55 protein-coding genes (2 of these 55 running past the window's edge) are annotated in these 56,737 nt (G+C 66.5%); 34 read left to right on the top strand and 21 right to left on the bottom strand.

From position 1 onward, the window contains the following. The 5 genes from CQ050_RS21165 to CQ050_RS21145 all read right to left on the bottom strand — a co-directional run. Positions 1–358, bottom strand: the 5' portion of a protein-coding gene (locus CQ050_RS21165) for a hypothetical protein (RefSeq protein ID WP_105558793.1). 32 nt of this gene lie to the left of the window's left edge; the window shows 358 of its 390 coding nt (coding positions 1–358); its start codon is at positions 356–358; its stop codon lies off the left edge, out of view. A gap of 61 nt (positions 359–419) precedes the next feature. Continuing rightward, a complete protein-coding gene (locus CQ050_RS21160; protein ID WP_105558792.1) occupies positions 420–1,871 on the bottom strand; it encodes a caspase family protein in 1,452 nt (483 codons plus the stop codon). A 10-nt stretch (positions 1,872–1,881) separates the two neighbouring features. Further along, positions 1,882–2,490 (bottom strand): hypothetical protein, encoded by a 609-nt coding sequence (locus tag CQ050_RS21155; protein WP_105558791.1) that lies wholly within the window; start codon positions 2,488–2,490, stop codon positions 1,882–1,884. Between the two features lie 2 nt (positions 2,491–2,492). Next, positions 2,493–3,158 carry an RNA polymerase sigma factor gene (locus CQ050_RS21150; RefSeq protein WP_105558790.1) on the bottom strand — a complete coding sequence of 222 codons (666 nt, stop codon included), beginning with the start codon at positions 3,156–3,158 and terminating at the stop codon, positions 2,493–2,495. Between the two features lie 111 nt (positions 3,159–3,269). After that, positions 3,270–3,848 (bottom strand): hypothetical protein, encoded by a 579-nt coding sequence (locus tag CQ050_RS21145; protein ID WP_105558789.1) that lies wholly within the window; start codon positions 3,846–3,848, stop codon positions 3,270–3,272. Positions 3,849–4,025: 177 nt separating this feature from the next. Between CQ050_RS21145 and CQ050_RS21140 the strand changes: the two genes are divergently transcribed. From CQ050_RS21140 to CQ050_RS21100, 9 genes are all read left to right on the top strand, one after another. Then, positions 4,026–4,487: a hypothetical protein gene (locus tag CQ050_RS21140; RefSeq protein ID WP_105558788.1), complete on the top strand. Its 462-nt coding sequence runs from the start codon at positions 4,026–4,028 to the stop codon at positions 4,485–4,487. A gap of 126 nt (positions 4,488–4,613) precedes the next feature. Beyond that, positions 4,614–5,534, top strand: a complete 921-nt coding sequence (locus tag CQ050_RS21135; protein ID WP_105558821.1) for a hypothetical protein — start codon at positions 4,614–4,616, stop codon at positions 5,532–5,534. Between the two features lies 1 nt (position 5,535). Continuing rightward, positions 5,536–7,140 carry a hypothetical protein gene (locus CQ050_RS21130; protein WP_105558787.1) on the top strand — a complete coding sequence of 535 codons (1,605 nt, stop codon included), beginning with the start codon at positions 5,536–5,538 and terminating at the stop codon, positions 7,138–7,140. A 129-nt stretch (positions 7,141–7,269) separates the two neighbouring features. Then, complete coding sequence (gene hisD, locus CQ050_RS21125; protein WP_105558820.1) at positions 7,270–8,589, top strand: histidinol dehydrogenase; 1,320 nt, start codon at positions 7,270–7,272, stop codon at positions 8,587–8,589. Further along, entirely contained in the window at positions 8,586–9,353 is a 768-nt protein-coding gene (locus CQ050_RS21120) for an SDR family NAD(P)-dependent oxidoreductase (protein WP_105558786.1), read from the top strand. Before hisD ends, CQ050_RS21120 begins: the two co-directional genes overlap by 4 nt. Further along, positions 9,350–10,363, top strand: coding sequence for a LacI family DNA-binding transcriptional regulator (locus CQ050_RS21115; protein ID WP_105558819.1), 1,014 nt, complete (start codon positions 9,350–9,352; stop codon positions 10,361–10,363). Before CQ050_RS21120 ends, CQ050_RS21115 begins: the two co-directional genes overlap by 4 nt. Before the next feature lie 70 nt (positions 10,364–10,433). Further along, positions 10,434–11,420 carry a tripartite tricarboxylate transporter substrate binding protein gene (locus CQ050_RS21110; protein ID WP_105558785.1) on the top strand — a complete coding sequence of 329 codons (987 nt, stop codon included), beginning with the start codon at positions 10,434–10,436 and terminating at the stop codon, positions 11,418–11,420. A gap of 32 nt (positions 11,421–11,452) precedes the next feature. Then, positions 11,453–12,238, top strand: coding sequence for an HpcH/HpaI aldolase/citrate lyase family protein (locus tag CQ050_RS21105; protein ID WP_105558784.1), 786 nt, complete (start codon positions 11,453–11,455; stop codon positions 12,236–12,238). A gap of 72 nt (positions 12,239–12,310) precedes the next feature. Beyond that, entirely contained in the window at positions 12,311–12,760 is a 450-nt protein-coding gene (locus CQ050_RS21100) for a hypothetical protein (protein WP_105558783.1), read from the top strand. A gap of 15 nt (positions 12,761–12,775) precedes the next feature. On the opposite strand, the gene CQ050_RS21095 is transcribed toward CQ050_RS21100, so the two are convergent. From CQ050_RS21095 to CQ050_RS21060, 8 genes are all read right to left on the bottom strand, one after another. Continuing rightward, positions 12,776–13,579 carry an N-acyl homoserine lactonase family protein gene (locus CQ050_RS21095; protein ID WP_105558782.1) on the bottom strand — a complete coding sequence of 268 codons (804 nt, stop codon included), beginning with the start codon at positions 13,577–13,579 and terminating at the stop codon, positions 12,776–12,778. After that, a complete protein-coding gene (locus CQ050_RS21090) occupies positions 13,576–14,808 on the bottom strand; it encodes an alpha/beta fold hydrolase (protein ID WP_105558781.1) in 1,233 nt (410 codons plus the stop codon). The genes CQ050_RS21095 and CQ050_RS21090 overlap by 4 nt, the downstream gene beginning before the upstream one ends. Next, positions 14,753–15,496 carry a GntR family transcriptional regulator gene (locus CQ050_RS21085; RefSeq protein WP_105558780.1) on the bottom strand — a complete coding sequence of 248 codons (744 nt, stop codon included), beginning with the start codon at positions 15,494–15,496 and terminating at the stop codon, positions 14,753–14,755. Before CQ050_RS21085 ends, CQ050_RS21090 begins: the two co-directional genes overlap by 56 nt. 117 nt (positions 15,497–15,613) lie before the next feature. Next, positions 15,614–16,327: an ABC transporter ATP-binding protein gene (locus tag CQ050_RS21080; protein ID WP_105558779.1), complete on the bottom strand. Its 714-nt coding sequence runs from the start codon at positions 16,325–16,327 to the stop codon at positions 15,614–15,616. After that, positions 16,324–17,064, bottom strand: a complete 741-nt coding sequence (locus CQ050_RS21075) for an ABC transporter ATP-binding protein (RefSeq protein ID WP_105558778.1) — start codon at positions 17,062–17,064, stop codon at positions 16,324–16,326. Before CQ050_RS21075 ends, CQ050_RS21080 begins: the two co-directional genes overlap by 4 nt. Further along, positions 17,057–18,025 (bottom strand): branched-chain amino acid ABC transporter permease, encoded by a 969-nt coding sequence (locus tag CQ050_RS21070; protein ID WP_233214205.1) that lies wholly within the window; start codon positions 18,023–18,025, stop codon positions 17,057–17,059. The genes CQ050_RS21075 and CQ050_RS21070 overlap by 8 nt, the downstream gene beginning before the upstream one ends. Positions 18,026–18,030: 5 nt before the next feature. Next, positions 18,031–18,891, bottom strand: a complete 861-nt coding sequence (locus tag CQ050_RS21065) for a branched-chain amino acid ABC transporter permease (RefSeq protein WP_105558776.1) — start codon at positions 18,889–18,891, stop codon at positions 18,031–18,033. 27 nt (positions 18,892–18,918) lie between these two features. After that, complete coding sequence (locus CQ050_RS21060; protein ID WP_105558775.1) at positions 18,919–20,139, bottom strand: ABC transporter substrate-binding protein; 1,221 nt, start codon at positions 20,137–20,139, stop codon at positions 18,919–18,921. A 206-nt stretch (positions 20,140–20,345) separates the two neighbouring features. Here CQ050_RS21060 and CQ050_RS21055 point away from each other — a divergent pair, with 206 nt between their 5' ends. The 11 genes from CQ050_RS21055 to otnK all read left to right on the top strand — a co-directional run bounded on the left by CQ050_RS21055 (position 20,346) and on the right by otnK (position 31,203). Further along, positions 20,346–20,759 carry a carboxymuconolactone decarboxylase family protein gene (locus tag CQ050_RS21055; RefSeq protein WP_105558774.1) on the top strand — a complete coding sequence of 138 codons (414 nt, stop codon included), beginning with the start codon at positions 20,346–20,348 and terminating at the stop codon, positions 20,757–20,759. Then, positions 20,756–21,670 carry an NAD(P)-dependent oxidoreductase gene (locus CQ050_RS21050; protein WP_105558773.1) on the top strand — a complete coding sequence of 305 codons (915 nt, stop codon included), beginning with the start codon at positions 20,756–20,758 and terminating at the stop codon, positions 21,668–21,670. Before CQ050_RS21055 ends, CQ050_RS21050 begins: the two co-directional genes overlap by 4 nt. Before the next feature lie 117 nt (positions 21,671–21,787). Further along, the gene (locus CQ050_RS21045; RefSeq protein WP_105558772.1) at positions 21,788–22,765 is read left to right on the top strand and encodes a tripartite tricarboxylate transporter substrate binding protein; all 978 of its coding nucleotides are present in this window, start codon (positions 21,788–21,790) and stop codon (positions 22,763–22,765) included. Positions 22,766–22,804: 39 nt separating this feature from the next. Then, a complete protein-coding gene (locus CQ050_RS21040; protein WP_199196886.1) occupies positions 22,805–23,710 on the top strand; it encodes an amidohydrolase in 906 nt (301 codons plus the stop codon). A gap of 33 nt (positions 23,711–23,743) precedes the next feature. Further along, positions 23,744–24,973 carry an MFS transporter gene (locus tag CQ050_RS21035; RefSeq protein ID WP_105558771.1) on the top strand — a complete coding sequence of 410 codons (1,230 nt, stop codon included), beginning with the start codon at positions 23,744–23,746 and terminating at the stop codon, positions 24,971–24,973. Between the two features lie 176 nt (positions 24,974–25,149). Further along, entirely contained in the window at positions 25,150–25,788 is a 639-nt protein-coding gene (locus CQ050_RS21030; protein ID WP_105558770.1) for an aldolase, read from the top strand. Between the two features lie 74 nt (positions 25,789–25,862). Beyond that, positions 25,863–27,191 carry an MFS transporter gene (locus CQ050_RS21025; protein ID WP_199196885.1) on the top strand — a complete coding sequence of 443 codons (1,329 nt, stop codon included), beginning with the start codon at positions 25,863–25,865 and terminating at the stop codon, positions 27,189–27,191. A gap of 40 nt (positions 27,192–27,231) precedes the next feature. Continuing rightward, positions 27,232–28,017 carry a 2-oxo-tetronate isomerase gene (gene otnI / locus CQ050_RS21020; RefSeq protein WP_105558769.1) on the top strand — a complete coding sequence of 262 codons (786 nt, stop codon included), beginning with the start codon at positions 27,232–27,234 and terminating at the stop codon, positions 28,015–28,017. A gap of 10 nt (positions 28,018–28,027) precedes the next feature. Next, positions 28,028–29,002: a D-erythronate dehydrogenase gene (gene denD, locus CQ050_RS21015; RefSeq protein WP_105558768.1), complete on the top strand. Its 975-nt coding sequence runs from the start codon at positions 28,028–28,030 to the stop codon at positions 29,000–29,002. Positions 29,003–29,044: 42 nt separating this feature from the next. Next, positions 29,045–29,953, top strand: coding sequence for an L-threonate dehydrogenase (ltnD, locus tag CQ050_RS21010; RefSeq protein ID WP_199196884.1), 909 nt, complete (start codon positions 29,045–29,047; stop codon positions 29,951–29,953). After that, positions 29,950–31,203, top strand: coding sequence for a 3-oxo-tetronate kinase (gene otnK, locus CQ050_RS21005; RefSeq protein ID WP_105558767.1), 1,254 nt, complete (start codon positions 29,950–29,952; stop codon positions 31,201–31,203). The genes ltnD and otnK overlap by 4 nt, the downstream gene beginning before the upstream one ends. Positions 31,204–31,215: 12 nt before the next feature. Here the strand turns inward: otnK and CQ050_RS21000 are convergent, their stop codons facing one another. Then, positions 31,216–31,923 carry a FadR/GntR family transcriptional regulator gene (locus tag CQ050_RS21000; RefSeq protein WP_105558766.1) on the bottom strand — a complete coding sequence of 236 codons (708 nt, stop codon included), beginning with the start codon at positions 31,921–31,923 and terminating at the stop codon, positions 31,216–31,218. A gap of 118 nt (positions 31,924–32,041) precedes the next feature. Further along, positions 32,042–32,938, bottom strand: a complete 897-nt coding sequence (locus CQ050_RS20995; RefSeq protein WP_105558765.1) for a LysR substrate-binding domain-containing protein — start codon at positions 32,936–32,938, stop codon at positions 32,042–32,044. A 176-nt stretch (positions 32,939–33,114) separates the two neighbouring features. Here CQ050_RS20995 and CQ050_RS20990 point away from each other — a divergent pair, with 176 nt between their 5' ends. The 12 genes from CQ050_RS20990 (at position 33,115) to CQ050_RS20935 (ending at position 47,972) form a co-directional block, all read left to right on the top strand. Then, the gene (locus CQ050_RS20990; RefSeq protein ID WP_105558764.1) at positions 33,115–34,446 is read left to right on the top strand and encodes an MFS transporter; all 1,332 of its coding nucleotides are present in this window, start codon (positions 33,115–33,117) and stop codon (positions 34,444–34,446) included. Continuing rightward, a complete protein-coding gene (locus tag CQ050_RS20985) occupies positions 34,443–35,540 on the top strand; it encodes a M14 family metallopeptidase (protein WP_105558763.1) in 1,098 nt (365 codons plus the stop codon). The genes CQ050_RS20990 and CQ050_RS20985 overlap by 4 nt, the downstream gene beginning before the upstream one ends. 255 nt (positions 35,541–35,795) lie before the next feature. Further along, positions 35,796–36,659, top strand: a complete 864-nt coding sequence (locus CQ050_RS20980; protein ID WP_233214203.1) for an ABC transporter permease — start codon at positions 35,796–35,798, stop codon at positions 36,657–36,659. Between the two features lie 3 nt (positions 36,660–36,662). Beyond that, the gene (locus tag CQ050_RS20975) at positions 36,663–37,709 is read left to right on the top strand and encodes an ABC transporter ATP-binding protein (RefSeq protein ID WP_105558762.1); all 1,047 of its coding nucleotides are present in this window, start codon (positions 36,663–36,665) and stop codon (positions 37,707–37,709) included. A gap of 8 nt (positions 37,710–37,717) precedes the next feature. Further along, on the top strand, positions 37,718–38,599 hold the full coding sequence (locus CQ050_RS20970; RefSeq protein WP_105558761.1) for an ABC transporter permease: 882 nt from the start codon (positions 37,718–37,720) through the stop codon (positions 38,597–38,599). A gap of 26 nt (positions 38,600–38,625) precedes the next feature. Beyond that, complete coding sequence (locus CQ050_RS20965; RefSeq protein WP_105558760.1) at positions 38,626–39,873, top strand: amidohydrolase family protein; 1,248 nt, start codon at positions 38,626–38,628, stop codon at positions 39,871–39,873. A gap of 5 nt (positions 39,874–39,878) precedes the next feature. Then, the gene (locus CQ050_RS20960) at positions 39,879–41,537 is read left to right on the top strand and encodes an amidohydrolase family protein (protein ID WP_105558759.1); all 1,659 of its coding nucleotides are present in this window, start codon (positions 39,879–39,881) and stop codon (positions 41,535–41,537) included. Between the two features lies 1 nt (position 41,538). Further along, positions 41,539–42,516, top strand: coding sequence for a GTP-binding protein (locus tag CQ050_RS20955; RefSeq protein WP_105558758.1), 978 nt, complete (start codon positions 41,539–41,541; stop codon positions 42,514–42,516). Between the two features lie 93 nt (positions 42,517–42,609). Further along, entirely contained in the window at positions 42,610–43,659 is a 1,050-nt protein-coding gene (locus tag CQ050_RS20950) for an ABC transporter substrate-binding protein (RefSeq protein ID WP_105558757.1), read from the top strand. 184 nt (positions 43,660–43,843) lie between these two features. Next, positions 43,844–45,955, top strand: a complete 2,112-nt coding sequence (locus CQ050_RS20945; protein WP_105558756.1) for a TonB-dependent receptor domain-containing protein — start codon at positions 43,844–43,846, stop codon at positions 45,953–45,955. A gap of 116 nt (positions 45,956–46,071) precedes the next feature. Continuing rightward, entirely contained in the window at positions 46,072–46,857 is a 786-nt protein-coding gene (gene otnI / locus CQ050_RS20940) for a 2-oxo-tetronate isomerase (protein ID WP_105558755.1), read from the top strand. Between the two features lie 134 nt (positions 46,858–46,991). After that, positions 46,992–47,972, top strand: a complete 981-nt coding sequence (locus tag CQ050_RS20935; RefSeq protein ID WP_105558754.1) for a tripartite tricarboxylate transporter substrate binding protein — start codon at positions 46,992–46,994, stop codon at positions 47,970–47,972. A 47-nt stretch (positions 47,973–48,019) separates the two neighbouring features. On the opposite strand, the gene CQ050_RS20930 is transcribed toward CQ050_RS20935, so the two are convergent. Together CQ050_RS20930 and CQ050_RS20925 are read right to left on the bottom strand one after the other, a co-directional pair. Next, the gene (locus CQ050_RS20930; protein ID WP_105558753.1) at positions 48,020–48,928 is read right to left on the bottom strand and encodes a DMT family transporter; all 909 of its coding nucleotides are present in this window, start codon (positions 48,926–48,928) and stop codon (positions 48,020–48,022) included. Positions 48,929–48,957: 29 nt separating this feature from the next. Next, positions 48,958–49,602, bottom strand: a complete 645-nt coding sequence (locus tag CQ050_RS20925) for a LysE family translocator (RefSeq protein ID WP_105558752.1) — start codon at positions 49,600–49,602, stop codon at positions 48,958–48,960. Positions 49,603–49,793: 191 nt separating this feature from the next. Between CQ050_RS20925 and CQ050_RS20920 the strand changes: the two genes are divergently transcribed. After that, entirely contained in the window at positions 49,794–50,264 is a 471-nt protein-coding gene (locus CQ050_RS20920; RefSeq protein ID WP_105558751.1) for an Lrp/AsnC family transcriptional regulator, read from the top strand. On the opposite strand, the gene CQ050_RS20915 is transcribed toward CQ050_RS20920, so the two are convergent. Then, on the bottom strand, positions 50,251–51,240 hold the full coding sequence (locus CQ050_RS20915) for a tripartite tricarboxylate transporter substrate binding protein (protein ID WP_105558750.1): 990 nt from the start codon (positions 51,238–51,240) through the stop codon (positions 50,251–50,253). The genes CQ050_RS20920 and CQ050_RS20915 overlap by 14 nt on opposite strands. Positions 51,241–51,398: 158 nt before the next feature. Then, the gene (locus CQ050_RS20910; protein WP_105558749.1) at positions 51,399–52,322 is read right to left on the bottom strand and encodes a LysR family transcriptional regulator; all 924 of its coding nucleotides are present in this window, start codon (positions 52,320–52,322) and stop codon (positions 51,399–51,401) included. A 151-nt stretch (positions 52,323–52,473) separates the two neighbouring features. Here CQ050_RS20910 and CQ050_RS20905 point away from each other — a divergent pair, with 151 nt between their 5' ends. Further along, positions 52,474–53,646, top strand: a complete 1,173-nt coding sequence (locus CQ050_RS20905) for a M20 aminoacylase family protein (protein WP_105558748.1) — start codon at positions 52,474–52,476, stop codon at positions 53,644–53,646. A gap of 19 nt (positions 53,647–53,665) precedes the next feature. On the opposite strand, the gene CQ050_RS20900 is transcribed toward CQ050_RS20905, so the two are convergent. Then, complete coding sequence (locus CQ050_RS20900) at positions 53,666–56,191, bottom strand: mechanosensitive ion channel family protein (protein ID WP_105558747.1); 2,526 nt, start codon at positions 56,189–56,191, stop codon at positions 53,666–53,668. 44 nt (positions 56,192–56,235) lie between these two features. Then, positions 56,236–56,737: the 3' portion of a 3-oxoacyl-ACP reductase gene (locus tag CQ050_RS20895; protein WP_105558746.1), read on the bottom strand. Its footprint extends 278 nt past the window's final position; 502 of the gene's 780 nt are visible here — the last part of the coding sequence; the start codon falls outside the window, past its right edge; its stop codon occupies positions 56,236–56,238.

Below are 56,737 nucleotides of genomic sequence, written 5' to 3'. Positions count from 1 at the left end.
GCCCGCCGTCTTTCATGATGCCCTGGGCGATCTCTTCGGCGGACTTGCCGGCAAAGCCATGTTCACCGGCGGTGATGCGGAAGCTGTCGCCTGCCAGCGGGCTTTGCAGCGTGGCCGACGTCAGCAGCACGCCGTTAGAACGCAGCTGAATGCGCTTGCCCACGCGGTTGCGCGTGAAGTCGGCCAAGGCCTTCTGGCTGTCGGGCTTCAAGGCCACATCCACGACGCGGGCGCCGGTATGCGGATCGGCGCCGGGCGTGGCGCTTGCCGCCTGCAAGGTAACGGTCTCGGCCTGCGCGGCCCAGGGCAGCGACACGGCGATGACGGCCGCGCAGGCCAGATGCTTGATAGAGGGCATGGCTGTCTCCTTCGGCTGGGCGATGGCTCCATCCTAGCCGAAGTGGCGGCGGACGACGAGGTCAGGGTTGTCCGGGCGGGCGCACGCCCAGCGCGCGCAGCATGTCGGGCACGCCCTGCAACGGCGGCATGCCCGGCGGATTGCGGGCGGCGTCGTTCAGCACGGCGGCCCATTCGCGCGGATCCGGCGGTTCGCCCATGCGCACCCGCAGGTCCAGCAGGTCCAGCGCGGCGCGGCGGTGGCCGGCGTCCGCCGCGTCGCGGAACAGGCGTTCGGCCACGTTGTAGTTCTTGGGCACGCCCCGTCCCATGCCGGCCAGTTCGCCCAGGTAGGTCTGCGCCGGAGCGAAGCCCTGGTCCGTGGCACGCTGATACCAATGTGCCGCCAGCTTGTAGTCCTGCTGCACGTGTTCGCCGTTTTCGGCGATCAGGCCCAGCGTGGTCATGGCGACTACGTCGCCGGCCAGCGCGCGGGCCTGCAACGATGCGAACCGGGGCTCGTCCAGGTATTGCGCACCGCGTTCGATTTCGTATTCCCATGCGCTCATGCGCGCCTTGATCAGGTCGCGTCCCAGCGTGGGCGATGGGCCGCGCCCCACTTGCCCGCCCTTGCCGCCCGTGCCGCCCGGCACCGCGGGCGTCTGGCCGTCGGCCAGCGTCGTGAACGTGACGGCGCCGACCAGGCTGCTGGCGTAGTGCGGGATCTGGCGGTAAGCGGTGGCGACCTGCACGTCGCCCGTCAATTGCTTGAAGAAGTTCTCCACCGGGGCGGCGGCGGCCAGGGCGTCCAGCCCTTGCGCGAAGTAGTACGCGTAGGGGCTGTGGCGGGGCCCCTCGCTGCCAAATCCGTCCTCGGCCGTGGCGCCTGGCTGCGTGGAAAACGCGATGAGTTCACCGCCGGCAGGCACGGTGTGCACGAGCCCCGCCGCCGACGCGCCGCGCGTCAGGTTGGTGCGGCAGGCGTCCAACACCATCAGCCGCGCGCGGATGTTCGCGCGGCGCAATGCCTGCGATACGCGCTTCAGGCTCAGCGACCCCTGCTGCGCCGTGCGGATGCGGACGTCGCCCACGGCCATCGGCAGCTCTACGCCGAACAGGTAGTTCACGTCATCCACGGCCACGGCGTGTCCGGCGAAGTACACCAGCGCCAGATCCGCGTCCTGCGCCCGCGCGGCGAACGCGTCGACGGCGGCTTCCATCTGCGTGGTGGTCAGGTCCGTCAGCAGGGTGACGTCGATATCGCGTTTGCGCAGCGTTTGCGCGATCAGGCGCGCATCGTTGACCGGATTGATCAGCGCGTTGGCGGGCACGGCGTAGCGGGCATTGCCGATGACAAGCGCGTACCGCCGCCGGGAAACGACCGGCACCGGCACCGGGGCCGGCGTGGCGTCCGTGGCAGGGGTGGGGGCGGCAAGGGCGCCTGCGTGCATCGGCAACAGGCCGGCGCCCAACAGCGCGGCCAGCAACCGTCGGCGCGTCAGGGGCGCGGCGGCGGGGGAAAAGGGTGTCTTCATGCGTGGAACCTCAAGGCCGGGGGCAGGCGCCCGCCGGACCGGCGGTGGCGGACAGGACGCCCAGCGCCGCGGCCGCGTCTTGCAGCGAGGATTCGCGCGCGGCGCTCAACACGTAGCGGCCGTCGGCATCCGGGCCTTCGACGATGGACACGGCGAACTGGGACAAGGTGTTGCGCAACTGCTTGGCGGTAAGCGTGTCGGGCAGGTCCACCACCAGCCGTGGGCAGGAGCCGCCGCCGCGCGTCAGCACGTCCCCGGGCGCGGGCGCATCCAGGGGCGCCTGCTGCGCCACCATCACGGCCAGCGTGACCGCCAGCGCCCAGCCCAGCGGCATCAACGGGCTGGCGGGCGTGGGCCACAGCCATTGCCGCAGCCGGCGCGCGCGGGATAACGAAGGCGGCGCAGGTTGCGGGCGTTCGGCCAGCGCGCGGAGAAACGCGGAATCGCGGTCGGCCCGGCCGATGTCGTTGTGCGCCATCTGGCGCGCCTGGGCCAGGTTGCGCCATGCTTCGACCTCGGCCCGTAGCGCGGGGTCGCGCGCCATGTCGGCATCGAAGGCGCGGCGGGCGTCGTCGTCGAGCTCGCCAGACAGATAGGACAGTACGCGGTCTTCAGACATGATCAGTCCATTCCTTTGCGCGTGCATTCGGCCACGAGCTTGCGCGCGGCGTGCAGACGGCTCTTGACGGTCGGCACATGCAGGTCTTGCTGCCGCGCGATCTGCGCCATGGGAACCTCGTCCAGATACAAGAACATCGTGTCGCGCAGGGTGTCGCTGAGTTTGTTCAGGCAATCCCGCATGCGCTTGATGAGCGACAGGTGCTCGTAGGCGTGCGCAGGGTCGGCGAACGGCGAGGGGTCGCCCACGTCTTCGGCGGGGTTGAAGACGTTGTCGTCCTGCTCGCCGGCCCCGGCAGGCTCGGCCCACCTCACTTCATGCCGCGTGCGCCGATGCATCTGGATCAATTCGTGCAACGAGCCCCGGTACAGGTAGCCGCCCAGCTTGCTGACGGCGAGTTCGTGCGCGGCCCACCCGCCGGCCGGCTGGCCGTGTTGGAAGCCTTCATCCCGGAACGTGCGCGTTTGCAGGAATTTCATGAGCGCGTTATTGAAGGCGTCCACCACGCCTTCCGGCGAGGTGTTGAAGAATTTCTTGCGCAGCTTCAGCGTGATGTGCTGTTCTGCCTTGTTGCGAAATTCCAGCGCGTAACGTGGATCGGCATGCATGATGCGGAGCAGCGCGTCGACGTTGTTGATGACGTAGCGCTTGGGGTCGAGCGAGTTCATGGTTCAGATTCTTGATGTCGAACTGGACGCGGAACGTCAGCCCATCGGCGGAAAATGCCGCAGCCCTCCAAGGCGAGGGCTGCGGCACCTTAGCCGCGCAAGGGCGGAAAATCAAGCGCGGCGGCGCAGGACGGCAATGCCGCGGACGGTGAAGGCAACGGCGATGGCCAGCGACAGATAGAAGCCGAAGCCGAAGCTCAGGCTGCTCCACAACGATGACGCCATGTCGCCGGCCATGTTGCGGCTGGCGCTTGAATTGCCCATGAACCCGGCGAACTGACGTGTGGCGTTCATGAGCTCGCGCACCTGCGACGCGACGCCGGCCAGGGCGATGCCCCAAAGCGCGAGCGGCAGGAAGTAGCCCAGGCGGGCAGCGCGCTGCGGCATCAGGGACGGCAGCAGCGGACCGATCACGGCCAGCAGCCACAACAACGCATAGATGCCGGCGCCCGTGCTTTGCGAGCCCCGGACGTCGCCGCCGTTCTGCAGGCGCAGCAGGTCATAGAAGCTGAGGCTGGCGTTCGAGCCCATGATGCGTACCGTGATCACGGCCAGCGCCGTGGTGGCCAGCAGGAACAGCAGCGCGCCCGCGGCGTCGCCACGGTTGACGCGTTGGGCGGCGGTGGCGGCCCAGCGTGCGCCGTGGGTCTTGGCCTGGATCAATACGTCGCGTAGCGCTTTACCTTGCATGGTCTTTCCTTTTTTGGTTGGCGGCGGGAGTGCCTGTACCCATCGCTATGCGTGGCCGCCGAAAAGGTTCGATTTTTTTTCGGTGAAAATTTTTCGAACCTTTTCGGGCCCGGTGCGTAGCAGGGGGCAAGGGCGCGGATTTCCCCGCCGCCATCCTTCCTTACGGAGAGTCGAATCATGTCCAACCCCACCGCCCTGACGGCCCTTTACCAAACCGTGGTCCAAGAAGAACTGGGCCTGGTCGCCCGCATCGACGACGACGGCGATGTGCTGTTCCGCCACCCCGACCTGGGCACCATGTACTTCAGCCTGAGCGAGACCGACCCGGAGTTCCTGCGCCTGGTCTACCCCAGCTTCGTCGACGCGGACGAGCTGGGCCTGACCCGTGTGCAACTGCTGGAAATCCTCAACGCGGTGAATAACCGTTGCAAGGCCGTCAAGCTGACGTTGCAGCAGGACCAGGGCCCGAAGGCCGGCCGCGTGTCGGCGTCGCTGGAGAGTTTTGTGGCGGCGTCCAACACCTTGCCCGCCGAAGCGCTGTTGCGCGCCATCGCGACGCGCTGCGTGTCCACCATCCGCCATAGCGCGGGTGAACTGGTGAAAGATGCGCTGGAACACAAGCAGGCCGCGACCGATTGAGCGCCGCGCTGGCAAGACGCAATTGAAACAACCCTGGCCCTGCGTTGTAACTTTGAGATACATTGCAGGGCTTTGACGGAAACCGCGCCCGGCCGGCGCCGGTTTCCCGCCACCACGATGATGTCGATGCGCCCGTTCTTATTCCGTTCGTTGATCCTCCGCCTTGCTGCCGTGCTGTTGTTGTTGGGAGGACTGAGCGCGTGCGCGGTCAAGACCAATTCCCGAGGCGGACTGGTCTATGGCGTCGATACCGCCGTGTTGTTCGGCACCGAGATCGGCCAGTTCCCGCTGCAGGATGGGGGGCTGGGCACGCTGCGCCGCGAAGGCAAGAACTTCTCGGTCAAGCTGTCGGGCAATCAACGCGTGGTGCCGTTGAACAACGTGGACTCGGCTCGTATCGCGCGCACCGAGAACGTGGGGCCGCGTACCGTGGTCGTCATCGAGACGCAGCGCCGCAACTGCGATTACCGCTATACCGTGCTGGCGATTGAAGGGTCCGACGTGCTGTCGTGGGACCTGGGCAACTGCCGCGACCGGCCAGCCGTGCTGGTGCAGGACGACCGCAGCGCGCTGACTTTCGATTTCCCGAAGGGCTCGAACATCGAGCGTTTCGTCTATACGCAAGACGGCCGCATGCGGCGTGGCGACGTCAAGACGGTGGCGGGCATGAACCCGCGCGCCAAGCCTTTTGCCGATGAATCCCTGTATCCGCCGGGATATCTGGAGTCGGTGCGTGTGCACGGCGTCTTCCCGCCGCCTGCGGCGCCCGCCGCGAAAGCGGGCAAGCCCGGTAAATCCGGCAAATCGGCCACGCCCTCCCGGCCCGCCGCGCCCGCCAGGACCACGCCAGCCGATACCCAGACGAGTGGCCAGGATTCGCGCGCAAGCCGCGTCGTCCCGCCGCCGGCGCAGCGCGCGCCGGGCGGTGACGGACCCGGCTCTGCCAGCGGCGCGGCGCCGCGCGCGGCCGCAGCATCGCGGACGCCGGCCAAGCTGGACCTGCCTGACGAAGAAATCACCTCGACCCGTCTTGATCTGAGGGACTGACGTGCGGCAAGCCCAGATTCGCCAACTTCTTTTCCTGATCGTCCTGACCGTCGTCTATCTGAGCTTCGAGCTGGGATTCAACGCGCGCCTGCTGGACGTGGTGGGCAGCCGCGCCACGCCGCACGATATCGAAGAACTGGAGTTCTTCGGCCGGACGCTGTCCGGCATTGCCGCGGCGCTGGTGGTCCTGCAACTGCTGCTGACCCGGCGCTTGCGCACCGGCGGCAAGCCGTCGTACTTGAAGATCGGCGTCGCCTGCGTGGTGACGGCGCTGGTGGTGTTCAGTGCCATCAAGATGCTGGTGAACGTGCTCGTGGACACCCGCGACGGCGATTTCCGCCGCATCGCCGCCAATGCCGGCTTGTTGCAGCGGTCCCTGGTGCAGGGCGATCTGCATCTGGACGGGCTGGTCGACGACGACGTCTATGCGCGGCCCGAAGGCAAGGCGTTCCTGGCCGTGTTCCAGGTGCTGCTGTCCAATATCGATAACCTGGACGAGAAGGTCGAACCCAAGAAGCGACAGGTGATCCGCACCGATCTGCAACGCCAGATGAAGACCTTCAGCTTCGACGGCCGCGACGTCCGCATGACGGCGCCGGGCATCCGCGGCTATCACCAGGTCTATACCAGCGTGATGCAGTCCGTCGCCGACCGCTGGAAGCAATATGCCGGCGTGCCGGTGGCAAACGACATCGGACTGGCGCGCGAACAGGACCGGGCCTGGAGCGATTACCGCAGGAATCTGTCGCGACGCGGCTGGACGCCCGAGAACGTGCCCGCGCGCTATCAGGCCCGCGTGGTGCAGGACGTGCGCAAACGCATCCCCGTGCCGGGCGGCTGGCAACCCCATGACCGCGCGACGTTCAACGAGGCGGTCGCGCAGCAATACTGGAAGACGATGCGCAGCCGCACCGTCCAGGTGGAGGGCGACGCGATTCCGCCGGGCCTGTCTTACGAAGACTTCGTGGCGCGTCCCGGTGTGCAGAAGCTGCTGCGGCAGACCCTGATGGTGCCGGCGAGCCTGGGCGTGGCGTCCAACTACACCGATGCGGCCAGCTTCAAGCGCCTGTACGACGCCATGCTGGATCGCGCCGTGGACGAGGCGATGCCGCGTTTCTCCGCCAGGAATGAGGATTTCGGTCGCGGCGGCCAGCACTACAAACTGGGCCAGGACGCCGCGCGGGCGGCGATCGTGCCGCCGGTGGCGCTGCTGTTTTCGTTGCTGGGCGCGGTGGGCCACTTTGCCAAACTGTTGTATCTGATCGCCAAGCTGGTCGTCTGGCTGCGCACGCCCGCCGGGCAGGAGCCGGGCCGCGCCGCGACACGCGCGGCAGGCTTGGCGCTGGTGTTGACGCTGGCATGCGTCTGGACGGCGTTTTCCTTCATGCAGAACGGCGTGACGCAGAGCGAGCTGTTCCAGCAGATGTCGCGCGCCGAGTCCGGCGGCGACGACGAATCGGTCGGCCAGGCGCTGCGCCGCCGCGTGCTGGCCAACATTGCGCACGTGGTGGTGGTGGGGCAGGCCTACACCTATCCCTTCAACGAAGCCGTGCGCACGCGCGTGCTGGGCGGTATCAAGTACGGATACCACGGCGATGCGGACTAAGCGTTCGATGCGGGGTTAGCGGGCCAACCGCCGGCGGTATACGGGTTTTTCCCTATTTGCATACGTATGCAAGGCTTCGAAAGTGGGCGCGCTGATTCGAACCCCTAACGTTTGCAGGGCCAAAAGACCATGATCCGCTATCTGAAGCGCGGCCGGACCGCCGCCGTAAAGACCGACGACGACGCCAAGGTGCGCGCTACCGTCGAAGACATCATTCGCGACATCGAGACCCGTGGCGACGACGCCGTTCGGGACTACAGCCGCAAGTTCGACAACTGGGACCCGGCGGACTTCCGCCTGTCGCGCGCGGAAATCGAGGCCGCCCGCAAACAGTTGTCGGCGCGCGAGATCGAAGACATCAGCTTTGCCCAGGCGCAGGTGCGCAACTTTGCCCAGATCCAGCGGGATTCGATGCGCGACGTGGAAGTGGAGACCTACCCTGGCGTGGTGCTGGGCCACAAGCACGTACCGATGAATGCCGTCGGCTGCTATATCCCCGGGGGCAAGTATCCCCTGCTGGCCTCGGCGCACATGAGCGTGCTGACGGCCAAGGTGGCCGGCGTGAAGCGCGTGGTGTCGACGGCGCCGCCATACCAGGGCAAGCCGCATCCGGCCATCGTGACCGCGATGGACATGGCCGGGGCCGACGAAATCCTGGTGCTGGGCGGCGTGCAGGCCGTGGTTGCGATGGCCGTCGGAACGCCCAGCGTGGCGCCGGTGGATATGCTGGTCGGCCCGGGCAACATGTTCGTGGCCGAGGCCAAGCGGCAGTTGTATGGCCGTGTCGGCATCGACCTGTTTGCCGGTCCTACCGAGACGCTGGTGATCGCGGACGATAGCGTGGACGGAGAGTTGTGCGCGGTCGACCTGCTGGGGCAAGCCGAACATGGGCCCACGTCGCCTGCGGTGCTGCTTACCAACAGCGAACAACTCGCGCGGGATACGCTGGCCGAAGTCGAACGCCAATTGACCCTCTTGCCAACCCGCGGTATCGCCGCCCAGGCCTGGGCAGAATGCGGCGAAGTCATTGTTTGCGATACCGTCGAAGAAATGTTGCAGGTCGCGGACGACCTTGCCTTCGAGCATGTGCAGGTCATGACCCGCGACCCGGACTACTTCCTGCACAACATGACGAACTATGGCGCGCTTTTCCTGGGCCCGCGCACCAATGTCAGTTTTGGCGACAAGGTGATCGGCACCAACCACACGCTGCCGACCAATCGGAACGCCCGCTACACGGGTGGACTCTGGGTAGGGAAATTCCTGAAGACCTGCACCTATCAGCGGGTGCTGACGGATGCGGCCAGCGTCACGATGGGCGAATATTGCTCGCGCCTGTGCCACATGGAGAACTTCGCCGGCCACGGCGAGCAGGCCAATATCCGCGTTCGCCGTTACGGCAGCCGGCCCGACCTGCCCTGGTACCAGCCGGTTGAGGCGCAGGCATGATTGCGTTGCCCAAAGGACCGAACTTCCGCCTGGACGGACGCCGAGCTCTGGTGACGGGCGGCAGCGGCGGTATCGGCCTGGCCGCTGCCGCCGCGCTGGGACGCGCTGGCGCGCACGTGACGGTGGCGGCCCGGCGCGAACCCGAGCTGGCGCAGGTGTGCGAAGCGCTGCGCGCCGAGGCCATCGACTGCGCCTCGCTGGTGTTGGACGTGACGAATTCCGTCGCCGTCGATCAGGCGATCGCGGCAGGCGGCCCGTTCGACATCCTGGTGAACAACGCCGGGATGAATCGTCCCAAGCCGCTGGTGGAGCAGTCCGACGAGGATATCGACGCGGTGCTCGACCTGAATGTGAAGGCGGCGTTCTACACCAGCCGCGCGGTCGCGCGACGGCTGTTGAAGGAGGGGATGTCCGGCTCGATCATCAACGTGTCCTCGCAGATGGGGCATGTGGGCAGCCCCCGGCGAACGTTGTACTGCGCAAGCAAGCACGCGCTTGAAGGCATGACGCGCGCCCTGGCATGGGAACTGGGCACGGCGGGCATCCGCGTGAACACCGTATGCCCGACCTTCATCGAAACCCCCATGACGGCCGGCATGCTGGAGCAGCCCGGATTCCGCGACTGGGTGTGCGCGCGCAACGCGCTGGGCCGTGTGGGCCGCTTGGACGAAGTGATGGGCGCCATCGTATTCCTGGCCAGCGACGCGTCCAGCCTGATGACCGGCAGCGCGTTAATGCTGGACGCCGGATGGACAGCCGCATGAAGATCGCGCCGCGCGCCCAGGACGTGGCGGATCTGGCCGGCGTCTCGCAGTCCGCCGTCAGCCGGACCTTCACCCCTGGGGCCAGCGTCTCGGAAGAGACGCGCCGCAAGGTGCTTGCCGCCGCGCAAAAGCTGGGATACCGGCCCAACGCGCTCGCCCGCAGCCTGATCACGCGGCGCAGCCGCATCGTGGCGCTGGTAATGAGCTATCTGGAGAACCAGTTCTATCCGCTGGTGATCGAAAAGCTCTCGCAAAAGCTACAGAAAGAGGGCTACCACGTGCTGATGTTCATCGCGGAAGTCGATGAGGCGGCCGACGGCGTGCTGGCGGAAATCCTGCAATATCAAGTGGACGGAATCGTCATGGCGTCGGCCATGCTGTCCTCGAACGTGGCGCGCAGCTGCGCGGAGGTCGGCGTGCCGGTGGTGCAGTTCAACCGGGTGTCCATCCTGGGCGGGCTGGCGCGGCATGCCAGCAGCTCGGTCACGTCCGACAACTACGCGGGCGGCCAGATGGCGGCGCAATTGCTGGCCGCGCGCGGCTATCGGCGTTTTGGCTATCTGGCGGGCCTGGAAGATTCTTCGACCAGTATTGAACGCGAACGCGGCTACCGCGATGGGTTGCGCGAACTGGGCCATGCCGTGCACCGGCGTGAAGCCGGCCACTACGATTTCGACCGGGCGCAGGCCGCCGTGCGACGGATGTTCGCCGACGATGCGCCGGACGCGTTGTTTGCCGGCAATGACCACATGGCGATCGCGGCGCTGGATGTGCTGCGCCAGGAACTTCGCCTGCGCGTCCCGCAGGACGTCGCCGTCGTGGGCTTTGACGATGTGCCGCAGGCGGCGTGGGGCGCCTACCGCCTGACGACGATTCGCCAACAGGTCGAACCGATGGTCGAGGCCACAGTCGGCTTGCTGCGCGAGCAGATGCAAGCGGAATTGCGCCCGCGCGACATCGTCGTGCCGTGCAGCCTGATTGAACGCGCCACCGTCCGGGCAGGGCCTTGAAACGATTTTTTGGCAACACCTTGAAAGCGCGCGCAGACCGCGCTCATGATCAATCGCAGGAGACACACGCATGCGCAGCATTTTTGTACGTACCCTGACCGCCGTTGCGGCGGTCGGGCTGACCGCTTCCCTTGCCCACGCCCAAGGCGCGGCGCCGGCCTGGCCGGCCAAGACCATTCGTTATGTGGTGCCGTTTTCGCCGGGAGGCGTCTCGGACGGCGTCGCGCGCCTGATGGCCGAGCAACTGAGCGCCCGGCTGGGGCAGTCGGTGATCGTGGAGAACAAGCCCGGCGTGTCCGGCATCGTGGGCACGCAGTTAGTGGCCCGCGCGGAGCCGGACGGCTACACGCTGGTGGGCGGCACCATCACCACGCATGCCGTCAATCCGTTCTTCATCAAATCGCTTGGCTATGATCCGGTCAAGGATTTCACGCCCGTGGCGCTGGTGGGCATGGTCAGCAATGCGTTGGTGGTACGAGCCGACAGCCCGTTCAATACGGTGCAGCAGGTTATCGATGCCGCGCGTGCGAAGCCCGACGAGCTGACTTACGGCACGGCGGGGGCGGGCACGTCGCAGCATCTGTCGGGCCAGCTTTTTCAGTCCATCTCGGGCACGCGACTGCGGCAGATCGTTTACAAGGGCGGCTCGCAGTCGATGGTGGATCTGATCGGCGGCCAGATCGACATGGTGTTTGAAACCGTGGCGGCGGCCCGCCCCATGATTGATTCCAAGCGCGTCAAAGTGCTGGGCGTGACGTCGGCGGCGCCGCTGGCGGACTTGCCCGGCGTGAAGCCGCTGGCGGAACTGGGGCTGCCGGGATTCCAGATGCAGTCCTGGCAGGGCATCTTCGCGCCCGCCTCCACGCCGGCGCCCGTGGTCGATCGCCTGGCCCGCGAAGTGGCGGCCATCGTGGCCAGCCCGGATGTGCGCGCCAAGCTGATGATGCTGGGCGTGGCGCCGGACGGCCGCGGCTCTGCGCCGTTTGCGCAATTCCAGCGCAGCGAAATCGATAAATGGGGCAAGGTGATCAAGGACGCCGGCATCCAGGCCGATTGATCCCCGCGTGTGACCTTTCCCAGGAGACTTGCATGACTGATTCCCGTTTTCCCCTGGACGGCCGTCTGCCGGATATGCTGCGCAGCGGCAAGCCGCTGCGGGGCCTGTTCAACGGTTTGCCCAGCCCGGCCATCGTCGAGATGTGCGCCTACGCCGGGTTTGACTTCATCATTCTCGACAACGAACACGGCAGCGCCGACTTTGGCGTGACCGAACACATGCTGCGCGCGGCCCGGGCGGCAGGCATCGCCGCCGTGGTGCGCTGCTTTGAACACGATTTGCCGCGCATCCTGGACATGGGGGCCGGTGCGGTGCAGGTGCCGATGGTGGAAAGCGCCGAGCAGGCGCGGCGGCTTGTTTCCCTGGTTCGCTATCCGCCGTTGGGCCGAAGGGGAAGCGCCTTCAGTACGCGGGCGGCCGGCTATGGCGCGTTTGGCGGCGCCGGCCACACGCAGCGCAGCAACGACGGCATCGCTTTCATCGCCATGATCGAAACACCCGAAGCCATCACCGCTGCCGCCCAGATTGCCGCGGTGGAGGGCGTGGACGCGGTGTTCATCGGGCCGAATGACCTGGCGCATGCGATGGGCCATGGCAGCGACTGGACGGCGGCGCCTGTGCAACGCGCCATCGAGCAGGGGCTCAACGCCATCGCCTCCGCGGGAAAGTGCCCCGGCATTATTGCGCTGACGCCCGCCGACGAGGAAAAGTACGGCGCATTCGGCGCCCGCTATTTCGCCAACGTTTCGACCAGCATCATTACCCGCGCGCTGGCGCAGGCGGCATCCGCCGGGCGTGATACGCAGTTGCGGTATTGATCCTGGCGGCATGGCGGGAAATCCGCCTACACTTGCCGGTCTCGTTCCCGCCGACCTTCGCAAGGAAACCCCATGACCGCACGTGCCGCCTGGTTCCTGTCCTGCCTGCTTTTCGCGGGCGCCGCCCACGCCGGGTCCGCGCCGGCCGAACTATCCTGCGTGTCGGAAAGCGGCAAAGTGGCGCTGAAGGGGGTTATTCCGTCGCCGTCGTCAGAGGAGCTGAACATCAAACTCAGCTATTTCGACGCGAGCTTGACGTTCACTTCGGATACCGCCTCCATCAACTACCTGGTGTCGGATTTTCCGCAATCGGTGTTCACGCTGCTGGTGCCGTCCGGGGACACGGCGTTGACGCTCTATGCATTGCCGTCCAGCGTGGCGGTTGAAAAGAACGCCACCGGAGACATCGTGGGCACGTTCCAGGCCAAGCTGACGGCGCCTCGGCCGCGTTCGACTGCCGGCGCGCAGAACGACAGCCCGTTGAAGGCCACGCTGAAATGTGATTACCGCTATTCGCTGTAGTTGCAGGCCAGGTGGCTACAGGGCGGGTGTGCCGGATAGATGCAGCGCCACCACTTCGGTGTCACCGTTGCGGAAGGCAGGATAGCGGTTGCGGACCAGCGGGTCGTGGCCCGGAATGACGTGGTCCGGGGATTCCGCGTGCTTCAGCAGCGTTTCGTAGCCGGCCAGCATGTCGGCCACGTTCAGCACGATTGGAAACGGCGCGTCCAGCCCCATGTTGTCGTAGTAGTGGCTGGCGTCGGACGCCAGCACGATCCAGCCGCGCGCCGTGTGCACGCGCACTGACTGCAGGCCTTGCGTGTGGCCGCCGATGTGCAGCAGTTGCAGGCCCGGCGCGATCTCGTCGTGGCCGTGATAGAAAGCCACCCGCTTGTCATAGACCCCGCGCACCACGTCGACCACGTCTTCCACCGCGTAGGCGTGGCGCAGCATGTCGAAGCGCATGTTGCACCCGCAGGCGTAGTGCAGTTCGCTTTCTTGCAGATGCAGCCGGGCGTGCGGCAGCTTGCGGATATTGCCGGCGTGGTCGTAGTGCAGATGCGTGACGATCACGTCCTGGATGTCGGCCGGGGCGATGCCCAGCGTTTTCAAGGCGTCGATGGGGCAGCGCAGGAATTCGCGGCCCCGGGCGCGGGCGGCCGATTCGTTAAAGCCGGTGTCGACCAGCCAGACGCGCGCGCCGTGGCGGATGACCCAGACGAAATAGTCCATGGGCATCGGCCCGTCGTGGGGGTCGGGTGGCGTGATGAAGTTCTGCCCGCGGCGGCGGGCGACCGTGGCGTAGCGCAAGGCATAGACTTCGTGGTTGGGCAGCGTCATGCGAATCCCCCTGTGGTGCGGATGTGGTCGAGTTCGGGCCGCAGGTAGTCCAGCAGGCGTTGCGGGTTCTCGACCATCGGGAAGTGGCCCAGCTCGGGCATGGCGGTGAAGCGCGCGCCGGGGATCCGCGCAGCGACGCGACGGCTGTCTTCCGGGCTGGCGGAGTAGTCGTAGGCGCCCGTCAGCAACGACACGCCGAAGCGGTGGGCGTCCAGGCCAGCCAGATGTTCGGCGGCGTCGAAGTCTTCGCTGTAGAACCACAGGTCATTGGCGTACACATTGAAGCCCCCTTGCGCGTAGATCCAGGCGGCGTCGCGGCGCGCTTCCAACGTGGCTGCCGGCCCCATCAGGCCGCGCACATAGGCGGGGTTGTGCGCCGCCTGGTTGACCTGTGGATGGCACAGCATCGGCGTGCGCCGTCCGGTGGCTTTCCAAGGCGCTTCCAGCGCCACCACGCCTGCCACGTCGTCCGGATTGCGGGCGGCGGCAACCAGCGCCATCGCGGCGCCCATCGAGCAACCCAGCAACACGGCGGGGCGGCCAACCAATTGGCGGATGACCGCCACGCACGTCCGCAGATAGGCGTCGCGGGTCAGTCCCGTTTCGGTCCACGCCTGGCCGGGCTGCGGCATGCTGCGCCCGTGGCCGGGCATGTCGAAGGCGATCATGCGCCATTGGCCGCGCAGGCCGGGGTCCGCCATCAGCGCGTGGTACTGGCGCGAATCGGCGCCCGCGGTGTGCAGCATCAGCAGCGGCGGGCCGGCGGGCAGGCCGCTGGTCTCGTAGTACAGGGACGTGGACGCCAAGCCCAGGTCGAGCGTGGCGTAGTGGCCGGTGATGGCGCTGCGGTCCAGCAGGGCGGGCGCCGCGTGGAGCTGTCCGCGCAGGATCTCGAACAGTCGTTCCAGGGGATGCAGGGCCTGGGCGATGGCCAGTGCGTCGCCTTTCACGCGCAGGCCGTGGGCCTGGCGGTGGGCGGCGGTGAAGGAGTGATAGCCGGGCGGTGGCGAGGGATCAAGCAGTTTGCGCCAGGTGTCCGGCGGGGCGCTGATGACGAGGCATTGCGAGGGGGCGGCGGGTTGGCCCGCCCAGGCAGGGACCCGGTCTTCGGGATCCGCGCCGGCCTGCAGCCAGATGGCGCATGGCAGGCCCCTGGCTGCGGCGATGAATTCGCTATCCTGCTGCGCCAGGGCCGCCGCGGCCCTCAGTTCCTGGACGATCGCCTTCACGTGTTGATGCCTCCTCTTGTTGGCGCCTGAGTACTTCCAGCGCAGTGCGTTCCGCGTTCACGATATGGCTCTGCGCGGCCGCCTGGGCGCCTTGTGGATCCCGAGCCTGGATGCGCTCGAAGATATGGTCGATTTCGGCCATGCTTTCCGGCAGCCGGTCGGCGCGCGCGAACGACGTGGCGCGCAACAGATTGATGCGCGACAGCAGGCCGGGCAGCATGTCCTTGATCAGATCGTTATCGCAGCCCGATAGCAGCACGTCGTAGAAATCGCGTTTGGCCGCCAGCAATGCCGATTTATTGCTGCCCTTGGCCTGACGGTGCAGCGCGTCCACGGCTTTGCGCAGGCGTTCGACGTCGGGGTCGCTGGCCAGCCGCGCGAATTCATGCGCGGCAAAGCCTTCCAGCAGGGCGCGCAGCGAATACAGGTCGCGGGCGGCTTTTTCAGTGATGCGCACCACCGTCGGGCCGCGGTGCGGCTCGATCGAGATCAGGCGTTCGGCCTCCAGCGTGCGCAGCGCTTCGCGCAGCGTGCTGCGGCTGATGTTCAGCTGTTCGCACAGCTCGGCCTCGCGCAGGCGTTCCCCGCCCTTGATGCGCCCGTCCATGATGGACGTGCGCAGGAATTCCTCAACGCGGGTGCGCAAGGTGGTGGGTTTTTCGAATACTGCGCCGGTGGGGGTGGGCATGGCTGTCTCTCGCTTAGCGTAACGGCGGGCGCGGGTGGCAGCGGGGGCTTTTGGCCCGGCTGCGGCGAACCGCCGGTTCAACGTAAAGACGCAATATATCCCGCCGGCGCGCCATCGCTATAACCCGAGGTAGGCGGCGCGCACGCGGCTGTCTTCCAGCAGCGCGCCGCTGGGGCCGGACAGCACCATCGAACCGGATTGCAGCACGTAGGCGTGTTCGGCCACCGACAGCGCCAACCGGGTGTTTTGCTCCACCAGCAGGATGGTCAGGCCGCTGCGGTGGATGTCGATCATGGCCTGGTGCATTTCCTCCACGACTTTGGGCGCCAGGCCGTGGCTGGGTTCGTCCAGCAGCAACAACCGGGGTTCCAGCATCAGCGCGCGCCCGAACGCCACCATCTGCTGTTCACCGCCGGACAGCGTGCCTGCCTGCTGCCGGCGCCGTTCATGCAGCCGCGGGAACAGGGCGTAGACGCGATCGCAACTGCGCTTGAGGCCCGCCGTGTCATGGCGGCGGGTGTAGCCGCCCAGGCTCAGGTTTTCCTCGACCGTCATTTCCGGAAAGACGTGGCGGCCTTCCGGCACGTGGGCAATGCCCAATTCCGGGATGCGGTGCGGCGGCAGGCGCAGGATGTCGCGGCCGTCGAAGACGATGCTGCCGCTGACCTTGTCCAGCAGCCCCGAGATGCAGCGCAACAGCGTGCTTTTGCCCGCTGTGTTGGCGCCGACGACCGCGATGAAACCGCCTTCGGGCACGTCCAGCGAGACGTCGTGCAGCACCGGGCTGCGGTCATAAGAGGCGGTCAGTCCCTGGATCTGCAACAGGCTCATGCGGCCACCCCCGCCTGTTCCATCGACTTGCCCAGATAGACCTCGATCACGGTTGGGTCGGACGCGATGTCGGCGGGGCTGCCTTCGGCGATCTTCTGGCCGAAGGACAGCACCAGGATGCGGTTGCACAGCCGCATGATGGCACGCATGTGATGCTCGACCACGATGAAGGTGATGCCCGCTTCGTCGCGCAGCGTGCGGATCAGGTCCAGCATCGCGTCCATCTCGGATTCGTTCAGCGCCGCCATCACTTCGTCCAGCAGGAAGACCTTGGGGGCGGTGCACAGTGCGCGTGCCAGTTCCACCCGGGCTTGCTCGGGAAACGAGAGTTCGCCAGCCGGCTTGGCCGCGATGGCGGACAGGCCGACGCGGTCGAGATTGTCGCGCGCCACCTGGCGGGCATGTGGCACGTCGTGACGCAGCAGGCCGCCGACCAGCACGTTGTCCAGCACGGTCATTTCGGGAAACAACGCCACGTTCTGGAACGTCTTGGTCATGCCGCGCGCCGCGATCTGATGGGGGCGCAGGCCGCTGACGTCCTGGCCGTCCAGTTCGATGCGGCCGCCCTGGCTGGCGTACAGGCCCACCAGCAGATTGAACAAGGTGGTCTTGCCGGCGCCATTGGGACCGATCAGGCCCAGGATGTCGCCGCGCGCCACGCTGAAAGACACGTCGTCCACGGCTTTCAGGCCGCCGAAGCGGCGCTGCACGTTGGAAACCTTCAGGATGTCAGGCATGCTGGCCCCGCCTAAGGTTGCAGAGCCGCGTCCACAGCGCCGACAGGCCGCGCGGCTCGATCAGGATGATGGCGATCAGGATCAGCCCGAACGCCAGTTGGGAAACGCCCGCCGTATGGCCGGACAGCCAGTCGTTGAACGTTTCTTCCAGCGGGATGATGACCAGGGCGCCGATCAGCGGGCCGGCCACGGTGCCCACGCCGCCGATGATGCAGATCAGCGCCACGCGCACCGAGATGCCCACCAGCGAAAACACGGTGTCCGGATCGAAGAAGTAGATGAACTGCGCGTACAGGGTGCCGCAGGCGCCCATCAGCGCGGCCGAGATCACGGCGGCCAGGATGCGCGTACGTGCCGTGTCCACGCCGATGACCTCCGCCGCCTGCGGATTGGCCTTCACGGCGCGCAGGCGATAGCCCAGGCGCGAACGGCTGATCAGCGCGAAAACCACCGACGTGACCAGCGCGGCCCCCAGCATCAGGTAGTAGTACGGGATGCTGGACTTGAACTGCATCTGCGCCACGCCTTCCGAAAACGGGATCGACAGGCCGACCGGCCCGCCCGTCACCGATGCCCAGGTGTTGGCGATGGCGCGCAGCACTTCGCCGAACGCCAGCGTGGCCAACGCAAAGTAGTGGCCGCGCAGCCGCATGGTGGGCAGGCTGAGCAGGGCGCCCGCCACGGCCGCTACCGCCATCGCGGCCACGATGCCCAGCCATGGCGAAATGCCGAATCGCATCAGCAGCAGTGTCGAGGTGTAGGCGCCCAGACCGAAGAAGGCCGCATGCCCCAGTGAAATCTGGTTGGCCAGGCCGCCCACGATGTTCCAGGACTGGCCCATCGCGGCAAACAGCAGCACCAGCGTCAGGACGCGGATGCCATAGCCTTGGTCTTCCATCAGCCAGGGGGCGGCCAGTGCGATGGCCAATAGCGCGGCCCACGGCAGGGATTGTCGAGTCATGGCCATCAGGCAGCCCTTTTCAAAAGACCTTCCGGGCGCACGGCCAGGACAAGGATGAAGATGGCGAACAGCACCAGGTTCTGCAATTGCATGGGCAGCACCAGCGACGACAGCGACTGGATCACACCGACCGCGACCCCGCCCACCACCGCGCCCATCACGCTGCCCAGCCCGCCCAGCACCACCGCCGTGAACATCAGCACGCTGAATTGCGCGCCGACGGTGGTCGACGCCGTGAGGTAGGGCAGGATGATGCCGCCGCCCAAGGCCGTCAGGCCCACGCCCAGGCCGAAGGCCAATTGATGGACGCGATGGGTAGAGATGCCCGACAGCCGGGCAGCCATCGGATCCTGCGCCGTCGCGCGCACCGCCATGCCCCACCAGGTTTTTTTCAGCACCCACCACAGCGTCAACCCCGCCACCGACGCCACGATGAAAGCCAGCAGATAGGGCGCGCTGAGGAGGATCGGGCCGACCGCCAGCGCCGTCATCTGATAGGGCGTCTGCACCGAGCGGAACTCGGAACCGAACAGGATCAGGGCCAGGTTCTCCATCACGATGAGCAGGCCCACCGTCAGGAAGATCTGCGCCACCGCCGGCGCCTTCAACACGCGGTCGATGAGGAACTTCTGCGTCAACACGCCCAGCACGAAGGCCACGGCGAACGACAGCAACGACCCGAGGAGCGGGTCCAGCCCCAGCAATTTCCAGGCGAAGTACGCCACGAACATGCCCACCATCAGAAATTCGGCCTGGGCGAAGTTGACGATGGAAACCACGCCGAAGACCAGTGTCAGTCCGATCGAAATGACCGCATACACGCCGCCCAGCAAAATGCCGTCCACCAGTGCCTGCAAGAATTGCATGACCGTCCTCCGGTTCGCGCCGAGCGCTCAGTTGGCGGTGATGACGCGGCCCTTGGCCAGCGCTTGCGGCCACACCGAGACCAACTCGTTGTTTTGCCACTGGACCATGATGGGTTGGGCCAGGGTGTTCAGGCCGTTGGCGTCGAAATGCACGCCGCCGCCCGACATCACGCCGGCCCAGCCCTGATCGTATTTCTGCGCGCGCAGCGCTTTGGATACCGCCTCGGGCTTATCGGACGCCGCCACTTCCAGGGCCTGGGCCAGCACGCCGGCGCATACCGCGTGTTCCAGGGCCTCGTGCGGCATGAAGGTACCGAAGCGCTTGCGGTAGCGCTCGGTATAGGCCGGCGCCTGGTCGTAATTGGCCGGTGCGATCGACAGGACGGCTTGGGAATAGGGGCCCAGCGCTTTCGCGAAGTCGGGAATCACATAGCCCGCCGCGCCGCCCACGATGGGCACGGTCAAGCGTTGCTGGCGCATCACCCGGATGATCAACAGGCTGTCGTTCAGGTAGGAAATCGGGAACACGATCTGGGCGTCGGATGCGCGCAGCTTGCTGATCAGCGGGGTGACGTCGGTGATGCCCAGCGGATAGGCTTCATCCAGCACGATTTGCGCACCGGCCGCCTTGGCGGCATTGCGCACGCCCACGGCTTGCGAGGTGCCGTAGGCCGTGTCTTCGTACAGCAGCGCGATTTTCTTGATGGCGGATGCGCCCGCCACGACGGACGCCGCATAGTCGTATTGCGCGCGGCCCAGCACCGAGCCCTTCGATACCACCTGGAAGATGTGTTTGAAACCGCGTTCCGTCAGCACGTCCGAAAACGACATCGTCAGCAGCGGGATGCCACGGCGTTCGGTCACTTCGGACACGGCCAGCGTCAGCGACGAGGCATAGGCGCCAATCAGCGCCACGCAACGGTTCTGCGTGATCAGGCGCTGCGCCACGGTGGCCGCCGTGGTGGGCTGCGAGGTGGCATCGGCGATAACCAGCTTGAGCTTGGCGCCGCCCAGCGACTTGATGCCGCCCGCCGCGTTGATTTCGTCCGCGGCAAGTTCAAGGCCCTGCCGCGAATTGATGCCGAACTGCGCATTCGCGCCCGACAACGGCAGGATCACGCCGACGTTGATATCGGCCGGCGCCGCCAGCGCACGGCCGGGCAGAGTGGCCGCCAGCGCGACCGCGCCCAGTCCAGCGACAAATTCCCGGCGCCCGTGGCGCAGAGCCTGCGTGGGGTTGCTTTTCATGCTTGTCTCCTGGCTTTTTGTGGAATGGGGCGCACGGCAGCCAGCCCGGCGCTTTGCCGCATTATTGTGTTCATTTTTTAAGCAGTCAAGCATATTGTCAGACAATCTGACTGTTGACGGGCGGGCGAAAATTGACTGACAATCAGACAAAACAGACCGAGCACAAGCCGGTTCGACGCCCGTCATCATCACTAAACGAGGAACCTATGGCAGACATCCAATCCGAAACCCAAGCCCTGTTCGACCAAGGCCTGAACCTGCGCCGCGAAGTGCTGGGCACCGAGTACGTGGACGGGTCCCTGGCCCGCGCCAACGACTTCATGATGGCCTTCCAGCACATCACCACCGAATGGTGCTGGGGCTACACCTGGGGCCGTCCGGGTCTGGAAAAGAAGACGCGCAGCATGCTGAACCTGGCCATGCTGACGGCGTTGAATCGTCCGGCCGAAATCAAGCTCCACGTCAAAGGCGCGCTGAACAATGGCGTGACCGTTGAAGAGATCAAGGAAATCCTGCTGCAGGCCACCGTGTATTGCGGCATCCCCGCCGGCCTGGACGCCTTCAAGGTTGCCAACCAGGTGCTGGAAGAAGAGGGCGCCTTCAAGGCGCAGCAAGCATGAACGCCCCGCAAGAACGGGTGGGGCTCGTCGGCATCGGCAGCATGGGCTGGCCGATGGCCGCGCGCCTGGTGCAGGCCGGCTATGCGGTGACGGTGTTCGACGCCGTGCCGGGCCAGGCCGACAAATTCGCGCAGGACGTGGGCGGCCAGGCCGCCGCCACCTGCGCCGCGCTGGCGGCGCAATCCGACATCGTTTTCACGATGTTGCCCACCAGCGCCATCGTGGAACAGGTGCTGAGCGGCGAACAAGGGCTGCTGGCCGGCCTGCGCCCGGGCAGCGTCGTCGTCGAAATGAGCTCTGGCGTGCCCGCGCATACGCAGCGGCTCGCCCAGGCGGTGGCCGCCGCCGGCAGCCAGATGGTGGACGCGCCCGTGTCGGGCGGGGTGCCGCGCGCGCGCACCGGCGAACTCGCGATCATGTTCGGCGGTCCTGCCGCCACGCTGGAACGCGTGCGCCCGGCGCTGTCGGCGATGGGCACGTCGATCACCGCCGTCGGCGACGTGGGCAGCGCCCACGCCATGAAGGCGTTGAACAACCTGGTCTCGGCCGGCGGCTTCCTGATCGGCGTCGAAGCCATGTTGATCGGCCAGCAGTTCGGCCTGGACCCCAACGTGATCGTCGACGTGCTCAATGCGTCCACGGGCATGAACAATTCCACGCAAAAAAAGTTCAAGCAGTTCGTGCTGTCGCGCCAGTTCAATTCGGGCTTCGGCCTGGACCTGATGGTCAAGGACCTGGGCATTGCGCTGGGCATTGCCACCGATACCGGCACGCCCACGCCGTTCGCGTCGCTGTGCCGCGAATTGTGGGCCTCTGCGGGCAAAACCCTGGGCAAGGGCCAGGACCATACCGCCGTCGCGCGCCTGTCCGAGCAACTGGCCGGCGTGGAACTGGCCGCCAAGAAAAGCTAGGCCGCTTCAACCACGGCGCGGCTGCGGCCGCGTCGTCTTTTCAACCTGCATCACAAAAAACCGCCAAGACAAGGTGGAGGGCCGGCTGTTGCCGGCAGAAACAGCGAGGAGCAAAACATGAAGAAGACTTTTCTGGCGACCCTGGGCGCCGGCCTGATCGCGCTTGCCGCCAACGCGTCCGCGCAGGACTACCCCACGCGCCCCATCTCGATGGTGGTGCCGTACGCGGCGGGGGGATCCACCGACGGATTGGCCCGCATCGTGGCGCAAGCCATGGGCGAGAACCTGGGCCAGACCGTCGTGGTGGAAAACATGGGCGGCGGCGGCACCATGATCGGCAACCAGCGCGTGACCCGCGCCGCGCCAGACGGCTACACCATCACCTTCGGCAACATGGGGTCGCTGGCCATCGCGCCGTCGCTATACCCCAAGAGCAAGTTCGATCCGCGTCGCGACATGAGCGCGATCGGGCTGGTGGCGACGGTGCCGATGGTGCTGTCCGTCAGCAAGAAAAGCGGCATCGCCACGCTGCCTGACTTCGTCGAGCGCCTGAAGAAGCATGGCGCCGACGTGAACTTCGGCAATGCGGGGTCCGGCTCCACAAGCCATATCGCAGCGGCCTATTTCATGCACGTGACCCATACGCAAGGGATGCAGATTCCCTACCGGGGCGCGGGCCCGGCGATTGCCGACCTGATGGCCGGCACGGTGGACGCGGTGATCGACCAGACCGTCACGATGATCCCCATCCACGAAGCCAAACGCGTCACGGCGCTGGCCGTGGCCTCCCCTGCGCGGCTGCCGCAGATCCCCGACGTGCCGACGTTCGCGGAAGGCGGCGTGCCGGATTTCAACATGAGTGTCTGGAACGGCATCGCCGCGCCGGCCGGCACGCCGCCCGCCGTGATCGCGCGGCTGGAACAGGCCTTGACGGCCGCGCTGAAGAGCCCTGGCGTACGCGAATCGCTGGATAAGCTGGCGGCTCAGGCGCCGACCGAGAAAGAGCAGGGCGCGGCGGCTTTCCAGGCGCTGATCGCCCGCGACGTGCCGAACTTCGCGGCCTTGATCAAGGATGCCGGCATCACGGTAAATTGAACCTTCCTCTGGTTCGATTCCATTCTGGGAGATCCACGCATGTGTCCGACCCTTTCCGATGCTTCCGCGCAGGAAGCGCCCCTGTGCCTGGCGCCCTTGCTCGAGATGGACGCCGCCACCTTTGACATACCGCCCGGCGCCTGCGATACGCACGCGCATGTGGTGGCCGCGGATGCCGCCGCCTATCCGCTGGTGCCGGAGCGCACCTACACGCCACCGCCCGCGCCGGAGTCCGCTTACCTGGGCATGTTGAAACAAACCGGCATGGCGCGCGGCGTGCTGGTGCAGATCAGCGTCTACGGCACCGACAACCGCTACATGCTGGAGGTGCTGCGCCGCCATCCCGACCAGTTGCGGGGCATCGGCGTGGTGGCCCCGACCGTGACGGACAGCGAGCTGGCGGACATGCATGCCGCGGGCGTGCGCGGCTTGCGCATCAATGTGCTGTTCGGCGGCGGTATCGGCTTTGACGCGATGGAGACCTTGGCGCATCGCATTGCCGGCCTGGGCTGGCACATGCAGTTTTTGATGGATGCGCGTCAGTTGCCCGAGCTGTTGCCGCGCATGCGCAAGCTGCCGGTGCCGGGCGTGGTGGACCACATGGGTCACATGCCTGTCGCCGAGGGAGTGGGCAGCGCCGGCTTCCAGGCCTTGCAGCATCTGGTCCGGGACCATGGCTGGTGGGTCAAGCTGTCCGGCGCCTACCGCATCAGCGACCGCTTCGACGATTTCAGCGACGTGGTGCCCTGGGCACAGGCGCTGATCGAGACGGCGCCTGACCGCATGCTGTGGGGCAGCGACTGGCCGCACGTGCATCAGACGCGCATGGTCAACACCGGCCGGTTGCGTAATCAGCTGGCGTCGTGGGCGCCGGATGCCGCCCTGCGCCATCGCATTCTGGTCGACAACCCCGAACGGCTGTACGGCTTTGCGCCGGCGCGGTAATCCCGGGAAACCGAACCCTCCAAGAGGCGAACCATGCAATGGTATAGAGAGCTGAACAAGACGGAACGGCGCACCTTCATCGCCGCGTTCGGGGGCTGGGCCATCGACGCCCTGGACTTCATGGTGTTCACCTTCGTGATCGCCACGCTGATGACGTTGTGGGGCATCGATAAAGGCCAGGCTGGCATGCTGGGCACCGTCACGCTGCTGTTTTCCGCCATCGGCGGATGGCTGGCGGGCATCCTTGCCGACCGGTACGGCCGGGTGCGCGTGCTGCAATACACGATCCTGTGGTTTTCGGCGTGCACGGTGGCCATCGGCTTCGCGCAGAATTTCGAGCAGCTATTCGTGCTGCGGGCCTTGCAGGGCCTGGGTTTCGGCGGCGAATGGGCCGTCGGCTCGGTGCTGATGGGCGAAATCGTGCGGGCCGAACACCGAGGCAAGGCCGTGGGCACCGTGCAAAGCGGTTGGGCCGTTGGATGGGGCGTCGCGGCCATCCTGTACACGGTCGCGTTTTCCATCCTGCCCGCGGAATGGGCCTGGCGCAGCCTGTTCTGGGTGGGCGTGCTGCCGGCCTTCCTGGTGCTGTACATCCGCAAGAACGTGCCCGAACCCGAGGTGTTCCAGCGCGCCCAGGCCAAGGTGCAGGCCGGCGAGGCCCGGGCATCGTTCTGGACGATCTTCTCGCCCGCGCTGTTGAAGACCACGGTCATCACCGCCGTGCTGTGCACCGGCGTGCAGGGCGGCTACTACGCCATCACCACCTGGTTGCCGACCTACCTGAAGGTTGAGCGCCAACTGTCCGTATTGAATACCGGCGGGTACCTGATGGTCATCATCTTCGGATCGTTCTGCGGGTACATCGCGGGCGCTTATCTGGCCGACCGCCTGGGCCGCCGCGCCAACCTGTTGATCTTCTCGGTGCTGTCCACGGCCAGCGTCTACGTCTACACGCAATTGCCGCTGACCGACGGCCAGATGCTGTTCCTGGGTTTTCCGCTGGGCTTTGCCGCGTCTGGCATCTTCAGCGGAATCGGCGCCTATCTGACGGAACTGTTCCCGTCCGGGGTGCGCGCATCGGGGCAGGGGTTTGCGTATAACTTCGGCCGCGGCGTGGGGGCGCTATTCCCCAGCCTGGTGGGATTCCTGAGCCAGACGCACGGCCTGGGTTGGGCGATCGGGGCATTCGCCACCGGCGCTTACGCGGTGGTGATCGTGACGGCGCTGCTGTTGCCCGAAACCAAGGGGCGCGTGCTGGAGTAGGGCTGCGCGCCCGCTTTTTTGAACAGATACGGGTTTACCCGGTATCTGTTCAAAAGCCATAATTTGTATGATGACCCGATAACTTCTATTCAAGAGACAGGTCATCATGCTGGTTGCGCCGCCGACTTTCCCGCCGCTTTCCTGGCGGTCCCGCCCCTGCGTGCCGGGGGCGTTCCATGACTGAAGAATCCCGCGTTCGCGAAGACATCTGCACTGTCGGCGCCAGCCTCTACAACCGTGGCTACACCGTGGGCGCGGCCGGCAACATCAGCGCCCGCCTGGACGACGGCTGGCTGATCACGCCTACTGACGCCTGCCTGGGCCGGCTGGACCCGGCGGAGCTGGCCAAGGTCGACCTTGCCGGCCAATGGATCTCGGGCGCCAAGCCGTCCAAGACCCTGGTGCTGCATCAGGGCATCTACCGTGCCAGCCCCGAATCGCGCGGGATCATCCACACGCACTCCACGCACCTGGTCGCCCTGACGCTTGCCGGCGTCTGGCGGCCCGACGAGGTGCTGCCGCCCCTTACCCCGTATCAGGTCATGAAGGTGGGCCGCATCCCGTTGATCGGCTATCGCCGCCCCGGCGATCCGCAAGCCGCCGCCGAGGTGGCCGCGGTGGCCGGGCAAGTGCGCGGCGCGTTGTTCGAGCGCCTGGGCCCGGTGGTGTGGGAACGCTCGGTCGCGCACGCGTCCCATGCGCTGGAAGAACTGGAAGAAACGGCTCGCCTGTGGCTCATGAGCCACCCCCGGCCCGCGCCGCTATCCGCCGACGCCATTGAAGAACTGCGCGCGACCTTCGGCGCGCGCTACTGACCCCGCCATTCCTATAAAGCTGCCCGGACGCGCGCTGCGCGTCACACGGCGGCACACCCTTTTGGAGACTTGTCATGCCCCCGATGGAAATCGCATCGACCGCGCCCGCCGCGGCGATGCAGCCTGAATCCCGCGAGACCGCCCGCGCCTATGCCAAGGTGTTCTGGCGCCTGGTGCCGTTCTTGATGCTCTGCTATGTGATCGCCTATCTGGACCGCGTCAACGTGGGTTTCGCCAAGCTGCAGATGTCGCAGGACCTGGGCTTCAGCGAAACCGTCTTCGGCCTGGGCGCCGGCGTGTTCTTCATCGGGTATTTCCTGTTCGAGGTGCCCAGCAACCTGCTGATGCACCGGCTGGGCGCGCGCATCTGGATCGCGCGCATCATGATCACGTGGGGCATCCTGTCCGGCATGTTCATGTTCGTCGAAACGCCCACCGGCTTCTACATCCTGCGGTTCCTGCTGGGCCTGGCCGAAGCCGGTTTCTATCCGGGCGTGATCCTGTACCTGACCTATTGGTACCCGGCCCACCGCCGCGCCAAGATCATCGCGCTGTTCATGTCCGCCATCCCGGTGGCCGGCATCTTCGGCAACCCGCTGTCCGGCTGGATCATGGAAGCCTTTCACGGCACGCACGGCCTGCAGGGCTGGCAGTGGATGTTCCTGATCGAAGCGGTTCCCGCGTTGCTCATCGGCGTGGCCACCGTCATGTACCTGGACAACGGCATCTCCAGCGCCAAGTGGCTGACCGCCGACGAAAAGCAGGTCCTGACCCGCGAGATCGAGCAGGACCAGAAGCAGACGGGCACGCAGAAGCACTCGCTGCGCGCCGTGTTTTCGGACAAGCGCGTGTGGTGGATGTGCCTGATCTACTTCGCCTTCGTCGCCGGCCAGTACGGCCTGACGTTCTGGATGCCGACGCTGATCAAGTCAACCGGCGTCACGGGCGCCTTCAACATCGGACTGCTCAGCGCCATCCCGTTTCTCTGCGCCATCGTCGTGATGAACCTGCTGGGCCATTCGGCGGACAAGCGGCGCGAACGCCGCTGGCACCTGATCGTGCCGGCGCTGGCGGGCGCGGTGGGTTTCACCGCGGCGGCCTCTTTCGCCGACAACACCGTGGTGTCGCTGATCTGCCTGTCGATGGCCGCGGCCGGCGTGCTGACGTGCGCGCCGTTGTTCTGGTCGCTGCCAACCGCCTTCCTGTCGGGCACCGCGGCGGCGGCGGGCATCGCCATCGTGAACTCGGTCGGCAACCTGGCCGGCTTTGCCAGCCCTTACATGATCGGCTACCTGAAAGACCTGACCAGCTCGACCGCATCCGGCATGTACGTGCTGGCCGCCGTGCTGGTGATCGGCGCCATCGCGGTCTGGTTCACGCCGGCCAAGCTGGTCAACCGCTGATGGCCGTGCGCCGCTCTTACTTCAACTTCAAGGAACCACCATGCCGCGCCTAGCCGCCAACCTCACCATGATGTACGCCGAACATGCCTTCCTGGATCGTTTCCAGGCGGCCGCCGGCGATGGCTTCACCGGCGTCGAATTCCTGTTTCCCTACGAATTCACCGCCGCTGATTTGAAAGCGCGTCTGCAGGACAACGGCGTGACGCAGGCGCTTTTCAACGCGCCGCCCGGCGATTGGGCCGCTGGCGAACGCGGCATCGCGTCGCTGCCGGGCCGGGAAAGCGAGTTCCAGCGCGGCATCGACCAGGCGCTGGAATACGCCGACCAGCTGGGCAATCGCAGCCTGCATGTGATGGCCGGCCTGATCCGTCCGGGCGACGACCGCGCGGCGCATCGCGATACCTACCTGAAGAACCTGGCGTTCGCGGCGCGCGCGGCCGAATCCGCCGGCATCACCATCGTGATCGAACCCATCAACACGCGCGACATCCCCGGCTTCTTCCTGAACCGCCAGGACGACGCGCAAGCCATCTGCGCCCAGGTCGGCGCGCCCAACCTGAAGGTGCAGTTCGACTGCTACCACTGCCAGATCGTCGAAGGCGACATTGCCGTGAAGCTGCAGCGCGACATCGCCGGCATCGGCCACATCCAGATCGCCGGCGTGCCCGACCGGCACGAGCCCGACCTGGGCGAACTGAATTATCCCTACCTGTTCGAGCGGATCGACGCGCTCGGCTACACGGGCTGGATCGGCTGCGAATACCGTCCCAAGGCCGGCACCTCCGCGGGGCTGGGCTGGGCCCACCCTTATCTTGCCAACCATTGAGCATCCCATCATGAAGATTCTGATCACCGGCGGCGCCGGATTCCTGGGCCAAGGACTGGCCCGAAAACTGCTCGCGCAAGGCGTGCTGACGCTTGATGCCACCGGGCCGCAACCCATCACGCAGATCGACTTGCTGGACGTCGTCAAATCCGACGCGGTGACCGATCCGCGCGTGCGATCGCTGGAAGGCGATATCTCGGACCCGGCGGTGCTGCGTCAGGCAATCGACGCGGACACGCGCGCCATCTTCCATCTGGCCGCCATCGTCAGTGGCCAGGCGGAAGCAGATTTCGATTTGGGGATGCGCATCAACCTGGACGCGTCGCGCGCCTTGCTGGAAACGTGCCGCGCCGTGGGCCACACGCCGCGCGTGATCTTCACCAGCTCGGTGGCCGTATACGGCGGCGCCTTGCCCGAAACCGTGCGCGACGACACGGCGCTAAGCCCGCAATCGTCCTATGGCACGCAGAAGGCCATCGCCGAACTGCTGCTGGCGGACTACACCCGGCGCGGTTTTGTTGATGGCCGCGTGCTGCGCCTGCCCACGATCAGCGTGCGCCCGGGCCGCCCCAACGCTGCTGCGTCCTCGTTTGCCAGCGGCATCATTCGCGAACCCTTGAACGGCGAAGCGGCCGTCTGCCCGGTCGGCGCCGATACGCGCCTGTGGCTGCTGTCGCCGCGCGGCGCGATCCAGGCGCTGATCGCGGGTTGCGAATTGCCGGCCGACGCCGTGGCCGACCGTTCGCCGATCAATCTGCCCGGCGTGTCGGTCACGGTGGCCGAGATGGCGCAGGCGCTGCGCGACGTGGCGGGCGACGAAGTCGCCGACCGCATCACGTGGCAAGCCGACGAGCGCGTCGAACGCATCGTGGGAAGCTGGCCGGGCCGGTGGGACACCACCCGCGCTACCCGCCTGGGCCTGAAGGGCGACAGCGACTTTGCGGAAATTATCCGCGCCTACCTGGCCGACGACCTGCCGCGCTAAGCGCGGCCGGCAGCCCCTGGATTTTCCGGAACGACGAAAGACATGACCTTGAACCAAACTTCTTCGCGCCGCGTCGGCGTCATCGGCCTGGGCGCCATGGGCGCGGGCATCGCGCAAAGCCTGCGCCGCGCGGGCCACGACGTGCACGTCTACGACATCCGCCCGGAAGCCGCCGCGGCCTTTGCCGCGCAGGGCGGCGTGGCTTGCGCCACGCTGGCCGACATGGCCGCCGCCTGCGACATCGTGATCAGCGTGGTGGTCAATGCCCAGCAGACCGAAACCGTGTTGTATGGCGACGGCGGCATGGCGGCCGCATTGCGCGCGGGGGCTGTCTTCGTGATGTGCTCCACCGTGGATCCTAGCTGGTCCATCGCGCAGGAAGCGCGCCTGGCCGGGCAGGGCGTCCTGTACCTGGACGCGCCGATCTCCGGCGGGGCGGCCAAGGCCGCCGCGGGGCAGATGACAATGATGACCGCCGGCAGCGCCGCGGCCTACGAGGCCTGCGGCGCGGTGTTGGAATCGATGGCAGGGAAAGTCTATCGCCTGGGCGACCGCGCCGGCGCGGGCAGCAAGGTCAAGATCATCAACCAGCTGCTGGCCGGCGTGCACATCGCGGCCGCCGCCGAAGCGATGGCGCTAGGGTTGCGCGAAGGCGTCGACGCCGATGCCTTGTACGAAGTCATCACGCACAGCGCGGGCAACAGCTGGATGTTCGAAAACCGCATGGCCCACGTGCTGGCCGGCGATTACACGCCGCTGTCGGCGGTGGACATCTTCGTGAAGGACCTGGGCCTGGTTCTGGATACGGCCCGCCACACGAAATTCCCGCTGCCGCTGGCATCGACGGCGCACCAGATGTTCATGCAGGCGTCCACCGCCGGGCACGGCCGTGAAGACGACAGCGCCGTCATCAAGATCTTTCCGGGTATCACCTTGCCGGAGGCAAAATGAGCATCAAACTGGGCTGCATCGCCGACGATTTCACGGGCGCCACCGATCTTGCCAACAACCTGGTGCGCGCCGGCATGCGCACGGTGCAGACCATCGGCATTCCCGGCGCGCCATTGCGCGATGACGCGGATGCCGTGGTCGTGGCGCTGAAGACGCGGACCCTGCCCGCGGACGAGGCCGTGGCGCAGTCCCTGGCCGCGCTGGAATGGTTGCAGGCTCAGGGCGCCGAGCAGATCTATTTCAAGTACTGCTCCACGTTCGACAGCACGCCGCAGGGCAACATCGGCCCCGTGACCGATGCGTTGATGACGCGGTTGGGGACGGGTTTCACCATCGCCACGCCGGCATTCCCCGACAACAAGCGCACGGTATTCAAGGGCTACCTGTTCGCCGGCGACGTGTTGCTGAACGAATCGGGCATGCAGCACCATCCGCTTACGCCGATGACGGATCCGAACCTTGTCCGCGTGCTGTCGGTGCAGACCTCCCGCAAGGTTGGCCTGATCGATTACACCGTGGTGGCCGCCGGTACCGAGGCGATCCGGGCGCGCATCCAGGCGCTGCAGGCCGAGGGCGTCGAAATCGCTATCGTGGATGCGGTTTCCAATGACGATCTGCGGGTCCTGGGGCCCGCTCTACGCGGGATGGCGCTGGTGACGGCGGGGTCCGGCGTGGCGATCGGCCTGCCGGGAAATTGGGGGCTGACGCCCGTCGGCGCTGCCGCCCAGGCGCGCGTTGATGGCCTGCGGGCAGTCGTGGCGGGAAGCTGCTCCACCGCCACCAACGGGCAGGTGGCCGCCTTCGTCGCCAGCGGCCGTCCGGCCTATGCGCTGGATCCGATGCGGCTGGCGGCGGGCGAAGACGTGGTCGCGCAAGTGCTGGCCTGGGCCGAGCCGCGCATGCAGGATGGGCCGGTGCTGGTCTATTCCACCGCGCAGCCGGACGCGGTCAAGCAGGCGCAGGGCGTGCTGGGCGCGGAGCGCGCGGGCGCCATGATCGAAGACGCCATCGCGCGCATCGCGGTCGGCCTGGTGGAACGCGGGGTGCGGCAGTTGATCGTGGCGGGTGGCGAAACGTCGGGCGCGGTGGTGCAGGCGCTGGGGCTTGAGCAGATCGCCATCGGCGAACAGATCGACCCGGGCGTGCCGTGGTGCGCAGGCTATACGCCCATTGCGCAGGGCGATGTCAGCATCGCGCTGAAGTCCGGCAACTTCGGCACGCCGGATTTTTTCATCAAGGCGTTCGGATAGTTTCCGGCGCGCCTAGCGATGCGCCTGGCTCAGCCGCTTGGCCGCATTCACCATGTGGATGCGGGCCGCTTCGCGGGCGCCTTCCACGTCTTGGTCGCGGATGGCTTCGACGATGGCGATGTGTTCTTGCATCACATCGCGCATCAGGTTGGCGTGGCGGGCCTCGTTGCCGCGCGTCACGCGCGTGGCGGCTTCCAGGAACTGGCTGACAAAGGCCAGGGTGGTCAGGAAGTACGGGTTGCCGGTGGCGCGCGCGATGCTGCGGTGAAACGCCACGTCTTCCTTCACGCCGTCGCCGCCGTCGGCGACCGCTTGGGATATTGCCGCCAGCGCGTGGTCTATTTCCGTCATGTCGCGCTTTTTGCGCGTCGCCGCGGCCTGGGCGGCGATTTCGGTTTCCAGCGCGCGGCGCAAGTCCACGATGTGCAGCACGGCCTCCAGCGAACTTAATTCGGTGGCGTCGATCCGCAGCGCCCGGTTGCCCGTCAGGCCCGTGACGAACACGCCGCTGCCTTGCCGCGCTTCAACGATGCCGTCTTGCCGTAGCCGCGACACCGCTTCGCGGATGACGGTGCGGCTGACGCCGAACTGTTCCGCCAGCGTGGCTTCGGTGGGCAGCTTTTCACCGGGCAGCACGCGGCCCTCGTCGATTTCGGCGAGCAGGCGCTTGGCGACGGTGTCGGTCAGCGTGGGAGGGGAGGGAAGTCGTGGAAACGCCATGGATAATGACCGCAAAAGGGGGGCGGCAGGCCGGTGTCGAAGCCATCGGCGGGCCCGGCGCCAATGATAACCGGTTGCCCCACGGCCGATTGGCCCTGAAAGCAGCCTTGCATAGGCGTTAGGCCGCAGGACCGGGGCGCGCCGTCATCAGGCAGTCGATGAAGCACTGGGCGGCCGGCGTGGGCGGGGAATCGGACCGCGTCAGAATGGACACCCGCGCCGCGGGCAGTTCGTGCGCCAGCGGCAGCATGCGCAATGGCCGCGGCATCAGTTGATGATCGAACAGCGCCTGCACGAAGATGCCCAGCGCATCGCTTTGCGCCATGATGGCCAGCGCGATCGCGATGGACTGGCACGGGATGATGTCTCGCGGCGGCGGCAAGCCATGGGCGTCGAACGCCAGTCGCAGCAGGTTGGCCGGGGCCTGGATGTTGCCGGGCAGCAGCCACAGCGCGTCGTGCATGTCGGCGAGGCTGCGCGCGCGGCGCAAAGGGTGGCCGATGCGGGCGCCCACCGCCATCGGCAGGGTGAACAAGGTCTGGCGCGCGAAGCCGTCGTCGATGTTGCCGTCGTACTCGGTTTGCACCAACAGGTCGTAGTGGCCCGATTCCAGTTGCTCGTGGCTGTAAGGCGGGGCGACTTCGTTGAACGATACGGCCACGCGCGGCATCCGGGCGCGGAACGCCATCAGCGCGGCAGGCAGTGCCGTCAGCGCCGAAGAGCTGATGGCCAGATTCAGCGTGCCGCCTTCGCCGTCCCGCATCTGGCCGATTTCCTCCTGCGCCTTTCGCGCTTCCTGCAGGATCAGCACGGCGCGCTTGTACAACGCCTCGCCGTAGGTCGTCAGTTCCACGCCGCGGGCGCTGCGGCGCACCAGTTCGGCTCCCACGCTGTGTTCCAGTTCCCGCAGGCTGCGCGTCGCCGCGGGCTGGGTGACGAACAGCGCGCGTGCCGCGGCGCGGATGCTGCGGTGGTCGGCGATCAGGACAAAGGCGCGTAATTGGCGCAGGTTCATGGAGGAGAGCCCGGGGTCGGAACCGTCTAAAGACGGGTTGGCATATAAGAAAAAGGTTTCACTGGAACAAAAATACTGTCTTTTCCTTATCGTGCGCCATCCGTATATTCATCCACGCGGGTCGTCACAGCGTCCGGATTCACGGACCGGCGCCCCACGGACATCAAGGGGAAAACATGTCTATCGCCATCGCCGCCGCTCCTGGCCGGCAGCCTCTGCATTCGTCGGCCGCGCGCCGGCGCGTGATCGCCGGCACGACCATCGGCAACGCGCTGGAGTTCTTCGACTTCACCGTCTTCACGTTCCTGATGCTGATCATCGGCCCGTTGTTCTTTCCGGCCGCGTCCAGTTATGGCCAGCTGCTGCTGACCACCGCCACCTTTGGCGTGGGTTTCCTGATGCGGCCGGTCGGCGGCATGCTGATCGGTTCGTATGCCGACCGCCATGGCCGGCGCGCGGCCATGACGCTGACCTTATGGCTGATGGGGCTGGGCTGCGCGCTGATCGCGGCGGCGCCCACCTACGCCCAGCTGGGCGTGATGGGTCCCGTGCTGATGGTGCTGGCGCGGCTGATCCAGGGCTTTGCCGCGGGCGGCGAGGTGGGCGCCTCGACCACCCTGCTGTTGGAGCATGCTCCGCCGAACAAGCGGGGGTTCTATTCCAGCTGGCAGTTCGGCAGCCAGTCGCTGGGGGTGATGCTGGGCGCGTTGACCGTGGCGCTGTTGACCGCCGTGCTGACCAAAGACCAGATGCAGGCGTGGGGCTGGCGCGTGCCCTTCGTGATCGGCATTCTGACGGTGCCGGTCGGGGCCTACATCCGCCGCAACCTGGAGGAAACGCTGGAGCCTGCCCATGCGCCCCAGGCCGCGCGCGCCGCGTCGGGCCACCAGCCGCTGCGGCTGGTGTTCGCGCACCACAAGGCGCGGGTGGTCAAAGGCATCCTGCTGGTGATCGGCGGCATGGTGTGCGCGCAGATCATCGGCTTCTACATGCCCGCCTACGCCAGCAAGGAACTGGGCCTGCCGGCGTCGTCGGGCTTGTTCGCCAGCGTCGTGCTGGGGGCCATCGGCTTTGCGATCGCGCCATTTGTCGGCAAGTTGGCCGATCGCTATGGCCGCAAGAAAGTCATTTTCTGGTCGCGCGTGGCAACCATCTGCGTGTTGCTGCCGTGCTTCCAGTGGCTGGTGTCCGCACCCAGCACGGCCCGGTTGATGACCGTGATCGCGCTGCTGGCCGTCTTGCTGGCGTTGCAGATGGCGCCCACGATCACGATGCTGCCCGAACTGTTCCCCAAGGCCGTGCGCACCACCGGGATGTCGGTCGTGTATGGTCTGGGCATCTCCGTCTTCGGCGGTTTCGCGCAGTTCTTCGTGACCTGGCTGCTGCACGTCACCGGCAACCCTCTGGCGCCTGCCTGGTATTTGATGGTGACCGTGGCGCTATCCACCGTCGTGCTGTTCTGGATCCAGGACCGCACCGGCCATGCAATCGACTCCCAGGAGGCATGATGCCCAGCAGTACGAGCTACTTCCCCCGCAGCTACGCCGAATCGCGCGAGCGCTTCTTGTCCGATGCCGCGCGCCTGGGCGCCGACGTGCGATCGTGGCCGATCGAAGCCGTGGGCAGCGACGGCGAGGCGCTGGCCACCGATACGGCGCTGATCGGCGCAGCCGACGCCACGCGCCTGCTGATCATGACGTCGGCCACGCATGGCGTGGAAGGCTTTTGCGGCGCGGGTTGCCAGTTCGCGCTGATGGACGACGCCCCGATGCAACAGCGCGCGCGGCAAGCGGGCGTGGCCTTGTTGCTGGTGCACGCGGTGAATCCCTACGGTTTTTCGTGGATGGCACGTACCGACGAGGGCAACGTGGACCTGAACCGCAATGCGCAGCCGTTCGGCGGCACGCCGCTGCCGGCCAATCCGGGCTATGGCGATTTGCACCCCTTGCTGCTGCCCGAAGAATGGCCCCCGTCGGACGAGAACCAGCGCGACCTGGCCCGCTATGTGGCCGAACATGGGCAGGCCGCTTTCGCGCAGGCAGTGTCGCGCGGGCAGTACACGCACGCCGATGGGCTCTTCTACGGCGGCGCCGCGCCGGCGGCATCGCTTGCCAACCTGCGGCGCATCCTTGAAACGCAGGCCGGCCGCTACGCGCACATCGGTTGGATCGACGTGCATACGGGCCTGGGCCCGCGCGGGCACGGCGAGAAGATCTATGCGGGCCGACGCGATGACGCCGAAGTGGCGCGCGCGCGGCAATGGTGGGGCCTGGACATCGCCGTGCCGTTTCAAGGCACGTCGGCATCGGTCGACATCACCGGCCATCTGGCGGGCCTGATCTATCAGGCTTGCCCCGAATCGTCGCCGACGCTGATGGCGCTGGAATACGGCACCGTGCCGTTCGACGATATCGTGCTGGCGCTGCGTGGCCGCAACTGGCTGCGCTCGAATCCCGACGCGCCGCCCGCCTTGCGCCGCGACATCCTGCAGGCCACGCAGGACGCGTTCTATTGCCATGCCTACGACTGGCATGGCATGGTGCTGGGCCAAAGCCGCGTGGCGGTGCTGCAAGCGTTGTGCGGACTGCAAGCCGCGGCCTGACCCCATCGCCGGCAACGCCCGCAATCCTGCCTTGATTCCCCGGGTTGCACCCGCCGCGGGTCTTTCCCCGCAGCGGGTTGCACCTGTGGGGACGGCCCCGCCAGGGATTACCCGCGAGTGAGGGGTAGTCTTGGGTTATCCCTAGTTGAGCCGAGCAGCAACCCGTCGATATGCTTCGGTTAACCGAAGGAACCGCAGAGTTCAAACCGGAGGAGTTTCAAACCGAGCCGGCACTCGCTGACAAGGAATCAGGATTTGCATAGCGCGCCTCCTTTGGACCCGGCCGTCACGGCCGCCCGGATCAAGCCCATTCGCGTGATCCCGTGGGCAACGTGGCTGCACCGCGTCTTCGTCGTTCTGATGTATGCGTTCATGCTCTGCCCCATCGTGCTGGTGGTCTGGCTGAGCTTCTTCAAGGACGCCATCCTCTACTTTCCCCCGTCCGGCTACACGCTGTCCTGGTACGTGAAAGCGTGGCAGAACCCGGCGTTCGCCAACGGCTTCCTGTTCAGTCTCCAGGTGTCGCTGGTGGCGGCCGCCATTGGTGTCGCGATGGGCGTGCTGGCCGCGGTGGCCATTGCCCGCTACCGCTTCCAGGGCAGCAAGGGCATCAACACCTTGCTGCTGTCGCCGCTGCTGATTCCCGGCATTGTCGCGGGTGTCGGCATCTACCTGTTCTACCTGCGCGCCGAGGAACTGCTGGACCAGGACATCATCGGCACCTTCGGTGGCCTGGTCATCGCGCACGTGTGCCTGACGATCCCGTGGACGGTGCGCCTGGTGACGGCGGGGATGGCCGGCCTGGACGGTTCCATCGAGGAAGCCGCGCGCAACCTTGGCGCCAGCGCGCCGGTCGCTTTCATGCGCGTGACGCTGCCGATGCTGCGCCCCTCCATCGTGGCGGCGGCGCTGTTCAGCTTCGTGGTGTCGTTTGAAAACCTGGAGCTGTCGTTGTCGCTGGTGGGGCCGGGCCGCACCACGCTGCCGATCGCCATCATGCAGTACCTGGAATTCAATCTGGACCCGACCATCGCTTCGGTGGCTTCGGTGCAAATCTTGCTGTTGGGAATCATCATGCTTGTGACCGACCGCTACGTGAAACTCAGTCAGGTGGTGTGAGAAATGGCGAAGGTCTCAATCGAAAATATCCGCAAGCAATTTGGCGCGGCCGTCGCGGTATCCGACTTTTCACTGGAGATCGCCGAAGGCGAACTGGTGACGTTCCTGGGCCCCAGCGGCTGCGGCAAGACAACCACCCTGCGCATGATCGCCGGATTCATCACGCCCACCGCGGGCCGCATCCGCATCGGCGACACCGATGTCACGCGGCTGCCCGTGCACAAGCGCGACACCGGCATGGTGTTCCAGCGCTATGCGCTGTTTCCGCATATGACGGTGGCCGAGAACGTGGCGTTCGGGCTGGAAATGCATAAGGTGCCCAAGGCCGACCGCGACGCCAAGATCCGCCGCGTGCTGGACATGGTGCGCATGACCGAACTGCGCGAGCGCTATCCGCGCCAGTTGTCGGGCGGTCAGCAGCAGCGGGTGGCGATCGCGCGCGCGCTGGCCATCGAACCCAAGGTGTTTCTGCTGGACGAGCCGCTGTCCAACCTGGACGCCAAGCTGCGGCTGGAAGTGCGTGAAGAGATTCGTTCGTTGCAGCAGCGTCTTGGCCTTACCACCGTGTTCGTCACGCATGACCAGGAAGAGGCGCTGGCCATCGCCGACCGCATGGCCATCATGCACGACGGCATCGTGCAGCAGGTGGGTGCGCCCGACACGCTGTATGAGCGACCGGCCAACCTTTTCGTGGCCGACTTCCTGGGCAAGATGAACGTGTTCACGGGGCGCGGCGACGCGGCCAATCAGTTCCACACCGACGCGGGCCAGTGCATTGTCACGCCTGGCGGGGCCGGTGCCACGCATGTGGGCGTGCGCCCGGAACGCGTGCGGCTGGCCGGCCAGCCCGAAGGCGGCAACGCGCTGGCGGGCGTCGTTGAGTCGTCGTTGTACCTGGGGTCGGTGCTGGAAGTGCGCGTGCAACTGGAAGGCGGCAACCGCATGATCAGCCAGATCGTCAATGGCGGCGCGGGCCGCGCCCAACCCGCGGCAGGCGCGCGGGTCTACGCATGCTTCGAGCCCGAAGACTGCGTGGCCTTCACGCAATAGGAGCCGCCATGACGACTGCGAACCAAGACGGGCGGCCCAGCCGCTGGTTGGGGCCGGGGCTGGCTTTTCCGGCGTCGCTGGTAGTGCTGGTGATCATCATGGTCCCCATCTTCCAGCTGGCGCGCTACAGCTTCAACCATTTCGATCCGGCGGAACTGATGCAGACCGCCTTCACCTTCGAGAACTACGCCAAGTTCTTTGGCGACCCGTACTACCGCGATATTTTCTTCACGACCTTGTGGGTGGCCGCGCTGTGCACCGTGCTGGCGCTGGTGTTGGGCTTTCCCGTGGCGTATTTCCTGGCGCGCACGCAAAGCCGGTACAAGAGCCTGTTCGTGATCCTGCTGGTGTTCCCGCTGATGGTCGGCAACGTGGTGCGGGCAGCGGGCTGGATGGTGGCGCTGGGCAACGCGGGCGTCGTGAACGCGGTGCTGCAGGGCGTGGGCCTGATCGACCGGCCGCTGACGTTGATGTACACGCCGACGGCGGTGGTCATCGGCACGACCGCCGTCGTCATGCCCTATCTGATCCTGACCTTGCAAAGCGTGCTGGAAGGCATGGACCTGTCGGTGGAAGAGGCCGCGCGCAACGTGGGCGCCAGCTTCTTCACGACGTTCCGCCGCATCGTGCTGCCAATTGCCGCGCCCGGCGTGGCCGCGGGCACGATGCTGGTCTTCATCCTGTGCATGAACGCCTACGCCACGCCGGTGCTGCTGGGCGGCTCCGGCCTGACGATGATGGCGCCCGCGTTGTATGACCAGATCACGCGGGCCTCGAACTGGCCGTTCGGCGCCGCCCTGGCCGTCATCCTGGTGTGCGGCACGCTGGTCATCGCATTGATTTCGAATTGGCTGATCCATCGGCGCTACATCAAGACCATGGCGTCTTGATTCCGAATCTATAACAAGGAACTTTCATGGCATCCGTACTGTTCAAAAACGCGAACCTGCTTGATCCCTTGCAGGCCGACCTGCTGGAAGGCCACCATGTGCTGGTCGAGGACGGCGTCATCAAGGAAGTCTCCGACAAGCCGCTGTCCAGCGCATCCGCGCAGGTGATCGACGCCGCCGGTCGCACCCTGATGCCCGGCCTGATCGACCTGCACGTGCACGTACTGGCCACGCAGCTGAACCTGAGCACGCAGGGCGTGTTGCCGGACGCGTTGGTGATGATGCGCGCGGTGCCGATCATGGCCGCGATGCTGCGCCGCGGCTTCACCACGGTGCGCGACGCGGGCGGCGCCGGCTGGGGCTTGAAATGCGCCGTGAATGAAGGCACGGTCAAGGGACCACGCCTGTTCATATCGGGCCGCGCCATCAGCCAGACGGGCGGCCACGGCGATCCGCGTCCGCGTTCCGACCACCTGCGCCCCATGAGTTTTTGCGGCTGCTGCTTCCGCGCCGGTGACATCGGCCGCGTGGCCGACGGCATCGATGATGTGCGCAAAGCGGTGCGCCAGGAACTCCAGATGGGCGCCGACCAGATCAAGATGATGGCCTCGGGCGGCGTCGCCTCGCCCACCGATCCCATCGCGTCCTTCGGTTATTCGGAAGAAGAAATCCGCGTCATCGTCGACGAGGCGGCTAGCCGACAGACTTATGTGATGGCGCATTCCTACACGGCCGATGCCATCGAGCGCGCCATCCGCAACGGCGTGCGCACGATCGAACACGGCAACCTGGTGGACGAACGCGTGGCGCGCTTCATGGCCGAGAAGGGCGCCTTCGTGGTGCCCACGCTGGTGACCTACGAAGCGCTGGCGAACGAAGGCGCCGACTACGGCTTGCCGGCGGACTCGGTGGCGAAGATCGCGACCGTGCGCACCGCCGGCCTGCATTCGCTGGAAATCTACAAGAAGGCGGGCGTGAAGATCGGCTACGGCTCGGATCTGCTGGGGCCGTCGCAGCGCCTGCAAAGCGACGAATTCCGTATCCGCAACGAAGTGCTTTCCACGCAGGAAGTGATTCAGTGCGCCACCACCACGGCTGCCGACGTGCTGAACCAGGTGGGCCAGCTTGGCCGTATTCAGCCGGGCGCCCTGGCGGACGTGCTGCTGGTGGACGGCAACCCGTACCGCGACTTGTCCTGCCTGCTGGGGCAGGGCGAGCATCTGGCCCTGATCATGAAGGGCGGCGTCATCGAACACAACGGATTGGGGGTGTAAGCGCCATGAGCGATCCCACGTTTTCGCAATCGGAAGTCGGCGAGGAATCCCGCGACGTCAACGCCGCCAAGGGCTGGCACCCGCCGACCGCGCCCGCGCCGCGCGACCGTGGCCTGGGGCCGTTCCCCCGGCTGATCCTGCGCGGGGCGACAATCATCGACGGCACCGGCGCGCCGCCCTGGGGGCCGGTGGACATCGTCATCGAGAACGACCGCATCACCGCGCTGGTCAACGTGGGCACGCCCCACAAGGCCATCGACCCCAAGCGCCGCCCCGGCCCGGGCGACCACGAAATCGACTGCCACGGCAAGTTCGTCACCCCCGGCTTCGTGGATGCGCACGCGCATATCGGCACGCCGTACCATGCCATGAGCGGCATCGTCCCGCCCGCCGACTACATCTACAAGCTATGGCTGGCGCATGGCGTGACGACCGTGCGCGAGATGGGTGCGATGGGCGGGCTGGGCTGGACGCTGGAACAGCGCGAACTGTCCGCCGCCAACAAGATCGCCGCGCCGCGCATGGTGGTGCATTCCGTATTTCCCGCCGTGAACGACCGCGTCAAGACCATCCACACGCCGGAGCAGGGCCGCGAATGGGTGCGCAAGCTGGCTGCGCGCGGCGCGGACGGCATCAAGTTCTTCGGCGCCCCGCCCGCCATCATGGAAGCGGCGCTGGACGAAGCCGCGCAACAGGGGCTGCGGTCCGGTTGCCACCACGCGCAGATGGCGGTCACACGGGTGAACGCGCTGAAATCTGCCCGTTGGGGGCTGACCAGCTCCGAGCACTATTACGGCTTGCCGGAAGCGCTGTTCGAAGACCGCATCGTGCAGTCCTTTCCGACGGACTACAACTACAGCGACGAATACTACCGCTTCGCCGTGGCCGGCCAGACCTTCATGCAGGCCGCGCAGCCGGGGTCGGCCAAGTGGCGCCAGGTCATGGACCAGTTCCTGGAAGTGGGCCACACCTTCGTGCCCACCTTCAATATCTACGACGCCAACCGCGACCTGATGCGCGCGCGACGCGCCGATTGGCACGACGAATACACCTGGAAGGCGGTCTGGAAATACTTTCAGCCCCAACGCGGCGGGCATGGCGCCTACTGGTATCGCTGGAGCACCACCAACGAGATCGAGTGGAAGCAGAACTACCGGTTGTGGATGCAGTTCATCAACGAATACAAGAACCTGGGCGGCCGCGTATGCGCAGGCAGCGATTCGGGCTTCATCTTCCAGATCTACGGCTTCGGCTTCGTGCGTGAACTGGAGCTGCTGCAGGAAGCGGGATTCCATCCCATCGAAGTGCTGCGCGCGGCGACCTCGCAAAGCGCGGCGCTGCTGGGCATCGATGACGACACCGGGTCCATCGACGTGCAGAAGCGCGCCGACCTGCTGATTCACGACCAGAATCCATTGACCGATTTCAAGCTGCTGTTCGGCACCGGCGCCATGCGATTGAACGACGATACGGCCAAGGTGGAATGGAAGCGGTGCCTGCAGACCACGATCAAATCCGGCGTGGTGTACGACACCGCGGAACTGCTGGCCGACGTGCGCAAGATGGTCAAGGACAGCTGGGCGGAAGACGCGGACGGCGAACGCCCGCCCTTTGGCGGCTCGCCGGCGGGTTCGCCTTGCGACAACGCGGAAGCGGACGCCTGACATGGCGGTCGACCTGTTCCTGCTTTGCGGTTTCCTGGGCAGCGGCAAGACCACGCTGCTGGTGGACTACCTGCGCGAACCGGCGTCCCGAGACACCGGCGTGATCGTCAACGAGGCGGGCGAAGTCGGTGTGGACGGCGTCATCGTCGCCAACGATAGCGACAACGTGCCGATGACGCTGATGGCCAACGGCTGCGTCTGCTGCTCGCTACGCAGCGACCTTATCTACACGCTGAGCGCGCTGCTGGACGCACCGCGTCCCGACGGCGAAGGGCCGCTCCAGCGGGTGATCCTGGAATGCAGCGGCTTGTCGCGCCCCGGGCCGATCATCGCGTCGCTGGCCGACCCCGAGCTGGCCGCGCGCGGCCTGAGGCTGACGGTGGTCTGCACCGATGACTGCGCGCGGGACCCTGACGCGCTGGCCGAGCTGGACGAAGCCATGGCGCAGTTCGGCGCCGCGCACCGCATCGTGCTGACCAAAACGGATCTGTTGCCGGCGGACGCACTGCAGGCGCGCGCCACGCGTGCCGCCAACCTGAATCCGTTGGCCGCCGTCATTGCCGAGCCGGACCGCCGACGCGCCGTGCAAGCCGCGTTTGCGCCATCGCAGGGTGTCGCGGACCTGGCGGGACTGGCCGCGCGGATGCTGACCGCGGGCAGCCAGGCCGCCGCACACCCGCGCATCCGCGTCATGGCGGCCCGCGCGCACGCAGACATCAGCTGGACCGATTTTTCGGAATGGCTGGACAACCTGGCGGGGCTTTGCGGAGAGCGCCTGTTGCGGGTCAAGGCCGTGGTGCGCGTCAACGACTGCGCCGAACCCATCCTGATCCAGTCCGTGGGCACCACCTTCAGCGCGCCGCAACGCCTGACGCGGCAGCCCGATGCGCCAGACGCCATCATCGTCATCGCGCGCGATATCGACGCCGGCCAGATCCAGGCGTCCGCGCCCCATGCGCCCGTGGATATGCTGGCCTGAACGCCGCCCGAACCCGGGACGCGCGGCCGGGCACAGCCGGTCACGCGTCCGCACCGTAGCAAGTCGTCAGTTCCCCTTCGATACGAGGTTGTTATGCAAGAGAAAAACCTGACTCGCCGTGGCTTCATCAAGACCGCTTCCGGCCTGGCGCTGGCACCCGCGCTGGGCTGGGTGCCTGGCATGGCGCACGCCGCCGAAAAAGAGATCGTCGTGGGCACCTGGGGCGGCGATTACCAGAACCTGCTGCAACAGATCATCAACCCCATCATCGACAAGAAGGGCGTGAAGGTCGTCTACGACACGGGCAACGCCGTCGGCCGCGTCACCAAGCTGCGCGCCGAAAAGAACTCGCGGCGCGGCAGCATGGACGTCGCGCTGCTGGGTGAAGTCGACATGTACGACGCCGAACGCTCGGGCACGCTGGAGCCGATCGACGCGAGCAAGCTGCCCAATCTGGCGCATGCCATCGGCGCGCTGAAAACCGCGTATTCGATCCCGCATATCTTCAGCGCGATGACGTTGGTCTACAACACCGAGAAGTTCCCGACGCCGCCGGATTCCCTGGAAGCGCTGCTGGATCCCAAGCTGAAGGGCCAAGTGGGCTTTTCGGACATTCTGTACCTGTACAACGCCGTCTTCGTGGGCCTGGGCGCGGGCGGCGACACCAAGAGCTTCGACGGCGGCAAGCGCTTCCTGACCAAGCTCAAGGCCAACGCGCCGCGCATCTACCCGTCCAACGAGGCGGTCGCGTCCGCCTTCAAGTCCGGCGAAATCGCCATCGCATGCATGTGGAAGGCGCGCGCCTTGCAGTGGAAGGACAGCGGTTTGCCACTGGGCTTCGTGATCCCCAAGGAAGGTTCGGTGCCGGTGTCGTTCGAAGCCGGTATCGCCAAGAACAGCCGCAACAAGGATGCGGCCTGGGAATACCTGAACGCGATGCTGGACCCGCAAGGCCAGATCGGTTTCGCCGAAAAAATGGGTTACGCGCCCACCGTCACGAATGCGTCGCTGCCCGACAACCTGAAGCGCGTGGGCTTCTCGGAGGCGGAAGTGAAGCTGCTGCATGCCTATGACCTGAAACGCCTGACGGAAGGCAAGGCCGACATGCTGGAATTCTGGAACAAGGAATTCAAGGCGGGTTGATCGGCGCGGGCGTCAGGACGCGGTAGCGCTGCGTCCGGCCCATTGATCGCGGTTCAGCGCGGCCGATAGCCCCGGCCGCGCGATTACGTCTGAACGAAGTCGCCCTGCGTCATCTTGCGTCAATCATGAAATGTTATATCATTCGTCAGTTATTTGTAATGATATAACATCCAAGAGAGCGAAGATGAAAGGCAAGAAGCTAGGGGCCAATGAGGAAAGAGCCGGGGCACAGGCGCTGCGGGCCAACCGCCGCGGCGCGTTGAAACCGCTGGTGTGTTCGTTGATGCTGATCGCACCCGTCGCGCAGGCCGAGGCCCAGGCCGAATCCGAACGCGCCAAGACGCTGGCCCCCATCACGGTGTCCGCCAACCCGTTGGGCCTGGACTTGAACAGCACGACCTTGCCTGCCTCCGTGCTGGAGGGCGATGCGCTGATCGAACAACGCGCCGGCACCTTGGGCGACACGCTGAAGAACCTGCCGGGCGTCAATAGCGACACCTTTGGCGGCGGCGCCAGCCGTCCGGTGATCCGCGGCCAGACCGCGCCGCGCGTCAAGGTGCTGTCCGACGGGTCCGAGGTGATGGACGCGTCCAGCATTTCCCCCGATCACGCGGTGACGGTCGAGCCGATGTTGGCCGAGCGTATCGAAGTGCTGCGCGGGCCGGCCACCCTGCTGTACGGCGGCGGCGCCATCGGTGGCGTGGTGAACGTGGTGGACAAGAAGATCCCGACGTACGTCCCGGAAAAGGGTATCGAGGCCGAAGCCGAATTGCGCGGCGCAACCGGCACCAAGGAGCGCGCGGGCGCCGTGGGCATCACCGCGGGCGAAGGCCAGTTCGCCGTGCGCGTGGAAGGCATGAAGCGCCGCACCAGCGACTACGACGTGCCCGATTGGCCGGGTGGAAAGTTGGCGGGTTCGTACAGCGAGTCGTCGCAAGGGTCGGTCGGCATGTCGTGGATCACGCCGCGCGGCTACGTGGGCCTGGCGTTCACGCACCTGGAAAGCAAATACGGTCTGCCCGGCCACAACCATGAATACGAAGGCTGCCATCCGCACGGCACGCACCTGCATTGCGGCGGCCACGACCACGGCGAAGAGGAAGAAGGGCACGACCACGAGCACGAACATGAGGGCGGTGACGTGCCCTACGTGAAGCTGCGCAGCAACCGGCTGGACCTGCGCGCGGAATACCAGGACCCGTTCGCGGGCTTCGAAAAAATCCGTGTACGCGGCGGCCTGACCGACTACCAGCACGACGAGATCGAAGACGGGCAGGTGGGCACGCGTTTCAAGAACAAGGGCTACGACCTGCGCGTGGAGCTGCAGCACAAGCCCATCGCTGGCTGGCGCGGCGTGGTGGGCGTGCAGAACGCCTACAGCGATTTCCGGGCCGAGGGGGAAGAAGCGTTCCTGCCCCGCAGCAAGACGCGCTCCAACGGCCTGTTCGTGCTGGAGGAATACCAGTTGAACGATTGGCGCTTTGAAGTGGGCGCACGCCAGGACTGGCAGCGCATTTCGCCGTCGGGCGGCGCCGCGCGCAGCAGCCTGTCGGGCACCTCGCTGTCGGCCGCGGCCATCTGGGACTTTGCGCCGCAGTACTCCGTGGCGCTGTCCTTGTCGCGTTCGCAACGGCTGCCCAATGCGCAGGAACTGTACGCGGACGGCGTCCACCTGGCCACCAACACGTACGAGCTGGGCAACGCCGACCTGGGCCGCGAAACATCGCACAACATCGACCTGACCCTGCGCAAGCACTCGGGCGACACCACGTTCTCGGCCAGCGTGTTCCACAACCGGGTCAAGAACTACATCTACGCGAATACGCTGGACCGTTATGAAGACTTCCGCCTGATCGAATACACGCAGCGCGACGCCGAATTCACGGGCGTCGAAGGCGAGTTGCGGCACCAGTTCACCCCCGTGTTCTCGGCGGCGGTGTTCGGCGACTACGTGCGCGGCAAGCTGACAAGCGGCGACGGCAATCTGCCGCGCATTCCGGCGGCGCGTGCGGGTGTGCGCGGCAACGTGACGTGGCAACAGTGGTCGGGCGGCGTGGAATACGCGCGCGTGTTCTCGCAAAAGGACATTGCGTCGTACGAAGACAGCACCCCGGGCTACAACCAGGTCAACGCCGTGGTCGCGTATCGCGGCCGCTACGGCGAGACGGGCTACGAAGTCTATCTGCGCGGCACAAATCTGTTGAACAAGCTGGCCTACAACCATGCGTCGTTCATCTCGTCGGTGGCGCCGCTGCCGGGCCGCAGCGTGCTGCTGGGCGTGCGGATGACGTACTGATCGTCTGCTGCTGCGCGCCGGGTGCTCCGTTTCGACGGCGGGATTCCGGCGCTGGCAGCCCGAGCGGCGGGCGGTGTGCTAAGTTGCCGGAGATGCCGCCCGGCCCGGAGCCCGCCATGCTGAAATTCGCCGCCAACCTGTCGATGATGTACCCGGAACACGCGTTCCTGGACCGCTATGCCGCCGCCGCGGCGGATGGGTTCCTGGGCGTGGAATGCATGTTCCCGTACGAGGCCCCCGCGGCCCTCGTGCGCGCGCGCATGGATGCGGCCGGCGTGTCGCAAGTGCTGTTCAACGCGCCGCCCGGCGTGGTCAGCCAGGGCGAGCGCGGGCTGGCGGCGTTGCCCGGCCGGCAAGCGGAATTCCAGGCGGGCATCGAACAGGCGCTGGCTTACGCAACGGCACTGTCCTGCTCGAACGTCCACGTGATGGCGGGCCTGGCGCCGGCGGACATACCGCGCGAGGCCCTGCTGGACTGCTATCGCGAGAACCTGGCCTGGGCCGCGCGTCAGGCCAGTTCGGCGGGCGTCACGGTGCTGATCGAGCCCATCAATACGCGCGACATTCCGGGCTATATCCTCAACCGCCAAGACGACGCGCATGCCATCGTGCAGGCGGTCAACGCGCCTAATCTGAAGGTGCAGATGGACCTCTACCATTGCCAGATCGTGGAAGGCGACGTCACCGCCAAGCTGCGCGAATACCTGCCCACCGGGCGGGTGGGCCACCTGCAGATTGCTGGCGTGCCGCTGCGCCACGAGCCGGACCGGGGCGAGCTTGATTACGGCTGGGTGTTCAACGTGCTGCGCGAACTGGATTACCGCGGCTGGATTGGCTGCGAATATCGCCCCGCGGGCGACACGTCGGCCGGCCTGCGGTGGCTGTCCGCCGCCCGTGGCTGACTGCCGCGATTGCTGCCAATGCGCGATTTCCCGATGAGGGTTTCCCGGGTTGCCCTGAAATGCGCGTCGCTGTAAATATAATTAATATGTTAACTAATAAGAAGCAATCGAACGCCATTCGAGGAGACCAGGTCATGACCACAAGCTACATCCGCCGCGCCTTGCTGGTGGCGGCGCTGACGGGGGCCGCCGCGTTTTCCGCCCCGGCTCCCGCTGCGGACTTCCCCGACCATCCGATCCGTTGGCTGGTGCCGTTCAGCCCCGGCGGGGGCAGCGATATCGCCACCCGTATCGTCGCCCGGCACGTGGGCGATTCGTTGGGCCAGACGGTGGTGGTCGAAAACCGGCCTGGCGCCGCCACCATCGTCGCCGCGCAAGAAACCGCCCGTGCCGCGCCCGACGGCTATACGCTGATGACGGCGGGCATGAGCACCCTGGCCCTGAACCCCTGGCTGTACAAGAACCTGCCCTACGATCCGGCCAGGAACCTGACGCCGGTATCGACGCTGGTGGCGCTGCCCATCGTGCTGGTGGTCTCGCCCGATTCCGGCCTGGCCGACCTGCCTGCGGTGATGGCTTACCTGCGTAGCCCCAAGCCGGGCAGCTATGCCTCGTTGGGCGTGGGCAGCCCCCATCATCTGGCCATGGAACTGTTCCTGGAATCGTTCGGCGGTCGGGCGACGGCCATTCCCTACAAGGGCACGCCGCCCGCCTTGCAGGACGTCGCTTCCGGCGTGGTGCCGATGATGATGGCCGACCTGGCCGCCGCCCGGCCGTTGATCCAGGCGGGCAAGCTGCGCGCCATCGCGGTGCCGTCGGCACGGCGGTCGGCGCAACTGCCGGACGTGCCTACCTTCGCGGAAGCAGGCGGGCATGTGTTTGAAGCGGCGGCGTGGCAAGGCGTGGTGGCGCCGGCTGGCACGCCAGCGCCCATTGTCGAAAAACTTAGCCGCGCCATCGTCGCGGCGCTGCAATCGCCCGACGTGATCAAGCAATTGACGCTGCAAGGCATGGAGCCCACCGGCAGTACACCGCAGGCATTCGCTGCCTATGCCGGGGAGGAATACAAGCGCTGGGGTGCGGTGATCCGCCACAAAGGCATTTCGGCGGAGTAAAGCGCAGCAAGCCGGGGCTGGTGCCGGGCCTGGCGCTTCGGCCCGGCTTAGTCCGGAGCCGGTGGGGCAGGCAGCTTGCGGGTGCGCTGCGCGGTCGCGGCGCAACCCGCGGATGCCAGGATGATCCCGCAGATGGCCAGCCACTGCGTTTGGGTCAGGTGTTCATTCAGCACGATCACGCCGGCCAACGCGCCCATCGCGGGTTCCATGCTGAGCAGCACGCCGAAGGTTTTCTGCGGCAAACGCCGCAACGCCACCATTTCCAATGAATACGGCAGCGCGCTGGACAGGATGCCTACGCCGATGCCGGCCAGGATCAGCTTGGGGTCAAGCAAGGCCATGCCCGCGTGGGCCGCGCCCACGGGCAGGGCGACCATCGTCGCCGCCAGCAGGCCCAGCGACGTCGCCTGCCCGCCGTGCACATTGCCGGCCATCTTGCCGAAGATGATGTAGAGCGCCCAGCAGACCGCGGCGGCCAGCGCGTAGGCGATGCCGGTCGGGTCCAGGTCATGGATGGATTGCCCGGTGGGGATCAGCAGCACCAGTCCGGTCAGCGCGCAGGCGATCCAGACGAAATCGATCGCGCGCCGCGACAGCACCACCGCCAGCGTCAGCGGCCCGGTGAATTCAATGGCGATCGCCACGCCCAGCGGCAGCGTGCGCAGCGCCATGTAGAACAGCAGGTTCATGCAGGCCAGCGTGACGCCGTACAACGCGATCTTGGCGGCGTTCTGGCGGGTCAGCGGAAAGCGCCACGGGCGCCAGAACGCGATCAGGATGATTGCCCCGATGACGATGCGGTAGGCCGTCGTGCCCTGGGCGCCCACTTCGGGAAACAGCGACTTGGCGAACGACGTGCCAATGCACAGCGAGGCCATGGCGCCAATCAGCGACAGGGTGGGAAGCAGGGTGGAGGCCGAGGCGTTGTGCCCGGTATTCAGCGTGGCGGCGGTCATGGAAGCGGCGTGAGGCGAAAAGCGGGGAATCAGGGGGTTGGGTTCGCGGCGGTGGAGTAAAGCACAAACAGGGCCAGGCCGACCATGATGGCGCCCAGCAAGCCTTGCTGCATCCGCAGGAACCACGGATTGCGCCCGACCCAGCCGCGGATGCGCGACGCGCCATAGGCGAAGAAGCTGCCGTAGGGCAGGCTCAGCACCTTCATCGTGATGCCCAGCACCAACATCTGGAGCCAGACCGGCCCGTTGTCCGGAGTCGTGAACTGCGGCAGGAACGCGATCATGAACAGCAACACCTTCGGGTTCAGCAGGTTCGTCATGAACCCTTGCCAGAAGGCGTCGCGGGCGTCGCCCGGCCGGGCGCTCAAGGACACGTCGGCCGACTGTGCGCAGCGGATGATCGCCTTGATACCCAGATAGCCCAGGTACAGGCCGCCCGCCGCCTTGATGCCCACGAACAACGCGGGAAAGGCGCGCAGCACCGACGCCAGGCCCAACACCACGGCGGGCACCTGGATGAAGCCGGCCGCCACATTGCCCAACACGCTATGGAAGGCGGGCCGGAATCCTTGCGTCATTCCGCGTGACAGCGTCAGCGCCATGTCCGGGCCGGGCGTGAGTTTGAGCGCCGCGTCGGCGGCGAGGAAAAGCAGGAAAAGCTGGAGTGAGGGCATTGCGGGATACGGCTGGAAATCCCGCGTGGCGGGTGGCAGGCTCCCAGTGTAAGCAAGGCGGCTGATGAATTCCTGCGTCAGGCCGGGCTGAAATGAAGTTTCCCGTCGAAATGGGGCCGGGTTCCGTCGCCGTCAGGATTAGAATCTGGCGATGGCCCCCTTCGGCCGGATACCCTGCGTTCCGAGACCCCATGGAACTAGACGATTTCGACCTTCAAATCCTGCAAAGCCTGCAGGAAGACAACCAGCGCACCAGCCAGGACGTCGCCCAGCGCGTGAACCTGTCGCCGGTGTCCTGCCTGCGCCGCATGAAGCGGCTGCGCGAATCCAACGTGGTCACGGCCGACGTATCGGTGGTGGACCCCGCCGCCGTAGGCCGCGGCATCATGATGGTGGTGCTGGTGTCGCTGGAGAGCGAACGCGCCGACAAGCTTGATCAGTTCAAGCGCGCGATGCAGGGCGCGCCCGAGATCATGCAGTGCCTCTCGGTCACGGGCGAGGTCGATTTCGTGTTGACGCTGACCATGTCCGACATGGCTGAATACGAAGTCTTCGCCCAGCGCCATTTCTGGGGCAACCCGAACGTCAAGCGCTTCTCGACGCTGGTGGTGATGAACCGCGTGAAGAACGGCTTGACGGTGCCCGTGGCTACATCGGCTTGAGGCCCAGCGCCTGGATCATTTCCTGATATTTGGCGACTTGCGCCACCGCATAGGCGTCGGCGTCCTGCTGGCTCATGGGCGGTAGCAGCAAACGGCCTTCCGCTTCCATCCGCTCGCGCAGTTCGGGTTGCAAAAGCGCATAACCGACGGCGCGACGCAGGGTGTCCACGGCCGGCGCCGGCGTGTCCTGGCGCACGTAGTAGCCGCCCGCGATCGTGTAGACGAAGTCCGGGATGGTCTGGCTTTGCGAGATCCGCGGCAGTTTGGCCAGCGGCGTGGGCAAGGTATCGGAAAAGCTGGTCAATATCTTCAGCTGCTGCTGCGCCGCCATGCCTTCCATCGCCTGCTGGTAGGGCAGGACCGCGAAATCGACCTGGCGGCCGATCAGGTCCTGCAAGGCAGGCGCCGCGCCGCGGTACGGCACATGCAGGAATTCAGCGCCCACGCGCCGTCCCAGGTACTCGGTCATGATGTGATAAAGCGACCCCACGCCGACGCTGCCGAAGGTCAGGGGCTTGGCCCCGGGGCGCTTGGCGTAGGCGATGAAGTCGTCGACGTTCGAGACGGGCAGGTCGGCGCGCGCCAGCAACACGATGGTGGCTTCGCTGATGGGTTGGGTCAGCCGGAAATCCTCGGGCTTGTAGCGCGCCGCGCTGTTCAGGAACGGGCTCAGGATGACCTCGTTGGCGGAACCGTGCAGGAAGGTGTAGCCGTCGGGCGGGCTGGTCAGCACGCGGCGCGCGCCCAGCATGCCGGCGCCGCCGCCCACGTTCTCCACGACGACCTGCTGTTTCAGCGCATGGGCGATGTGCACGCCGAACTGCCGTGCCGAGGCATCGCTGGCGCCGCCAGCCGGATAGGGCACGATCAGGCTCAGGGGCTTTTCGGCGGGGTACTCCGCGGCATTCGCCAGCGGGGCGGCGGCGCAGGCCGCCAGGCAAATGGCGGCCGCCCGGGCCGGTAGGTTCCAACGCATGCTGCTTCTCCCTTGTCTTCGCTGTTTTAGGGCGTTCCGGATTTCCGGACGGCTCCATGCAGTCTAGGCAGCGGCGTTTGCCCGCATCAATGTCGGGCGGCGGGTCGGATCATTGTGATTTCCGCAACGATGCGCGGGTCGGCCGGCATGCGGACGCGTCAGACGCGCCGGGCTTCCAGCGCGGGAAACGTCTTCAGGATGTGGCGCAACATGCTGGCCGTCGCGGGCGGCAGGTGGCGGCCGGCCAGGCTGATGACGTGGGTGCGGCTGTTGTTCAGGATCGGGTTGGCCAGCGGCAGCGACACCATCTGGCGGAACTGCGCGCCCTTGAGCGGCATGGACAGCGGGTTCACGACATAGCCCAGCCCCTGGCTGGCGAACTCCCACAGGATCTTGAACGAGTTGGTCAGCAGCGCGGGTTTGAGTTTGACGTTTTCGTCCAGCTCCGCCGCCTGGATGTGCTGACGCACGCCGAACGATTCGTCCATCGCGGCCCAGCCGTAGGGCGCCAGGTCCGACAGCCGCAGGGCCCGGCGCGTACGGGCCAGGGGATGGGCCTTGTGCACGTGGACGCGCATGGGGGCGGCGCGCGAATAGTGCGACCGCAGTCGCACGTCGTTGGGCGGCTGGAAGGCCAGCGCGATCTGCGCGCGCTCTTCCACGATGCAACGCACGGTTTCGTTGGTGCCCGCGACATGGATGCTGTAGGTGATGTCGGGATGTTCGCGCACGAACGACAGCAGCACGGGTTCAAGCAGCATGTCGACGAAACCCTCGCCCAGCGCCAGTTCCACATGGCCGCGAGTCGCGCTTTTCAGGTTGTTGACCTCGGCCTGGAAGGATTCGTTCAAGTCTTGCTGCCGGCGCGCGAACAACGCCACCAGCCGGCCGGCATCGGTGGGCACGACGCCGCGGCCGCGGCGTTCCAGCAAGGTCAGCCCGGTGTCCGATTCCAGCCGTGCGATGGCGCGGCTGATGGCCGACGGATCGGTATTCAACTGGTCGGCCGCGGCTCGCAAGGTGCCGGTCTCGATGACTTGCAGCAGACATAGCGTCCGCTTGAACTCCAGGACATCTTCCATCAAGGCGCTTCCTTGCCGCGGTGTTGGCTTAGGGGGAATCGTTGCAAAAACCGCATCGATAAGTGCGGATCATTGCTATCGGCTTTGTACTCGGGCCTGTCTATAGTTGATAGCCGTATTTCCCCCAAGCCTGTCCTACGGAGACCGTCCCATGACCATCGTCGAATCGCCCGTCAGCCCTGACTTGCTGCGTCAAATGCGCGAATGGCGCCGCGATCTGCACGCGCATCCTGAAACCGCGTTCTGTGAATTTCGCACGGCCGACCTGGTGGCCCGCGAACTGGAGCGAGCCGGCGCCGTCGTGCATCGCGGGCTGGGCCAGACCGGCGTGGTGGGCACGATGGCGCGGGGCGCCGGGCCGGTGATCGGCCTGCGCGCCGACATGGACGCGCTGGACATGCAAGAGCTGGGCGATGCCTCGCACCGGTCCACCATCGCCGGCAAGATGCATGGCTGCGGCCACGACGGCCACACCGCGATGCTGCTGGGCGCGGCCCATCATCTGGCCAGCGATCCCGGCTGGCGGGGCACCCTGCATTTCATCTTCCAGCCCGCCGAAGAGCATGCGGGCGGCGGCCTGGCGATGGTGCGCGACGGGCTCTTCGACCGATTCCCGTGCGATGCCATCTTCGCGCTGCACAACTCGCCCAATCTGCCGTTCGGGACGGTGGCGACCCGCGTGGGCACGGTGATGGCCAATTGCGATACCTACGAGATCACGGTGACCGGCAAGGGCTGCCACGCGGCCCAGCCGGAACATGGCGTGGACCCCATCGTGGCGGCGGCGCAGCTGGTCGTGGCCATGCAGACCATCGTCAGCCGGAATGTGAAGCCGACCGACGCGTTGGCCCTGAGCATCACGCAGATCCATGCCGGCGATACCTGGAACGTGGTGCCCAACAGCGTGCAGCTGCGGGGCAGTTGCCGCACGTTGACGGCCGCCACGCGCGAACTGGCCGAGCGCCGGCTGCGCGAGGTGTGCGCGGGCGTGGCCGTGACCTCGGGCGCGTCGATCGACGTGCAGGTGTTCCGCGGCTATCCGGCCTGCGTCAACACCGGCCCCGAAGTGCAACTGGCCGCCCGGGCTGCCTCGCGGGTGGTGGGGGCGGAACAGGTGGACACGGCGTGCACGCCGCGCATGGGGTCGGAAGATTTTGCCTACATGCTGGAGCAGCGGCCGGGCGCCTATGTGTTCGTCGGGGCGGCGCGCCCGGGGCTCGACAATCCGCCTGTGCATAACCCGTACTACGATTTCAACGACGATATCCTGCCGCTGGGCGCGCATTACTGGGTCGAGTTGGTGAAAGAGGCAATGCCGGCGTAGGCTGCCGCCGGTCGGCGGTTCAGCCCGGCGCCGGCTCTCCGGGCTGTGGCTGCCGTGCCGCCAGAATGGCGCTGGCGTCGCCCGAAATGCTGCGCAGATGCAGGTCGCGTTGCGGTAGCGGGATGTCGATGCCGGCCTGCTTCAACGCGCTGTACATGCCCGTCAGCATGTCGCTGCGGATATCGATCCAGCGGTCGAAATCAGTGGTCCAGGCGCGCAGACTGAAGTCCAGCGCGCTGGCTCCGAACCCCATGAACAGCACGACCGGGGCGGGGTCGGCCTCGATGCCCGGCGTCTGCCGCGCCACGTTCGCCAGCAGTGTGATGACCTCGCGCGGGTCCGAACCGTAGGCCACGCCGATACTGACTTCGATGCGCCGGCTGCGGTCCAGCATCGTCCAGTTGGTGAGTTTTTCGGATAGCAGCGTGCCGTTCGGCACGATGACGTCGGCACCTTCGAAAGTCTTGATCCGCGTGGCCCGCATGCCGATGTCGCGCACCTGCCCGGACGTGCCGCTGATGTCCACCACGTCGCCGGGTTGGATGGGGCGTTCGAACATCAGGATCAGCCCCGACACGAAGTTGTTCACGACGCCTTGCAGCCCGAAGCCGATGCCCACGCCCAGCGCGCCGAACACGATGGTCAACTGGCTGGTCTGGAAGCCCGCGGCCGACAGCGCGATGCCCAGGCCCAGCAGCAGCACCAGGTAGTACGTCAGCGACGCGATGCTGTTGCCTACGCCGCGCGGCAGCGCCATGCGGGTCAGCACCTCGTCGTGCAGTACAAGGCGTATCGTGCGCGCCGCCCAGAACGCGATCACCACCGAGATCAGGAACACCAGGACGTTGCCCAGGCTGATCGAGATCTCGCCCACCGCCAGCGTGTAGGAAAGGACTTCGGCCACGAACGCATAGGTGGCGCGCAGGATGCGGAAGCGGTCCATGGCGTAGAGCGCCCAGCCCACGGCGGCACCCGCCGTCAACAGGCGGATCAGCAATTGCACGAGGGGTGGCGCATGGTCGCGCGCCAGCCGAAAGCGCGAGATCCCCTGGCGCGCCAGCAGCAATTGCAGCAGCGTGATGATGACGGTCACGCCGGCGTACAGCACCAGCCCGAAGTAGCCGCTGCCGATGACGGCGCTGGTCAGCATTTCCGCCAGGGACACATTGCCGAACAGGTTGGCGGCCAGCGACACGCACAGCAACGCGGCGGCGCCCCAGGCAATGGCCCGCAGGGCGCGCCCCAGCGGCGTCGACGCGGTAGGCGTCAGGCGGTGGACGCGGCGCATCAGCCACAAGATGGCGGCCAGCGCGCACGCCGTCAGCGCCACGGTGGAAATCCGGTAGAACAGCGTGTTGGCCAGGAACAGGAAGCCCAGCCGTTCGGCCAGGAACAGGGCGGTGATCACGGGCGGCCAGTAATCCATCTGCCGGCGGGCGGATGGCGGCAGCAGCCGCAGCACGGGCACGGCTGCCAACACCAGCGCAACCTGCTGCACCATCAGCGGCGCATCCGGCTCCAGGGCCAGCACGCCCAGCATCGACAGCAGCAGCCACGTGGATAGCGGGCGGCCCAGCACGCCGGCGGCGGTTTCGCTCATCACGCCCGCGCGGATCGCGTCGCGGCTCTTTCGGGCCAGCCACAGCAACAGCGGCAGCAGCAGCACTTGCAGCACGCGCAGGGCGCGCTGATTGCCGCTGTCGGCCGCGCCGTAGTCCCGCGCGAAGCGCACCTCGATCTCCAGGCCGGTCCGCAGCAGGGCCATGGTGTTTTCGCCTGCTTTCTGCGTCCCGCCCAAGGCCCACAGCGGCGGCGAGTCCACGCGCATCAGGCGGGCGTCGATGTAGTCGATCGCGTCGGCCACCGAGCGCTGGCCGGTCTTGATCCGTTCTTCGACGGCGTTGGCGCGTTGTTCCAGTTCGACCTGGCGGGAGAGGGGGGCCGACAACGCCTGCCCGGCAGCGTTCAACTGCGCCAGGACTGCATCCACGCGGTCGGCCAGGGCGGGTGGCAGGCTGGCGGCGTCGGGGGCGTCCTTGAGGGCCTGCCAGGCGACCCGGCGGCGGAACAGATCGGCGGCGTCGTTGGCGTACCAGGACGTGGCCTGCCGCAGGTCGGCATGCCAACGCGCCAATCGGCGCGCGTCGAAGAGCCAATGCCGTTCCAGGCTTTCCACCCGCATGATGGGCAGGGTGCGCAACTGGGCCGGCTGGAATTCATAGAGCTTTTCGTCGACGGACTGGGCGATGGCGTCCAGCGCGGGCGTGAGCGCGTTGCCCGGATCGGGCGCCGCCGCGCGTTGCAGCACCCCTTCGGCGTAGCGCATGTCGGTATCCGCCCGCAGGGGGATGTCAGCGATCTGGATGACAGGGGGCGGCGCCTGCGCGGGAGCGGGCGGTGCCAACGCGGCCTGCGTGCTTGCCTGGGCAGGCAGCCCCAGGAGCAGGCCAAAGAGCAGCCCAAGGAACGGGCCAATGAACAGCCTGGGAAACAGGCTGAAAAGCGATCCGAACAGGCCATGAAGGATTCGTGCTCGGACGCGCATGTCGCGACTCCGTTGGGATGCGGCGAACCGGGGTGCTACCCACTCTAGCGCATCACCAGTCCGCCGTCCACGAACAGCACTTGCCCGGTCATGAATCCGCTCCAGTCGGACGCCAGGAACAGCACCGGGCCGGCGATGTCTTCGGGCCGGGCGATGCGCCGCAGCGGCGTGGCGGCGGCCAGTTGTTCGCGGAACGATGCCTGGGCGGCGCCGCTGGCTTGCGTCGGGTAGACCAAACCGGGGGCGACGCAGTTGACCCGTATCCCGAAAGGGCCCAGTTCCGACGCCAGGTTGCGGCTGAACGCCACCAGGGCGGCCTTGGCCGTGGTGTAGTCGTGATACGGCACCACCGGTTGCTCGACCAGATTGGTGGCGATGTTGACGATGCAGCCTTGCGCGCGCTGCTTGAAATGCGGCAGCGCGGCGCGGCAGACGTTGAACGCGGCGCCGACCGCGCCGTCGAATTGCGACTGGTAGTCCTGCCAGGCGATGTCGTCGAACGCCGTCCGCTGGCGCGGATCGAAGGCGTAATGCCGCAAGGCATTG

Source organism: Achromobacter sp. MYb9, from assembly GCF_002975275.1.
Classification (GTDB): domain Bacteria; phylum Pseudomonadota; class Gammaproteobacteria; order Burkholderiales; family Burkholderiaceae_B; genus Achromobacter.
Note: the sequence above shows the minus strand (reverse complement) of the source record. Positions and strands in the feature narration are given on the sequence as shown.

Coding starts and splice junctions, on each gene's coding strand:
- CQ050_RS21160 (WP_105558792.1), bottom strand. CDS start 1,871: ATGAAGACACCCTTTTCCCCCGCCGCCGCGCCCCTGACGCGCCGACGG.
- CQ050_RS21155 (WP_105558791.1), bottom strand. CDS start 2,490: ATGTCTGAAGACCGCGTACTGTCCTATCTGTCTGGCGAGCTCGACGAC.
- CQ050_RS21150 (WP_105558790.1), bottom strand. CDS start 3,158: ATGAACTCGCTCGACCCCAAGCGCTACGTCATCAACAACGTCGACGCG.
- CQ050_RS21145 (WP_105558789.1), bottom strand. CDS start 3,848: ATGCAAGGTAAAGCGCTACGCGACGTATTGATCCAGGCCAAGACCCAC.
- CQ050_RS21140 (WP_105558788.1), top strand. CDS start 4,026: ATGTCCAACCCCACCGCCCTGACGGCCCTTTACCAAACCGTGGTCCAA.
- CQ050_RS21135 (WP_105558821.1), top strand. CDS start 4,614: ATGCGCCCGTTCTTATTCCGTTCGTTGATCCTCCGCCTTGCTGCCGTG.
- hisD (WP_105558820.1), top strand. CDS start 7,270: ATGATCCGCTATCTGAAGCGCGGCCGGACCGCCGCCGTAAAGACCGAC.
- CQ050_RS21120 (WP_105558786.1), top strand. CDS start 8,586: ATGATTGCGTTGCCCAAAGGACCGAACTTCCGCCTGGACGGACGCCGA.
- CQ050_RS21115 (WP_105558819.1), top strand. CDS start 9,350: ATGAAGATCGCGCCGCGCGCCCAGGACGTGGCGGATCTGGCCGGCGTC.
- CQ050_RS21110 (WP_105558785.1), top strand. CDS start 10,434: ATGCGCAGCATTTTTGTACGTACCCTGACCGCCGTTGCGGCGGTCGGG.
- CQ050_RS21105 (WP_105558784.1), top strand. CDS start 11,453: ATGACTGATTCCCGTTTTCCCCTGGACGGCCGTCTGCCGGATATGCTG.
- CQ050_RS21100 (WP_105558783.1), top strand. CDS start 12,311: ATGACCGCACGTGCCGCCTGGTTCCTGTCCTGCCTGCTTTTCGCGGGC.
- CQ050_RS21095 (WP_105558782.1), bottom strand. CDS start 13,579: ATGACGCTGCCCAACCACGAAGTCTATGCCTTGCGCTACGCCACGGTC.
- CQ050_RS21085 (WP_105558780.1), bottom strand. CDS start 15,496: ATGCCCACCCCCACCGGCGCAGTATTCGAAAAACCCACCACCTTGCGC.
- CQ050_RS21080 (WP_105558779.1), bottom strand. CDS start 16,327: ATGAGCCTGTTGCAGATCCAGGGACTGACCGCCTCTTATGACCGCAGC.
- CQ050_RS21075 (WP_105558778.1), bottom strand. CDS start 17,064: ATGCCTGACATCCTGAAGGTTTCCAACGTGCAGCGCCGCTTCGGCGGC.
- CQ050_RS21070 (WP_233214205.1), bottom strand. CDS start 18,025: ATGACTCGACAATCCCTGCCGTGGGCCGCGCTATTGGCCATCGCACTG.
- CQ050_RS21065 (WP_105558776.1), bottom strand. CDS start 18,891: ATGCAATTCTTGCAGGCACTGGTGGACGGCATTTTGCTGGGCGGCGTG.
- CQ050_RS21060 (WP_105558775.1), bottom strand. CDS start 20,139: ATGAAAAGCAACCCCACGCAGGCTCTGCGCCACGGGCGCCGGGAATTT.
- CQ050_RS21055 (WP_105558774.1), top strand. CDS start 20,346: ATGGCAGACATCCAATCCGAAACCCAAGCCCTGTTCGACCAAGGCCTG.
- CQ050_RS21050 (WP_105558773.1), top strand. CDS start 20,756: ATGAACGCCCCGCAAGAACGGGTGGGGCTCGTCGGCATCGGCAGCATG.
- CQ050_RS21045 (WP_105558772.1), top strand. CDS start 21,788: ATGAAGAAGACTTTTCTGGCGACCCTGGGCGCCGGCCTGATCGCGCTT.
- CQ050_RS21040 (WP_199196886.1), top strand. CDS start 22,805: ATGTGTCCGACCCTTTCCGATGCTTCCGCGCAGGAAGCGCCCCTGTGC.
- CQ050_RS21035 (WP_105558771.1), top strand. CDS start 23,744: ATGCAATGGTATAGAGAGCTGAACAAGACGGAACGGCGCACCTTCATC.
- CQ050_RS21030 (WP_105558770.1), top strand. CDS start 25,150: ATGACTGAAGAATCCCGCGTTCGCGAAGACATCTGCACTGTCGGCGCC.
- CQ050_RS21025 (WP_199196885.1), top strand. CDS start 25,863: ATGCCCCCGATGGAAATCGCATCGACCGCGCCCGCCGCGGCGATGCAG.
- otnI (WP_105558769.1), top strand. CDS start 27,232: ATGCCGCGCCTAGCCGCCAACCTCACCATGATGTACGCCGAACATGCC.
- denD (WP_105558768.1), top strand. CDS start 28,028: ATGAAGATTCTGATCACCGGCGGCGCCGGATTCCTGGGCCAAGGACTG.
- ltnD (WP_199196884.1), top strand. CDS start 29,045: ATGACCTTGAACCAAACTTCTTCGCGCCGCGTCGGCGTCATCGGCCTG.
- otnK (WP_105558767.1), top strand. CDS start 29,950: ATGAGCATCAAACTGGGCTGCATCGCCGACGATTTCACGGGCGCCACC.
- CQ050_RS21000 (WP_105558766.1), bottom strand. CDS start 31,923: ATGGCGTTTCCACGACTTCCCTCCCCTCCCACGCTGACCGACACCGTC.
- CQ050_RS20995 (WP_105558765.1), bottom strand. CDS start 32,938: ATGAACCTGCGCCAATTACGCGCCTTTGTCCTGATCGCCGACCACCGC.
- CQ050_RS20990 (WP_105558764.1), top strand. CDS start 33,115: ATGTCTATCGCCATCGCCGCCGCTCCTGGCCGGCAGCCTCTGCATTCG.
- CQ050_RS20985 (WP_105558763.1), top strand. CDS start 34,443: ATGATGCCCAGCAGTACGAGCTACTTCCCCCGCAGCTACGCCGAATCG.
- CQ050_RS20975 (WP_105558762.1), top strand. CDS start 36,663: ATGGCGAAGGTCTCAATCGAAAATATCCGCAAGCAATTTGGCGCGGCC.
- CQ050_RS20970 (WP_105558761.1), top strand. CDS start 37,718: ATGACGACTGCGAACCAAGACGGGCGGCCCAGCCGCTGGTTGGGGCCG.
- CQ050_RS20965 (WP_105558760.1), top strand. CDS start 38,626: ATGGCATCCGTACTGTTCAAAAACGCGAACCTGCTTGATCCCTTGCAG.
- CQ050_RS20960 (WP_105558759.1), top strand. CDS start 39,879: ATGAGCGATCCCACGTTTTCGCAATCGGAAGTCGGCGAGGAATCCCGC.
- CQ050_RS20955 (WP_105558758.1), top strand. CDS start 41,539: ATGGCGGTCGACCTGTTCCTGCTTTGCGGTTTCCTGGGCAGCGGCAAG.
- CQ050_RS20950 (WP_105558757.1), top strand. CDS start 42,610: ATGCAAGAGAAAAACCTGACTCGCCGTGGCTTCATCAAGACCGCTTCC.
- CQ050_RS20945 (WP_105558756.1), top strand. CDS start 43,844: ATGAAAGGCAAGAAGCTAGGGGCCAATGAGGAAAGAGCCGGGGCACAG.
- otnI (WP_105558755.1), top strand. CDS start 46,072: ATGCTGAAATTCGCCGCCAACCTGTCGATGATGTACCCGGAACACGCG.
- CQ050_RS20935 (WP_105558754.1), top strand. CDS start 46,992: ATGACCACAAGCTACATCCGCCGCGCCTTGCTGGTGGCGGCGCTGACG.
- CQ050_RS20930 (WP_105558753.1), bottom strand. CDS start 48,928: ATGACCGCCGCCACGCTGAATACCGGGCACAACGCCTCGGCCTCCACC.
- CQ050_RS20925 (WP_105558752.1), bottom strand. CDS start 49,602: ATGCCCTCACTCCAGCTTTTCCTGCTTTTCCTCGCCGCCGACGCGGCG.
- CQ050_RS20920 (WP_105558751.1), top strand. CDS start 49,794: ATGGAACTAGACGATTTCGACCTTCAAATCCTGCAAAGCCTGCAGGAA.
- CQ050_RS20915 (WP_105558750.1), bottom strand. CDS start 51,240: ATGCGTTGGAACCTACCGGCCCGGGCGGCCGCCATTTGCCTGGCGGCC.
- CQ050_RS20910 (WP_105558749.1), bottom strand. CDS start 52,322: ATGGAAGATGTCCTGGAGTTCAAGCGGACGCTATGTCTGCTGCAAGTC.
- CQ050_RS20905 (WP_105558748.1), top strand. CDS start 52,474: ATGACCATCGTCGAATCGCCCGTCAGCCCTGACTTGCTGCGTCAAATG.
- CQ050_RS20900 (WP_105558747.1), bottom strand. CDS start 56,191: ATGCGCGTCCGAGCACGAATCCTTCATGGCCTGTTCGGATCGCTTTTC.